Raw genomic sequence first — 54,652 nt, forward strand, 5'->3', positions numbered from 1 at the left:
TTACTGTAAAACCGTGGCCAATATTACTTGACCACTACACTGCTGAGACGGGAGTCAGAGCGGGAGAGTCTGCCAGTGGTTAACGCAAAGCGGGTATACCGTATTATGCGAGCCCACCATCTGCTTCCTGAGCGTAAACCTGCTGACCATCAGCAGAAGCGGGCACATAAAGGGCGGGTGGCGGTAGCTGAGAGCAACCGGCGCTGGTGCTCAGATGGCTTCGAGTTCCGCTATGACAATGGCGAAAAGCTGCGGATGACCTTCGCACAGGTCTGCTGCGACAGGGAAATAATCAACTGGGCAGCAAGTACTGGTGGTTATGACAAAGAAACGGTGCAGGATGTCATGCTGGGCGCAGTAGAAAAACGCTTCGGAAGGCAACTGCCAGCAGAGTCGCTGGAGTGGCTGACGGATAACGGTTCAGCCTACAGGGCGCATGAAACGCGGGCGTTCGCCCGGATGTTGGGGCTGGAGCCGTGTACAACAGCAGTCCGTAGCCCGGAAAGCAACGGCATAGCAGAAAGCTTCGTGAAAACGATAAAGCGGGACTACATCAGCATGATGCCGAAACCGGACAGCCAGGCAGCGGTGATAAACCTGGCGGTGGCGTTCAGTCATTACAACGAACATCATCCGCACAGCGNAAAAGGTGTCTGGATATATAGGGTCAAATCCAAATGCTCTCAGATCTCCATTTTAAATGTCATCCGATAACATGAAAGCATAATGCCCCAGCATATTGATATGCCCGTGCATCAGTGGAGATAATCGGGCGATAGTAGCAGGAAAGGTGGTAAAATAGGCCGTCGAAGTAAAGAACCTGCAACTAAGAAGCGATTGCTCATCCGACCCCAGCATTTATGGAGCCGGATTTGCAGAGGCTTTCGAGGGTAGATATATCAGGCACCAGCTGAGGATATTTCTCTGAGCCACTTTAAGATGGTGTGATCGATGGGCTTGAGTATATTCAAAATGGTTTCAGGACACCCACCTGCGATGATATTTCTTGAGGATACTCCATCAACGTTAATTATCTCATCGCGAAAGAGGGTGATTTTCGCCCCTTCAGCTTTAAGCAGTGGTGAAAAGTCATCCGCCAACTGTCCGCCAATTTGCACTGCACCGTTCTTGATGAAATCTTCCGACACGCGGGTTTTACACCACTCTCCACTCGTAATGAGATAGAGCGCTTCGAAGGAGTTGATGCCACTTGCCGCAGAACTCAAGCAGCTAATGCCGCTGATACGCGGATTGATCTCCAGGAAGTAAATCTCCTCACCTTTCACAATAAAATCTACGCAGCAGGCACCTGAAAAAGAGATGTGACTTAATAAGTTGCATAGGCGTGACTGGATATCTTCATTGAGCTGGGTTTTGAAAAAGTCGGGATGCGACACACGAATCGCATCGAAATTAGAGCACACGCCATGGATGCTTTGCCCGGTGTAGCATGCAGGCTGGAATACATAATTGCCTGGCGTGCCGATAATTTCAACGCAGCCCAGTACACCATCAATAAAAGACTCAATCAGGATGTTTCTGTGCGCATTGGTACAGAGAGTCTGCACTAAGGCGCGCTCATCGTGAATGATCTCAATACCGTGCCCCATGCAATCCCACAGTGGTTTTGCTATCAGGGGAAAAGATATGTGGCTGACTAAATCACACTCAAGTTTGCCGCCAAAATTGTCTTTTAATAGCGCCCCTTGCGTGAACTCCCGATCGAGGATTTCCCATGCTGGTGTCGGCAGAGCAAACTGTTCAAACAGCGTTTTGGTCGCACGCTTGTCGGAAAGTTTATACACTGCTTTCAACGGTCCCGGAATCGCTTCGATGCTGTTGAGTAATGTCACATCTTCAATGGTCCTTTCATTGGGGATGGACCATGAGATTACCCGCTTGACGGCTTTTACGGCGTGAGCGTTGAGGTCGATATCTCCCTCTATCGCTCCGTCGGGCGGCAAAGTCGCCATGGCTGGCTGATCCTTTAAAAACAGTAGTGAATGTGGATGGGTGCGTTTTATTTTTTGCCAGGCCATTTGCAGGAAAGGCGAGGCTTGGGTGATATCCAGTGAGCGGATGCACAGAAAAGTCGAGGTGTTCATGCGATATCGACCTTGGTAAGTTGGGATAATTCATCCATGGCTGAAAGAACCGACTGCTCATCATTGGCCGTAAAAATGGCCCATCCCAGGCGCTCAATATTGGTCGAGCCCGGTTTTACCTGTGAGTCGACCGGTGCCGTGATGCGGGTTTCGATGATCTCAGCACTCTTGAGTCTTGAGGGAATGGCGAGCGATTTAAATGTTCCTTCCACTTCCGGGCGAATAAATTGCACCGCAGAATAGCGTTTAGGCGCGGCGGGCATGAAGTCTGCGTACAGATCGCCCACTGCCTGCCTGGCATAAATGGCCAAAGGATTTTCTTCCGTGGCGAGTTCAACCAGGCGCGGAATATAGTCGCCTGCGGGTCTTGAGCAGCTTTCAATCACGCGAGGTTTACCCTGCTGATCTAACTTAACTTCGGTGTGGCTAATGCCATTGGTAATGCCGAGAGCGATGACAGCCTGTTTTGCTACTGCGAGAATTTCATCACGTAAACGCGTGTCAATAGGTGCCGGGAAAATATGCCCGGTTTCTGCGCGCGCTTTGCCAGACGTGGTGAACTTCATGGTGACGCCCCAAGGCAAATATTGGCCAGAGATAGAAATCCCTTCAACGCTAAACTCACGGCCTGGAATATATTCCTGTATAAGAATTTCGTTACTGAAGGGAATACCATGCGGGTATTCATGGGTCCATTGGGCAGCATCCTGACAAGCCTGCACCAGGTCTTTACTGTCCTCTAAAACGGAAACTCCAAACGACGCCGCATTTTCAGCGGGCTTCACCACCAGTGGATACGTCAATCCTTCAAGCGGTAATTGTTTGATTTTATCCACATTCGTTAACACCGCCTGCAATGCTGGTAGCGGACATCGCGCCTGCGAGAGTGTGCGATACATAAAATGTTTGTTTCGGCGTGCATGTGATAGCGATGCATCCGGACCGCAGAGATTAAGCTGCTGCGCCACCTCGGCGGCAATATCCGTTAAAAACTCCCAGGCCACCACAACGCCTGCCACGCCTTTGCGCTTTGATTCATCGACCAGCGTTTCAATCGCGCTTTCTCTGGCCGAAAAATCTACGAATATTGCCTCATCAATCATGGACCTGGAATTTTGCAGCATGGAGTTATAAACATGTTCTGTCGTAGCGATAACTGCATGATAGCCTAGCGAGCGAATGGTTTTTAGTAACAACTCTCCGCCCATACCAATTGGCTCGATTACCAGAATGCTTTTATTTGTCTCAATATTTGTAGCGTTCACTTATTTTTCCTCATTTAAATTTCTGAAACCCACGCTAAAAATCAAAATGGTTAGCAGTAGAAGAACAGCCCATGTGGAGTGTTTATTTAAATCAAGTAAGTAACCAAATATAGCTGGTGATAAGGTCATACCCACGGACCAGGTCATCTGAAATGCTGCCATATAACTCCCATTGTTTTTTCTGGGAGCTAAGTTGATGCACAGCATATTAGCGGCGGGAGTTGAGAGAATTTCCGCCAGGCTATAAATCAACATAGCAATAATTAATATTGTGCAGGTCACTAGTTTATTTTCTAAAGTGATACTTGCCAGCCAAAAAAGCACAAAGGAAAAAATGTTAAAAAAATAGGACCATTTAATATTTTTTACCGGATCATGATTTTTCGTCCATGAGGCAACATGTGTGCTTAACCCCGCCACAATCACCGTATTAAGAATCACCAGACTTCCCGATAAAAAGGGTGAAAGACCTAGTTGCTCTGTGACATACACCACGATAGCCAGCGGGATCACCATCGCGGCCAGTACCAAACCAAAATTGACGATAAGGAGCCGACGATAGGTTGTGTCAGCAAATACCCGTTTTAAACTGTGCTTCTCCGTGTCTCCGGCATCATATGTTTTTTCCTGCGTGTTTGTGGGTTGCCATATCAACAACGCCAGGCAGGATAAAAAGAACAGTAATGCGGCGGAAATAATAACCAGGTGTAAACTTTCACCCGAATTAATTTCCAACGCTAGTGATGTAAAAAAGGTGCCTAAGCCAAGTCCGATATTACGTATAGAGGCAATTAATCCGAACCAGGTTTTTGTACCGCTGTTGCCTGAGGCTAATGTCACCAATCCCCGATTACTGGTCCAAAAAATATGTACCCCTGTCTGTGTGAAAAACTGTGTCAGTATGATCGTTATGGGGTCTCTGGCGAAAAGACACATAATAAAACCCATACCACTAATAAAATCACCATAGATTGACAATTTCTTCGGGCCTAATTTATCCAGTAATTGACCAATTAATATGGGCGCCATAGAGGACAGCGTGCGACCAATAGCAATTGATAATCCAATGACAGATAAGCTAAGCGTCGTAGTCCGATTAAAATAGATCATCATAAACGCCATGATCAAACCACTTCCCGTTGCATTGAGAACGGTGGACGTCACAAAGAGTTTGGAACGATTTATATTGGGTACAGATACTTTAAATATATTTTCCACGCAGAGACCTTTCAGAACTATGCCGTTAGACTACAGGCAATAGAACTTTGCATATTAGTAAATGACTGGAAGAATTCCGGTGAGATATTTTTAATTCTTTCCAGCGTGTTTTGCGATTTCCATTTGCGACTTAAATATTCCAGAGCTGCAATATGAAAATCTGTTTTGCCCAGATCATGGAGATAGTTATTAATGATATTTCGCTCCACGTTCAGCTTTAACGCACTATAAATCTTCATTAATATGGCGGCGTTTCTGAAGAACGGATCCTGAATTCGTTTATCTATTTCTGTTGCCTTGTTGAACTCTCCTGCTCTTACACACCGTTCGGCTTCAAAGACCTGCTTTAACACCCCATCCAGCTCGTCAACCCCTATGGTAATAGAAGTGGGTTTAATTTTGCATTCGTACAAGCTGAGCGGGCGGTTTAAACCGGCAATCTTCTTTGCTGTGGCATAGTGCCGGGAATAGATGTGGAAAGTGCCGACATACCACGATAGCTTACCCACTTTCCATCCCAACGTATTGGCTATAATCTCATGCAACACGCTCCATTCAAAGAAATTGATGCCACTGAATCCCCAAATAGCGTCATTGGCGCGTACCGTAACATGCAAATCAACACAACCATCGCGCTGAATAAAATGCAGCCAGTTATTGCAAGGCACGTCTTTGGTCTGCTGGTAATCGCTTTCGGGATCGAAAATATTCATCACTGCACGCTTGGTGAGCGGATCTTCTTTGAAACGTTTTACGACCTCTTGCAACTGATCAACCTTGCCTTTCCAGTTACGTAACCTTGGCCCGTAAGCCGCTCGCCAGGTCAACTTATCATCGGAGAAATCTTCTGCACGAGGCAGGTAATGATTTAAAAAGGCGAGGTCATTGCGACCAGAAAGCACCCATAATGTTTCAGCCACTTGGGCGAATACATTGTTATTACGATAAGGCAATACCAAGAAGCGCTCGGTGGGATGCTGTATTTTAGTCAACGTCGATAAAACTTCCATTTGTTCCTGATCACGCGATCCTACGCGCATACCATTGTTCAGAATATTATCCAGTATATTTACCAATGCCGCGGTGATATTACGATTCATGATGTGCCTCATAGCCTAACTTCACCATTTCTATTTCTATGATGTGATATGCCTCTTCAACATTTTCATATTCGAAATGACGACAGCCTTCACTGCCTGAAATCATTGCTGAGACTGATTTTTCTCCACGTTTATACAGCGTAATTACCGGAATGCGCCAAATGTTGGCGTAGGCAATTTCATAGCCTACGCCCAGACTTGGCGTAGTAACTTCAGCGACCAATACCTGAGAATTTCTCAGCCAATATAAATCCCTATCGTGAATAAACTTATCACTTAAAAATGACTGCCCCCCAACAGATAAATGGTAATCACCGACGTGCTCGGTGAGTACTTTTCCGTAATCTTTCAGTTTATTAATCAATTTTGCATAAGTGGGAACATCATCTCTTCCCGCTCTAATTGATCCAGCAAAATAAATGCATAATGATTTTTCAGCGACAAAATCACCAGCAAGAGTATGTACTACTTCACTCATTACATTTCTCCATATAATAAAGTAAAGATCACGACGAATGCCAACGTTCGTCATTCGATATATTAAAATTAATAGGCGTTTTATATCCTTTAGGGTATTAAAACGTGTGAAAATATGTTGTACCAATTTTTTCCACCCAAGCATGAGATAAGACTAAGTTGGGAACTTTTTATTGTAAATATAAGTAAGCGTACTTACACTGAGGAAAAAAAGTCATTAATACGGGGTTGGGATGGAAAGCTTTCGGAGCATCAATGCCTTTGTTCATGCGGCGGAACTCAGCAGTTACGCCGCTGCCGCCCGCGTGCTGGGCATTTCACCTTCGGCGATTGCCAAGGGTGTCGCCCGGTTGGAAGACGATCTTGGGGTACGGCTGTTTCATCGCACCACTCGCAGTATTGGCTTAACAAAAGAAGGGCACGTTTTTTATGAGCGGTGCAAATTCATTCTGAATGAGATTCGCAACACCAAGGCGCTGATTGCCGAGACGCGCGCCTCGCCAAGAGGAAAACTACACGTCAGTGTGCCGCAGATATTTGGTCATTCGCTGCTGATGCCCCTGCTCCCGAAGTTTTTGGCGCAATTTCCCGATGTACAACTGGATATCGATTTTGAAGATCGCGTGGTTGATCTGATTGCCGAAGGCATCGACGTTGCCGTACGCAGCGGGGAACTGGCGGACAGCAGGCTGGTTGGCAGGAAGTTAGGCGAGCAATATTTTGTGGTATGCGCGAAACCAGCCTACATTAAGGCGCATGGCTTACCCGGCACGCCAACCGATCTGTTAGATCACTACTGCATTCATTTCAAGTATCCGTCCAGTGGGCGTATTGCCGCCTGGTCATTTGTTAAGCCCTATGAAAATCTGGATTTGCCACGCAATCTGATTTTCAATAATACCCATGCGGGCTTGCGCGCCGCAGTGGATGGATTAGGTGTGGCGCATCTTCCGGTATACGTTGCTGAGGAAGCCTTCCAACAGGGGTTACTGATTCCTCTCCTGACCGACTTTATGTTGCCGCTGGGTGCGATGACGCTGATTTGGCCCTCAAACCGACACCTCTCTCCAAAAGTCCGAGCCTTTTCGGATTTCATCAGCAGTGAACTGGCGGCAGGAAGATATTTTTCGCCAAAGAACTGAGCGCCATTGCCGACTTTTTGGCGTGATTAACAAAATAGGTAATTTTTCCGTGTCGATGAATGCTATCAGCATCAATCAGAACCTTGCCCACAGCATTATAGACTGCATCAACATGTAGAATTTTTTCTGCGTGTAACCATGGTACAGCTACCTTTTTCGAAGGGCATAGTGACGTACAGTGGCTGTTGTTACGCAGGCGACGCCCGCTGACTGATATTTGTTCGAAGACTGCTATCGAAAGAAACCGCGCGCGCAGGTCTGGACCCGCCTCCCCGGGGCTGACAACATCGCAGCCCCATCAGCACGCCTTGCGCCTCTCATACAGAGGCTACGCTTTTCACACGCAAGGCTGTAACCGTTACCTATCAAACGGCCTGGCTTTACGCCCGCCCAGCGCTGCCGCGTTCAATCCGAAACACCGCAACGGCCTGCTTCAGCCGCTCGGCCTGCTCTTCCAGCGCCACGGCAGAGGCCGCGGACTCCTCCACCAGCGAGGAGTTTTGTTGCGTAACGGTATCAATCTCTGACACAGCAATACTCACCTGGCTAATGCCGCGGCTTTGCTCCTCAGACGCCGAGGCAATTTCGTTGATGATTTTATTGACGTTATCAATCTCCTGCACGATGTTGTTCATCGTTTCGCCTGCATCCTCCGCCTGTTGTGAACCGCAGGCAACCTGGCTGACCGAATCATCAATGAGAATTTTAATCTCTTTCGCGGCCTCGGCGCTGCGCTGCGCCAGGCTACGCACCTCGCTGGCAACCACTGCAAAACCGCGCCCCTGTTCACCGGCGCGCGCGGCTTCAACGGCGGCATTAAGCGCCAGTATATTCGTCTGAAAAGCGATGCCATCGATCAGATTGGTGATATCGGCAATTTTTTGCGAGCTGCTGGCGATGCCGTTCATTGTCATGACCACATTCCCCACCGCAAGGCCGCCCTGGCGCGCCGTTTCTGACGCCACAAGCGCCATCTTACGCGCCTGATCGGCGTTATCCGCATTTTGCTTCACAGTCGCAGTGAGCTGTTCCATGCTGGCGGCCGTTTCTTCCAGCGCGGCGGCCTGCTGTTCAGTGCGGGCAGACAGAGAGCCATTACCGGCAGAGATCTCCTCCGACTTCGAATAAATCGCCTCGGCGCCGCGACGCACATCGCCAACGGTCTGGATCAGCGCCGCCTGCATTTCACGCAGGCTGTCAGCCAGTTGTCCCATTTCATTAGTGCCTTCAACCTCAATTTTTTTCACCAGATCGCCACGGGCAATACTGCGAATATTTCCGATAAGCTGCTTAAGGGGTCGAATAAGTATGCCCTGGAAGCCATACCAGACCAGCGCCATCACCCCGACAATAACCACAAAGATAATGGCCAGTATCCCCATCGCTAACTTCAATGCATTTAACAATTCATCCTTTGCTAACTGGTAAACATGGGTAATTTCACGTTGAAACTCATCATGGCTCTTTTTTAAACTGTCCTGATGTTTCTGCGTCGGCTGGGCAACCACGCCGTCAAGATCGCCCGCCTTCAGCATCTGTCCAAACTCCGTCAGCACCGCATCATAATTGCTGAATTCAGATAACACTTTTTCAACCGTAGCCGCATTGATACGCGGATCGCGCTCAATCTGTTTGAATGTTTTCATATCTTCTCTGGCTTCGCGCAGTGAAACCTGCGCGCTTTCTACCAGTTCAGCAAGATTGGTTACCGTTGCGGGATCGTGCTTTTGCATCATCAAACGCAATGAGGCCCGGCTTAAATTGATACGCGCCTGCAGCAACGACGCCCAGCCTTCATTCAGGAGCGACTGCTGCTGGTTTATCATCTGTAACTCTGTAAGATTTGCGCCATCTTCCTTAACCGTTTTGTAGAAAAATACCGCGGAAACAATCTGAAGTAAGCCAAACAACACCAGTGCCGCCATCAGGCTGCGTATTACCGTGATTCTTTTTAACATAGTCTTTCCCATTACTATCGCCGTTTTAACCCTATTTCGGCGGTAGTTACTCAAACTTGCTTAACAATTAAAAAAACCTAAGCCAACTTACGTTTCACTTAGAAAACACAAAGTTACTTCCTTTAAGCAACGCTTAACGACCGGGGATTTGACGAGCGCCGTTTTTACGCCCGGCACGGGCCAGAGCAGCGCATGCTTTATGTTTTCGTTGGGGGTTAGTCTCACGCGGCAGAGGTAAAAAAAGCGAGCCGATGGCGCGCCCAGTTTGTTGACCAAAAAGGAAAAAACGGGGTTTTTCCTTCTTCGTGGTAAGCAGGCGAAAATCAATGCACTGATTTTCCTTATTTTTTATTGTATTTCATCTATCCTGTCTGCGACAGGATGGGGTTTGTCAGCCGTTTCAGCGCGCCCAGTTTGTTAACCAAAAAGGAAAAAACAGGTGTTTTTCTTCTTTGTGGTAAATTGCGTTACATCCATTCTGTCTGCGTCAGAATGGGGCTTGTCGGCACTCTCAGCGTGCCTGGGTCAGGTGGGATTTTCCGGACTAAACAATTTCAGCCCGGAAAGCGCGAAAACCCATGCGTTGGTTTTCGGCCGTTACCGCCAAGCGGGCAAAGCTACGTTTTGCCCGCTTTGTCAACACGATAAAGCGCGGTGGTTACGCGCCTTTTTTAGCGGCCTGGATATAAAGCATTTCCAGCGCAAGCGTGGCGGCCGCCAGCGCTGTAATATCTGACTGGTCGTAAGGCGGCGCTACTTCCACCACATCCATACCCACAATATTCAAATCTTTCAGGCCGCGCACCAGCTTAAGCGCACGGTCAGTAGTCAGCCCGCCGATAACGGGAGTACCGGTACCCGGCGCATGGGACGGATCGAGGCAGTCTATATCAAAGGTCAGATAGGCTGGCATATCACCGACAATCTGTTTTACCTGCGCCAGTATGTCGTCCACGCTGCGGTCATTTACCTGCGGCGCGCTCAGTACGGTAAAACCATTATCTTTATCGAATTCGGTGCGAATACCAATCTGCACCGAATGCTTCGGGTCAATAAGTCCCTCCTGCGGCGCCGTCCAGAACATTGTGCCGTGGTCGAATTCGCAGCCGTTAGAATAGGTATCGGTATGCGCGTCGAAATGCACCAGCGCCATTTTGCCAAAATGTTTCGCGTGGGCGCGCAGCAGCGGCAGCGTCACGAAATGATCGCCGCCGAAAGAAAGCATGCGTTTGCCGGCAGCCAGCAATTTTTCCGCATGGGCCTGCAAATTTTCGCTCATTTCACGCGCATCGCCGAAGGCGTACACCAAATCGCCGCAGTCCACTACGTTTAGACGCCCGCGCATATCAAAGTCCCACGGGAAACGACAGTGTTCCCATGCCAGGTTCGTGGACGCCTGACGAATCGCGCCCGGCCCGTGGCGGCTGCCCGCACGGCCAGACGTCGCCATATCAAACGTAACACCGGTGATAACCCAGTCAGCATCGCTGTCGTAAGGCTGAAAATTCAGCGGTAAACGTAAAAAACCAAACGCGTTGGAAACCAGAGAGTTATCGTACTGATGGCCTAAGGTGCTCATGAACCGCCCTCCTGAAAAGGATGTTGCATGGCCCGGAACGTTTGTACAGCGGCGCCAGGCTTATATCAGCCGGAAAACCATCACAACAGCATCCGGGCCGCAACGCTTACCGGGGATAAAAAAAACCCCTCCGCGTCGTTAACCCGACGAGGAAGGGAGTGGATTTAGTGCGGGTATCTGCAAACGCGGACACCGCAAATATATTGTTCGCGGATTATCACCTTAACGATCGCCGCGTTCAAGCGCCGCGCGCTACTCGTCTTCGAGATACGTGTAACCGTACAGCCCTGCTTCAAACTCCTCCAGGAACTGTTGCTGTAGCGCCTCATCCAGGCCAGTTTGTTTAACCTGATCGCGAAAGCGGGTCAGCAGCGTATCCGGATCGAGCTGCACGTAGCGCAGCATATCGGCCACGGTATCCCCTTCGTCGGAAAGCTCCACTTCCGCTTTCCCCTCTGCGAAGACAAAAACGTTTACCGCCTCAGTGTCGCCGAACAGATTATGCATGTTACCCAGTATTTCCTGGTATGCGCCCACCATAAAGAAGCCCAGCAGCGGCGGGTTATCCGGATCGTAATCCGGTAACGGCATCGTCGTGGCGATGCCGTCGCCATCCACGTAATGATCGATAGCGCCGTCGGAATCGCAGGTGATATCCAGCAGCACGCCGCGCCGGCTCGGCGCGTGGTTCAGCCCTTCCAGCGGCAGTACCGGGAACAACTGATCAATCCCCCAGGCATCCGGCATCGACTGGAACAGCGAGAAGTTAACGTACAGTTTGTCCGCCATGCGCTCCTGAAGTTCATCAATAATCGGCCGATGGGCGCGGTTCGACGGATCGAGCTGCTTTTGAATTTCATGGCACATATTCAAATAAAGCTGCTCGGCCCATGCGCGCTGATGCAGGCTATAGGTGCCTGCCGAATAGCCGGTATGGATATCGTGCAGATCCATTTGGCTATCGTGTAGCCATTCACGCAGCGAGCGGCGGTTATCCGGCTCGTGCATCTCCTGCCAGGTTTCCCACATGCTTTGCAACGCGCGCGGCGCGTCGCCTTCCGGCGCCTGAGAGACAGTATATTCGTTACGCTCCACGCCAATAACATTAGACACCAGCACCGTATGGTGCGCGGTTACGGCACGGCCTGATTCGGTAATAACCGTCGGATGCGGCAGCCCGTTTTCTTCGCAGGCGTCTCCGATAGCCCAAATGATATTGTTGGCATACTCATTCAAACCATAGTTGACAGAGCAGTCTGACTGCGAGCGCGTACCTTCATAGTCCACCCCCAGGCCGCCGCCTACGTCAAAGCACTGAATTTTTACGCCCAGCTTGTGCAGTTCCACGTAAAACCGCGCCGATTCACGCACGCCTGTCGCGATATCGCGGATGTTAGCCATCTGCGATCCCAGGTGGAAATGCAGCAGTTGCAGGCTTTCCAGCCGGTTCGCCGCGCGCAGCTTCTCAACCAGTTGCAACACCTGCGTAGCTGCCAGGCCAAATTTGGATTTTTCGCCGCCCGAAGACTGCCATTTACCCGATCCTTGCGAGGCCAGACGCGCGCGCACGCCAAGCCGCGGCACCACATTCAGGCGCGCGGCCTCTTCCAGCACAAGATCGATTTCAGTCATTTTTTCAATAACCAGATAGACCCTGTGCCCCATTTTTTCGCCGATGAGCGCAAGGCGAATATATTCGCGATCTTTGTAACCGTTGCAGACAATAACGGAACGCGTCATACCCGCATGGGCCAGCACTGCCATCAGCTCAGCTTTGGAACCCGCCTCCAGCCCCAGCGGTTCGCCGGAGTGGATCAACGATTCGATAACGCGGCGATGCTGATTAACCTTAATCGGGTAGACCAAAAAATAGTCGCCGTTATAGCCATAAGATTCGCGCGCGCGGCGAAACGCCGCGTTGATGGAGCGCAAACGATGCTGCAGAATCTGCGGGAAACAGAACAGGGCAGGCAAGCGCTGCCCCTGCGCCTCACGCGCTTTAACAAGCTGCGCAAGATCGACGCGCGCTTCAGGCTGCTCAGGATCGGGGCATACCGTAATATGGCCCAGTTCATTCACGTCATAATACGCGTTGCCCCACCAGGCAATATTATAAGTGCGCAGCATTTTGCTGGCTTCCTGAGAACGCATTGCCACCTCCTGCATTGAACGCAGTGTGCTCTGTTCGCCTGCTGACGAACCTGAAAAAGAAGACATATCGTCAGACATTGCGAACCTCGCTGTTGCCGTCATATTTAAAATAGTTCACCACTATCGCAGGGGATATTTGCGATAACAACCCAATTAATGCGCGCCTTAACAGCATAAGTTGCTGTATAGCGCACCATAATAATGGTTCCATGTTCATCTCAGTGTAAAACACGCCTACCGTGCCGCCACAGCGAGCACGGAAATATCGGGAGCGCATTTTTCAAACGCGCAGCGGCTGAAATTTCAGCGTACCGACACAACGCCGGCCCGTGAATCCGGCGATGCGCAGGGGCATAAGGGCCGCTGATTGCAGAAAAACGAAATAACGGAGGGGGACGCGGCAAGCACGCCAGGACGGCGTAATGCGTCAAAGAAATCACTGCGGTATATCATCGATCGTATCACCTCCACGCTCCGCAGGCCGGTAAACCAGCGCAGGAATGCGGTAGCGTTAAGCAGTCAATTACGTGTCCCGATCGTGCGGAAAAGTAGGGTATTTCCGGCAGCGGCCGTGCTGCGCCGTTTATACCGACAGACGGCATAAAAAGCAAAATAAAATATGCGCGCCCGTCCGCTTTCCTCCACGGGCTGCCGGCAAAAGTTTTTCACAATATGTCTCAGGCCAAAAATCGCTGGTAATCCCTTTATGGATTAACCTAAAATAGACGTCCAGAAGTTAATCCATCTATACCGATTAACATTCAGACTGCCCGTGGCTTTACTCGCACAAAACTCTCTTTTGGACTTCCTGCTACGAGGGTTTTTTGACGTCGCAGTCCATCTTACTGATTTCCTTTAGGGTGAAGAAAACATGGCTAAACACCTTTTTACGTCCGAGTCTGTATCGGAAGGGCATCCCGATAAAATTGCTGACCAAATTTCTGATGCGGTGCTGGACGCCATACTGCAACAGGATCCAAAAGCGCGCGTTGCCTGTGAGACTTACGTAAAAACAGGCATGGTGCTGGTAGGCGGTGAAATCACTACCAGCGCCTGGGTCGATATCGAAGAAATCACCCGTAATACCGTGCGTGAAATCGGCTATGTGCATTCCGATATGGGCTTTGACGCTAACTCCTGCGCCGTGCTGAGCGCCATTGGCAAGCAGTCTCCCGATATCAACCAGGGCGTTGACCGCGCCGACCCGCTTGAGCAGGGCGCAGGCGATCAGGGCCTGATGTTTGGCTATGCCACTAACGAAACCGACGTGCTGATGCCGGCGCCTGTCACCTACGCGCATCGCCTGGTGCAGCGCCAGGCGCAGGTACGTAAAAACGGCGCCCTGCCGTGGCTGCGCCCGGACGCCAAAAGCCAGGTCACTTTCCAGTACGACAGCGGTAAAATTGTCGGTATCGACGCCGTAGTGCTGTCTACCCAACACGCGGAAGATATCGACCAGAAAGCGCTGCAGGAAGCAGTGATGGAAGAAATCATCAAACCGGTGTTGCCCACCGAATGGCTTAACGCGTCCACCAAGTTCTTTATCAACCCAACCGGGCGTTTTGTTATCGGCGGCCCAATGGGCGACTGCGGCCTGACGGGGCGTAAAATCATCGTTGATACCTACGGCGGCATGGCGCGCCACGGCGGCGGCGCGTTTTCCGGCAAAGATCCGTCGAAAGTTGACCGTTCTGCCGCTTATGCCGCGCGCTACGTGGCAAAAAATATTGTTGCCGCAGGGCTTGCCGATCGCTGTGAAATTCAGGTGTCTTATGCCATTGGCGTAGCCGAGCCGACGTCTATCATGGTTGAAACCTTTGGCACTGAGAAAGTTGCGCCTGAACAACTGACGCTGCTGGTACGTGAATTCTTCGATCTGCGTCCGTATGGTCTTATCCAGATGCTGGACCTGCTGCATCCTATCTATAAAGAAACGGCCGCCTACGGCCACTTTGGGCGCGAGCATTTCCCGTGGGAAAAAACCGATAAAGCCGCGCAGTTGCGCGACGCCGCCGGCCTGAAATAACCGTTTTTTACGCAGTCTTCGGGCTGAACCCTTTCGGCCCGACATGACGGAAGTATCAATTCGTTGATTTTCGGCTGTAAACCCTATCGGGCGACACATCCTGGCCGTTTTTTTTCATGAACCTGAAAGCCAGCGTCACGCTGGCTTCAGGTTGTTGACAAAGAAGAAAAAAACGGTTTTTTTCCTTCTTTGTGGTAAGCGGGCGAAAATCAATGCGTTGATTTTCCTAATTTTTATTGTGTCCCCTCCAACCTGTCTGCAACAGGACGGGGTTTGTCAACCGTCTCGCTTTTTTATATTTTGTCAACACAGCCCACGCACACGGCTTCCCGGCTATAACGCATTACCTCCGCACAGCCGTTTTCTCAGCGCAGCGAACAGGCTTCACTGAACAAACCGCTGCCTGCCGATTCGCCCCTCGCCTGTTTTAACCTGGAGGACTCTGATAATTCACTTGCCCCCGCAGCCCGGGGTACGTAACAACAGCGATACGCTATAGTTTCTGTCTATATTCTTTATGTTTTTTGGTTGTCGGCAATCGCTCATCGTAATAAGCCGGCACGGCATAATACCGCCGAAAATGTAATCGATTACAAGCCAAAAAGGACGGCCTTTTATTTGCTCGTTTATTCTGCCCGACACAATGCCGCCAATAATCTCGGCTTTCTTCAGCTTCTTCTGAAAGCGGGTACAAAACTAAGTCATTAACTGCCTGTATTTCAGGCTATGCGCTACAAACCCTGTTTCACCCTTTATGTAACCGATTACATCACCGTGATAGCCATCACAAAAACTTATCTATCCCTTACTTAACCTTTACGCTGAAAAATGTAATAACCCAACCGGAGGGGCATATGCCTGACAATAAGAAACATGGGAGTTCAAACAGGACCATCACTTTTTTTGTCTGTTTTCTCGCTGCTCTGGCGGGTTTGCTGTTTGGTCTTGATATCGGCGTCATTGCCGGCGCGCTGCCCTTTATTGCGCATGAATTTCAGATTTCCGCGCACCAACAGGAGTGGGTGGTCAGCACAATGATGTTTGGGGCCGCCGTCGGCGCGGTCGGCAGCGGCTGGCTCTCTTTCCGCCTTGGGCGTAAATACAGTCTGATGACAGGTTCAGTGCTGTTCGTCGTAGGATCGCTGGCCTCTGCGTTTGCGCCTAATGTAGAAGTGCTGTTCATCTCGCGCGTACTGCTGGGGCTGGCCGTCGGCATCGCGTCCTATACCGCGCCGCTCTACCTGTCCGAAATAGCCCCCGAGCGCATTCGCGGCAGTATGATCTCCATGTATCAACTGATGATAACCATCGGGATTCTGGGCGCGTACCTGTCGGATACCGCTTTTAGCTACACCGGCGCATGGCGCTGGATGCTGGGTATTATCACCCTTCCAGCCATACTGCTGCTCATCGGGGTATTCTTTCTACCAGACAGCCCGCGCTGGTTTGCGGCCAGACGCCGCTTTCATGACGCGGAACGCGTACTGCTGCGCCTGCGCGATAGCAGCGCCGAAGCCAAACGCGAGCTGGAAGAAATTCGCGAAAGCCTCAAGGTAAAACAGACCGGTTGGGCGCTTTTTCGCGAAAACCACAATTTCCGCCGCGCGGTCTTCCTGGGCGTTCTACTACAGGTAATGCAACAGTTTACCGGCATGAATGTGATTATGTATTACGCGCCAAAAATCTTTGAGCTGGCAGGCTACAGCAATACCACGGAGCAAATGTGGGGCACGGTGATTGTCGGTCTGACGAACGTGCTGGCGACGTTTATCGCCATCGGCCTGGTTGACCGCTGGGGGCGTAAGCCGACGTTGATTCTGGGCTTTATCGTCATGGCGTCAGGCATGGGGATTCTGGGTACCATGATGCATACGGGTATCGCCTCGCCTGCCGCGCAGTATTTCGCCGTGGCCATGCTGCTGATGTTCATCATCGGCTTCGCTATGAGCGCAGGCCCGCTGATTTGGGTGCTGTGTTCTGAAATTCAGCCGCTGAAAGGGCGCGATTTCGGCATTACCTGCTCCACGGCCACCAACTGGATTGCCAATATGATCGTGGGCGCAACCTTCCTGACAATGCTCAATACGCTGGGCAACGCCTGGACCTTCTGGGTATATGCAGGGCTTAACCTGATCTTTATCATCCTGACGCTTGCTTTAGTACCTGAAACTAAACATGTGTCGCTGGAACGCATCGAGCGCAATTTAATGAAAGGACGGCCGCTGCGTGAAATCGGCGCTAATCTTTGATTTTATTCATGGAGGAGCCGCAACGGCTCCTCCGGTTGTCGGCAAAGAAAAAATGGCTTTTTAGCCTCTCAGTGTTATCGCAAAAGTTCAATTCATTGATTTTATTAATTAATTTCCTTTCGTTCGGGCCAAACCCGCTTGCACGCGTGTTTATCGCCCCTTTCCCGCGCCGCGACAACGCCTATTTATTCATCACGCGCCAGCCTGATAAGGAAGCCGTTTCCCGGCCAATCACCAGATTGAAAAATAAAGTGTTTACGGGGCATTAACCTCCCGGTAAACAGACACACTATAAATTAGCCAGGATTAACCAGGAATAACTTCGACGTAGACTGCTTTTTTATCGTAAGTAATGTTTATCATCTGGAAATTGCAAATACAGGCTTGCACAATCTTTAATATTATTGTTAATTGGGAAGCGGCTCTGCGCAATGGAACCTTTTGTGCATAACCCGGCCTGGTTGGTCCAGGTTTACCGTCAAAAAAACCGGTAACTATCACGTACATTCAGATATACTGACGCAAAATTATGCGTGCAGGTTACCCCAACTCCGATAAGCAACGAATAATATTATAATGATGGATATCCAGAAGCGATCCGAACAGTTACGTAACCGATGCGAACAGTTCAAAAAAATGGACAAATTTTATGATGCTGTTGCCCTGCATTATCAATTGAATCTCGATATCTACAAAATGCAGCCGCTGTTCTATAAAATAATCCTCCAGGAATCTCGTTATAATATCGTACAGGCTATTTGCTGTGTAATTTTTGGCCGTAAAGCCAATTCCGTCTCACAAATTAAAGAAATTTTTGACAAGTACAAAATAGCCAGCCCCAACAGCGTTATCGCTATCATTGCGCTGCTGAAGACGACCGGCAGGCTCAGTACCTGGCGTGACGACAGCGACCGGCGCAAGGTGTTGCTGGAATCCACGGAAAAAGGCATTCAGGATCTGAAGTTTTATCTCCGGGGAGGATTCGCCCCTCTTAACCTACTTTTTCCTGAACTGGAACTGCATGAAGATCTGCTGGACGACGAACAATCACGCTGCTCGTTTTTCAGCCGTGCTACTGACATGATGTTTAACGGCATCGTCTACCGTAATATTTTGCCCGACTCAAGCGTATTTCTTGATAAAGATGGCGGGCGTATGATTATGCTCCATCTCTGGCTCAGGGCGAGAAAAGAAAGTCAGGAAAATCGCATCACGCTGGAATATTCACAGAAGAAGCTGGCAAAAGAATTTGCAGTTTCCCGTACGCATATTCGTCGGCTATTTCTTGACGCGCTGGATAATGGTTTATGTGAAATTCATGAAGGAAGCCGTATTACTCTATTACCTGCTTTTTTCGATCTGGTAGAAAATTATTCAGGGATTTATTTTGCCTGGGTACTGGATTATTTAAACATTCATCCGGCATCACTAATTTCGGGCGAGAAATAACCGTTGCCTGCTTAAGAAAAAAACATATATCAGGTTGTTTATATATTTTATAAACGCCTGAGAAATTATGTCCCTGAAATGATTTTTACGCTTCTGAATGAGCGCGCTTTACGGTAGATAAAATTAAAAGCGCGTTATAGCTGTCAGCACGATGCCGAAGGTTCATCGGCCTCCCCTGAGATTCGCCCGACCCATCGCAGTCGTAAGAGCATGGTTAACGCGCCAGCCGCGCTACCGCCCGGTTACTGCGCGTAGATCTTCGCGCAGCCGACGCCAGTCTTGACGTAGCTTAGCCACTCGCACTGCGGGTAAAACGCCGGGTTCGCATTCAGGCCATTTAACTCTCTGCGCCCCACCGGTTCACTCATACAAAAAATGAAGCGTTGCCAAAAATAACGTTTGCCGGATAAAAAAACGCATAATGAGGTCAGACCATTCACAGGGTTATAATTTTATCCCCACCCACTAACGCCGCCGAACGAAAGCATTCACAGCATCGGCGTTTAACGCACAGAATATAAACTTACGTCCCCAACGCGCGCCCGGTTTAATTCGACATCAAAGTGTCCGTTAAAACAAGAACATTCCCGGTTTTTCCTGTATTTACTAATTTATTGATAATAAAAGATATAAGCTGAGCGAACCTCTGCGCGCCCTGCTTCTTTATTTCTCCGGCAGCTTTCATATTACGTGTTCCGTTAGTCTGTGGTAAAAATCATCGTACCGGCTCAGGGCTTGTACCGGATAACGAACCTGACTATTCTCTGGTGCATGAAAACACTCCGTATTCCTGTCGCCGTACAGCAGGCCATTATGCGTAGCCTGCGCGGCAAGCTTATGCTCGCCTGCCAGCAACTTGAGCGAGACTACCCCGAACCTAAAATCACCTTTAACCAGCGCGGCTGCGCGGCCGGCACGGCCTGGCCGCACAATAATGAAATACGGCTAAACCCGATCCTGCTGATGGAAAATCAGCAGGCATTTATTGATGAAGTGGTGCCTCACGAACTGGCGCACCTGCTGGTATGGCAACATTTTGGCCGCGTCGCGCCGCATGGCAAAGAGTGGAAATGGATGATGGAAACCGTACTGGGCGTTCCCGCCCGCAGAACCCATCGCTTCGCTATGGACTCCCTGGCGCGTAAAACCTTTCCCTACCGCTGTAAATGCCAGGATCATCAGTTAACCGTGCGCCGCCATAATCGCGTGCAGCGCGGCGAGGCGGAATATCACTGCATTCATTGCGGCGCTTTGCTGATACCTCAAAGCATTTAGTAACACTTTTTAGAATCTTTACGATTTAATGGATTGAAAGGCGTTAAAAAATACTTCAGTATCCGCGGCTCGCTTTTTCACGCAGACTGAAATACCACTATGTATCGCAACGTCGTTTTCGCGGCCCTGGGGTTTTTATTTGCCGGCAACAGCAACGGCGCCAGCTCGCTAGCTATTCACAACTTTACGCAGGCCAAAACCGCCAGCGCGAAAATTAATGCCGATGCGCCCGGCAGTTTTTACTGCGGCTGCAAAATCAACTGGCGAGGCAAAAAAGGAATACCCGATCTGGCCTCCTGTGGCTACCAGGTCAGAAAAAATGCACATCGCGCCGGACGTATTGAATGGGAACACGTTGTCCCCGCCTGGACATTCGGCCATCAGCTACGGTGCTGGCAAAACGGCGGTCGCAAAGCATGTAAAAAAGATGCGCGCTTTCGCAAAATGGAAGCCGACCTTCACAATCTTCAGCCTGCTATCGGCGAAATCAACGGCGATCGCAACAATTTTATGTTCAGCCAGTGGAACGACGCAGGCGGGCAATACGGCAATTGCGCGATGAAAATAGACTTCAAAGGTAAACGCGCCGAACCTCCCGCCGCCGCCCGCGGCGCCATCGCCCGCACCTGGCTTTACATGCGCGATACCTGGCAACTTAAACTTTCACGCCAGCAAACCCAACTGTTTCATGCCTGGAACAGGCGCTATCCTGTGTCCGCCTGGGAGTGTCAACGCGACAGGCGTATCGCGCAGCGTCAGGGCAACCACAATCCTTACGTGCAGCAGGCCTGTCGATAGCCGGCCATCGGCGATAAACGCTGTCGCGCCGCGATCGCCACAGCCGGGAATTCGACCGCCTGTAACCGGTATAGCCTGAATTTCGCCGGGCCAGGCGGCCTGCAAGTCAGCCGTATATTTTCAGGTAATGACCAGGACGGGTAAAACGGCTAACATACGCAAATATTCGCCGCTGCTTGCGCCCGCTATATAAGCCAGCGCGGCTGGCTTAACCGGAGCAAACCTTTATCTGCGCAAACGGGTATTCTCTGCCTGATGAAGGCGCTGGAGATAGCCGCACCGCGCCTTACCTAACCAGATCGGAATTGTTATGCGTATTCCCCGCATTTATCACCCAGAGCGTCTTGGCGTCGGTGACGAAATCACGCTCGACGATGACGCCGCTAATCATGTCGGCCGCGTGCTGCGTATGAGCGCAGGCCAGTCATTGCAACTGTTTGACGGCAGCAACCAAATATTTACCGCCGGGATCGTAGCCGCAGATAAAAAAAGCGTACAGGTCAAAGTGTTGACATGCGCGCCGGAAAACCGGGAATCACCGCTGGATATCCATCTTGGGCAGGTGATGTCGCGCGGCGAGAAGATGGAGTTTACTATTCAGAAATCTATTGAACTGGGCGTAAACACCATCACGCCGCTGCTCTCAGAGCGCTGCGGCGTTAGGCTCGATGCTGAACGCCTCGATAAAAAGCTGCAGCAGTGGCGTAAAATCGCTATCGCCGCCTGCGAACAATGCGGCCGCAACCGTATCCCGACGATCCGCCCGGCAATGGCGCTGGACACTTGGTGCGCCGAGGCGGAGGATGGGCTGAAACTCAATCTACATCCCCGCGCCAGCCACAGTATTAATACGCTGCCGCAACCGGTCAAACGGGTTCGGCTGCTGATAGGTCCGGAAGGGGGGCTGTCGGCGCAGGAAATTACCCGCACGGCAACCCACGGTTTTACCGATATTTTGCTGGGGCCGCGCGTACTGCGTACAGAAACCACTGCGCTCACCGCCATCACTGCGCTACAGGTGCGGTTTGGCGATTTGGGTTGAAGGAGAAAAGAATGATCAAGCTCGGTATTGTGATGGATCCTATTGCATCCATCAACATTAAAAAAGACTCCAGTTTCGCCATGCTACTCGAAGCGCAACGCCGCGGCTATGCGCTGCACTATATGGAAATGTCGGATCTTTATCTCATCAACGGCGAGGCTCGCGCTCGCACGCGGACATTGAGCGTGGAGCAGAATAACGATAGCTGGTATGCCTTCAACAGCGAGCAGGATCTGGCGCTGGCGGATCTCGACGTAATTTTGATGCGTAAAGATCCGCCGTTCGACACGGAATACATTTACGCAACCTATATCCTTGAGCGCGCAGAAGAAAAAGGCACGCTGATTGTCAACAAACCGCAAAGCCTGCGTGACTGTAACGAGAAACTTTATACCGCCTGGTTTGCCGAACTGACCCCGCAAACGCTGGTGACCCGTAGCAAAGCGCAGTTGAAAGCCTTCAGAGAAAAACACGGCGATATCATTATAAAACCGCTGGACGGCATGGGCGGCGCATCCATTTTCCGCGTAAAACAGGACGATCCCAACCTGCCCGTTATCGCAGAAACGCTGACGCAGCACGGCACGCGCTACTGCATGGCGCAAAACTACCTGCCGGCGATTAAAGATGGCGACAAACGCGTGCTGGTCGTTGATGGCGAACCGGTGCCTTACTGCCTGGCGCGGATCCCACAGGGCGGCGAAACGCGCGGTAACCTGGCGGCCGGCGGTCGCGGCGAACCGCGCGCGCTCAGCGAAAGCGACTGGGCCATTGCCCGCCGCGTCGCGCCAACGCTCAAAGAAAAAGGGCTCATTTTTGTCGGCCTTGATATCATTGGCGATCGTCTGACCGAAGTGAACGTCACCAGCCCTACTTGCGTGCGTGAAATTGAGGCTCAATTCCCGGTTTCGATCACGGGTATGTTGATGGACGCTATCGAAAAGCGTCTGGCGAAATAATATACTGCCGATCGGCGAACGCGCGAATAAGCGTAAAGTATTTCGCCTACAGCGCCGCAGCGCCAGGATTTGGCTGCTGCGCATTCACTCAATACACTGAACGCCAGGCGCCGTCCCGCGCGGCGTTTTTTACCGGGATACTGATTTCTGATAATGAATTTACAGCACCATTTTCTTATTGCCATGCCTTCATTGCGGGACCCGCTATTCCGGCGCTCGGTTGTCTATATCTGCGAACACAACAGCGAAGGGGCGATGGGGCTTATTATAAATAAGCCGCTGGATATATTGACTATTGAAAGCGTGCTGGAAAAGCTCAGGATCCAACCAGACAGCCGCGACGAAACGATTCGTCTCGACAAACCGGTATTTATCGGCGGGCCGCTGGCAGAAGATCGCGGCTTTATTCTCCACAGCCCGCCGGATACGTTCGACTCCAGCATTCGCATCTGCGACGACACCATTATTACTACCTCACGCGACGTTCTGGAAACGCTCGGCACGCCAAAGCAGCCTGCAAACGTTATGGTGGCGCTGGGCTACGCGTCCTGGTCGGCGGGGCAACTGGAACAGGAGCTATTGGACAACGCCTGGCTTACCACACCGGCAGATCTAAATATCCTCTTTCGAACCCCCGTGCCAGAGCGCTGGCGCGAAGCCGCAAAGCTCCTCGGCGTAGATATTTTCGCCGTTTCAGACCAGGCGGGGCACGCATAATGGCGACGGGAACACTGCTGGCGTTTGATTTCGGCACCAAAAGCATTGGCGTGGCCGTGGGGCAATATATTACCGGCACGGCGCGCCCCTTAAGCGCGCTGAAAGCGCAGGACGGCACGCCAGACTGGGAAAAGCTGGCACGCCTGCTTCAGGAGTGGCAGCCGGAAAAAGTCATTGTCGGGCTGCCGTTGAATATGGACGGCACCGAACAACCGCTGACCGCCCGCGCACGCAAATTCGCCAACCGCATACACGGGCGCTTTGGCGTTGCGGTATCGCTACAGGATGAACGCCTGAGCACCGTTGAGGCGCGGGCTGACCTGTTCAGCCGCGGCGGCTTTCGCGCGCTGGATAAAGGCAGCATCGACTCCGCGTCTGCTGTAGTGATTCTCGAAAGCTGGTTTGAAGCCCACCCCTGAACGGATATCGAAACCTGTGTTAACAGATATCCCGCATATTACATTTTCCAGGCGAACAAGCGCGCCCTGGCTTCGCGCCACGCCGGCATTGCTGGCGCTGTGGCGTTTATTAACCCCCCTTAAAAAATATTACGCCTTATTACTCCGTTCGCCGCGTATGCGCAAGCGCCAGGGCCGGCAAGACCGTCGTCAAAAGCAGGTCAGGCGTATCAGGCAGAACCCGCCGCTTCGCTGACCCACCCCTGCCGCCTGCGCTGCTCCAGGCTTTGTAAAAACGTCTGCATGCCGCTTTGCTGCCCGGTTTGCATAATACCGGGTAACTGATGCAGCTTACCCTCGCGAATCAGGTTTGCCGCTGCTGGCGTGTTTATCATCAGCTCATACAGCGCCACCCGCCCACCATCGCGCGCTGCCACAAGCTTTTGCGCCAGCACCGCCCGCAGGCTGCCCGCCAGTTGAGAGCGTACGCGGTTTTGCTCCCCGGCCGGGAAACCATCCAGCAGCCGCTCCACCGCCTGCGGCGCCCCGCGCGTATGCAGCGTAGCAAGCACCAGGTGACCGGTTTCAGCGGCGGTAAGCGCCAGGCGAATCGTCTCTTCATCACGCAGTTCGCCCAGTAAGATAACATCCGGATCTTCACGCAGCGCGGCGCGCAGCCCAGCGCTGAAGCTGGCGCAGTGGCTGCCTGCCTCACGCTGCTGCACCAGGCTGTTACGCGAATGATGAATAAATTCAATCGGATCTTCCAGCGTCAGGATATGGCGCGCGTGGCGGCGGTTAATAAAATCCACCATCGCGGCAAGGGTTGTGGATTTACCGCTGCCGGTCGCCCCGGCGACCAGCATCAACCCGCCGCAGCTTTCCAGCAGCGCGGCGACCGGCGTGGGCGCGTCAAGCCGCTCAAGCTGCGGCACACAGTCCGGCAACAGCCGCAGCGCCAGCGATATGCCGCCGTGCCGGCGAAACGCGTTCGCCCGCAGGCGTCGGCCATCTTTGAGCGTTACGGCAAAATCAAGCTGCCCGCAGCTATCGAACTGCGTCTTCTGTACCGGGCTAAGCCAGGCGTGGAGCAACCCTTCCGGCTCAGGCGCGCCGCCCGGAACTGGCTCAAGCCTTCCCAGCCTGCGCCAACGCGCAGGTTCGCGGGTACACAGGTGTAGATCCGAGGCATTATGGAAGTTATACACACTAAAAATAAAAGACAATAAAGCCTTTTACATCAATAACTCAGGGATATCGAAAGGATTCAGTCAGCACTAAACCGCCAGCCTCATTTCTATACCCCCTTCCGCTATATCAGTTCTCAATACTGCCAGTACTGGCAAGCATTTCTTTCTTCACGCGGAACACTGTAGCCCGACCGCAATCACACAACTTCGCGATCTCGTCGGGAGTGTTCTTCCCAGCCTGTAACATATCGATAATTTTGCTATGAAGTTCCTTGTTCTTTTGCTTGCCCTTGTACTTCCGGGCTTCTTTGGCAAGAGCAATCCCCTCGTTGCGACGTGATGCGATCATGCCTCGCTCAAATTCTGCAACGGCTCCCATCATGGTTAGGATTAGGCGGGATTGTGGGGAGTTGTCGAAGCTCATTGAGTTTGCAAGAAACTGAACAGTGATCCCACGCTCAACGAGATTATCAATCATCTCCAACAAATCGCGGGTATTACGTGCGAGGCGATCAATGGAATGCGTAATGAGGGTATCACCTTCACGGAGGTGTGAAAGCAGGTTCAACAATTCAGGTCTTTCGCTGGTGGACTTACCTGATTCTTTCTCTGTAACGATTTTGTCACAAACAGGTCCCAGTACTGCCAACTGACGCTCAAGATTCTGATCCTTCGTTGAGACTCTCGCATAACCAAAAATCATTTTCCTGCCCTCACTACCGATTAGTATCATTTGAATTAACTGAATGATACAGCATCATTTAAATCCATTCAACATCTAAATGATACTAAACGAGACGCAAAGGAGGAGTATCACAAGGGACTACCCAAAAGAGATTTTCAATCGTTCAAATTTTAGGCGATACCGAGTTAGTGAAAAGTTCGGTACTGAGATCTGAGAACACGGCATTTTGTCGGCGGGGTTGAACCTGATTAGGCGAACGAGATTTTAAATCTGGCGGAAAAAAACTGACTGTACTTTTTCCTGAGTAAAAGATTACTTAAGGTTTTTTGCCAAAAATCAGGAGGGCAGGGATTTGATTATTTTTTGTACTAAAGGCGAGTACCTTAGCCACATTCTTAAACGCGAAGGCTGTTAAGGAGATTAAGATAGAAATGCATAGGTTACCCATTTGCGATAAAATCAGTCAAGATTGCTATTCCGAGGTTTCTTATGGGTAAAATTTCCGAACGTTTGAGACATGCAAGAATTAGTGAGGGGCATTGCGTCATTTGCGGTTCATATGGTCTATTGAGTAAGGATCATGTGCCACCTCGTTGTGCAACGACGATTCAACCAATGTTTCAAAAAACAGTGTCTGAGCATTATTCCTCTGATGAAATAAAACCAATAAATGCTCATGCCGGAGTGACATTTAAAACCATATGCAAGAATTGTAATGGCAACATACTTGGGAGTTTGGATCATGAGATCAAGGTTCCTATCGAGAACTTCATAAATCTAATTAGGCAATATTTAGCTGGTGTTCATTTTTACGGAAATGTTATCTCTACGCCTTTCAATGCAGTACCTTTTTTGCGTGCAATGGTGGGTCATCTGCTCGCAGCAACATCCGTAGAAATATGCAAAAATGCTCTTATGGATAGTGAGTATTACACGCCATTAAGAAAATTTGTTTTAGGAGAAAACAAAAAAATAGAAGATACTCATGACTTCTATTATTGGTTTTATCCTAACAGAACACAGATAACTGCTCAGCAAACTTCGTTTTTTAACGATGGTCATCTTTGCCATTGTAGCTGTATGCACTTCTTTCCTATAGCTTTTTTAATTACATTTAAAAATGAAGGAACATATCCTGCACATGCATCAAAATTAACGGTTGATGACAAGAAATTATATTTTAATATGACCCAAGGAAATTTGGACTATGTAGCATTTCCTTTCACACCACTGAAAGGGAATCAAATGATGCTGATGACAGATACTTTCACTTCAGCAAGTTACCCTCAGAAATAAGCACCGCCTATAAAAACGCGAGTACTAATCATATTCAATATAAAATCATAAAGCACAAGGGAAACGCTTGTGCCTTATATAAAACTTGTGATATTAAATATCAGGAAGAACTTTTTTTATTTCCGCCTCTGCAGAATAGGGTAATCCACCACTTTCATACGCCTTAACTGAAGTTACTGTATTTTTTAACTTATTTACAGCGTCTTGCTTCCACTGAGGAGACCAGTAGGAACACTGGAGTTGCTCAACAGCAGAATAAAAATAGTCTTTGATATTATAACAAAAAAGAAAATACATACCTACTATTTTTTGCTCAAGCTCATACGACTCAAAAACATAGCCTGCATTTGCATTCCAATATTTCAATATCCGTATTAATGGTTTTATAAAAAAATAATTATTTTTGTTTTTATCTGTTAGTTTACTATTAAAATCATTTGGATCAGTGCTTATCCATGATTCGAAATTATTTGCTGGTGCTGGGATTTGATATCCGTAAAGCACATTATATATAGCAGGAACTAATTCAAATGTAATGTGATTTAGATTTAATCTTATAGTTGGGTGACTTTGCTTTCGTTCAGAAGCGGAATAATAAAGTTCAACGAAAGACTTTAATCGATTCAGATATGTTTGTGGTTGATGGCCAGAATTATGAAACACAACCATATAATCAACATCAGATTTTGGATCGTATTTCCTTGGTAACATTGTATATCGAGTGTTAGAACCGAAAGTGAAATGTTCTATCACCACCGAACTATCAAAATAATATCCAAGCCTATTTTTAAGAGTGCTAATAGATGTTGTTATAGTACTATCTTTCAAAACGGCATTCTTCGCTACTGAATCTAAATATGACTGAACGCTCATTATTTTTCCTTGTCGATAGAATATTGAGTAAAGCCTTTATTGACATCAGACTGAGTTTTTTCATAAGCCCATCGTGGTATAGTCGGTGAACTTATGTTTAGCTGATTTCTACGATCAGAAAAAACCTTTATTTTGTCTTTTAGCTCTTTATCCGGAATGTTAATTTCAATTAAATCAACCTCCCGAAAAAGACGGACATCGTTTTTAAGATTGTTATACTCTCCTGCCGCTGACTTATGATGCCCTGCTCGTTTACTTGGATTTAGAGCGGTATTTATAGCAGTTAAGCATGTAAGTGCAAATGATATTACTATTGTAATAGTAGTCATATCTTTCAGAGCACTCAAACCTGCTATGGCAGACAAAATAGCTATAGGTATCCCAATGAATAAATTGCATTTTTCCCAAGGTGAGGATGCATTATAATGAGATTTAGAAGAATAAAGAGCATCTTCCTCAATGCGTAAACATTCTTCTTTGATTTTTTCTATAAGTTGATTACTCATATCATACCTATGTACCGATTTATTCAGAAGAAGCAACAGCCCCTAAAAGGGGCTTCTGCATCGTGACTACCAGCGAAGTTCCGATGTAGGCAAGAAAGTAACTGTAACAACCATATCTGCCATGTCATAGCGGATTTGCATTGTGATTGGGATGTGGAAATCTTCAACAGTGAATCGCTCAATCCTACCGATTTCCTGCTTCATAATTACTCTCGGCGGAATACTATTTTCTGGTTCACCAAAGTTTTCATGAACCCAAATCCGAGACATGCTTTTCTTAAGAGGCGTTGGTAACTCGTTAGGGAATGTCCAATCACTCAAAGTATCATGTTGTATGCTTAATGTAATTTCTTTAAGTAAACGACCATCGCGTTTGAACGCTAAAAACACGCCCTCTTTCGCCATATCAAGGCTAATTGTTGGTGAACCTGATGCTCCTTTGGGATCGCTTTTATAGGTTATCAATCCAGAATCAACCAAATCTTTATAAGATTTACCTAAACTACGGATCAATGCTTCAACATTTACTGTCATTAGTACAATCCTTGCTCTGTATTCAGCTTGTGCATTTTAGCTCTGGCGGATTCAAGTTGTTCTTCAGTAGCCCCATAATCTTTAAGGGTCGGTTTTATTGCATCAAAATTCCGATCCAAGGCACTCCTTAAATTCTTCGCATCCCTTGCAATTTGGTCTGGTTTGTTACGTCCACCGTAAGTTTGACTGATTTTCTGGTGAACTTCTTTTGGAACAACAATCGCAGCTACCCGATCTGCCATTTTTCTGATCAGTTTTTGATCAAGCCCAGGATACTCATCCATTAAGAATTGTTCAACTGCGGCTCTTGACGGCATATGATCAGCCTCATACTTGCCTTGTCGAGAACGCCCTGTGAAATCCTTGTACAATCCAACTTCCAGTAGTTCTACTGGGGGCTTGCTGAGGTAGATGTAGATCGGCGGGTGTACGTTCCCCGGAAACACCAGAATGTAATCCCGAAAATCCTTCTCTTCCGGTACTGGTGTTGTGGTGATAGTTACGCCCTGAATATCTGGAATTTCAAGCCCCGGAATCGTTACAGTACCCGCTTGCGGGCTGTTATTACCTGTATTCCAGCTATCTTGCGATCCCGGCGTACTCGCTGGTGTCCATGTGATCAGAGGCTTATCGCTTCGCTCGTCACCCCAAAATTCATAGCTACCATCCATCTGCTTTTCGAGCATCCGGACACGAACCTGATCACGCCCACTTTCAGTACTGGTATGATAGCCAACGGCTTTTAATCGCCCGGTTTCATCGTCAGTGATCCAGTTGTAGCGTACTCGTGTTGGTACGGTTCCCTTGCTGTGTGCGACTTCCAGTAACTTTTCAGGTGTTAACAGATCGCTCTTTTCACCCTTGAGTTTTGACTGAACGATCGCCCCCATAACAACAAACGGCAAATTCATCGCAAGCGAACCGCTCCAGACTTCCGGGCCTGAAAGGTGCTTCATGGTATGCGTCAGGGCTTTGGCTGCGTCCTGATTCGCTTTTGCTGTAGCCCCTCCCGCTGCTGCTGCCATTCCGGCTTCGGCTGAACCGCCCATAACAACCGGAGGCGGGGGAAGTGGCATTGCTTCCGCTTCACCAAAGAAGAAACCTGTCACTTTATCAAACAGTGATTTTTTCTTCGGTGGCTCCGGCGGCAGCGGTGAAGTTTTCTTCTTCTTCGCAGCCTGTGCGTGCTGTTCTGGTTCAGAGGCTGGCTGTGATGGTCTGGACTGATAGAAGCTCATCTCGCCTACGTTGTCCTGTGGCTCGTCAGCCGTTCCTGCATCAGTATTGCCAGTACCGCGAAGTACTGACTTAGCGAACACTGGAACGACCGTTATCGCTTCTTTAGCTCCCTGACTGGCTGAAAGAGGGATTACATTAGATGATGCAGCGACCGTCCTGCTTTCTCGTGAAGAACATCCCGAGTAATGTGAGGTGGCAAATACAACATTATTTTTACATTTGCAAAGTACGGTATCACCATCACCGACGACCAGTTTACCGTCACCAATCCACCCTTTATACGTTGCAACAATGGGGAACGAATCCTTGCAATTATTGCAGTATGCCATATCGCCATCGACAGCAAGTTTCACACCTTCATCAGATATGTTGGCCGAAGCACTGACGATTTTCCCAAAGGATGTTTTATCGCCTAATTTAGCGAGTTGTTTTTGCCTTCCCATAACAAAATCCCTTTTCAATGTACTTTTGAGGACGCAACGCCATCAGGCGACGAAACAATCCATTCACTCCCCGAATAAGTCATAACACTTACGTGAGTACTGGCAGTCAGTAACGGTTTATCGGTGACACTGGCCTGTGATATTGCTTTTCTTGCCATTGTTTCAATATCATCTTTCGACATTTCATTCAGGTACTGAATGTCCTGACAGTAATCGTTAAAATGTACTTTCCAGTATTCGTCTACCGATTCAAAGAAATCCTCCGCAAAACTTAAAATCGCGGGGTTCGTGTTCTGGTCAATCGAATCACTGACAGGGAATCCAACAGGAAAGTACACAGTACGGTATATCCCGGTGGTTTTGATCAAACGTCTGAAATCATCCCCGGTAAAGCCAAAAATCAGCATCACCCAGTACTTTGATTGGTTGGCCTTTCTTTCAAGCATCATCTGGGTAACGTTAAAATCGGTAAACGGGTAAACAGCCCATGCATCCCCATCCCGTTGATTAAGAACAAGGCTACTGATAGTCGCATCAAGTCTGGAGGTATAGAGGGCGAGGCCATCCGGTACTTCACCATGTCCCCCGACCCATTGCGGTTCGAGCCACGGCGTACCGTTAGCCATTTCAGAAACACGAGCCACGCCCCACAAGGGGAGCATTGAATAGTACTGGTTTTCACCGGGAGAACAAAAATAGAGTTCCTGTTTCATAACATCCTGTACTTACGCTATTTTTTGAGCAGTTATTGTCACATGGATGGCAAGGTTATGTACAGTCTTTGTACAGCACAATGGGTGCTACAGAGGATTCAAAAAATTAAAAAAGTACAGCATTACCATTAAAAAAGGCCGCTTTTAGCGGCCTTCTGTTACATCAATGACTGTATTTTATGAAGTGGGACAGGCTTATAAAGTTCCCCCTGTACACCCCAAATGCCCGTTTCACGCAGTGAACGTAACATGTTTCCGTCATTTACCCCCTGAATAATGATTTTTGAACAGTACTTGCTGATATTCTTAATCAACACCGCAAATGTGTGTTTTTTGTACTGCTCACTAAAAAAATCACCTTCAATTTTAACGGCTTCAAACACGCCAGAAACCAAAGCCCCGGCATTTGCTTTACCAGCACCAAGATCTTCAAGAAACAATGCGTTATTGCCCTTAGAAAGGGAATCCAGTACTGGATTTTTCAATCCATGATTGATGTACAGGAACGCTTCTGATAGCTGGAGTTTCAGATACGGCATCATTTTCACAATTCCGGCAAGAAACGAGTCTCTGTACAGCAGGGTAGCCATTGCGTGATCGATTTTGAAAGAACAAAACAGCTTATTGTGAAGTACAAATTTTTCAGTACTGGCTATTTGCCCAAGCACTTCATATAGATAGAGCCGTTTCTGCTCGATATCCCAGCCACGGAATACTTCATCCCCTGATAACAACAGTCCATCATTAGTAAAACGAGTCAGTACTTCAATCCCCAGGAGTTGGCCTTCGGTGCTCATAACTGGCTGGGCTATGTATTCTCTGATCATTGCGATTTCCCTTAGCGGCGATGTAAAGATAATCGCTTACCCTACAATATTGATCAATAAAAACGATCAATAATTAATTATCAATAAGTTTTATCGATCATAAATTCGAACAAAAAACATGTAAAAATGCCAACTCACCGATTAAAGTAGGTTAATTAGTAGTTAAAAGCTATTGAATGATACGGGGATTTCGGAGGGTATACAGATATAGGCTTTCGGCCTCATAAGGAGGCTGAAAAGGTAGGGATCATCAGCGGAGTTCTGATGTAGGTGTCCGAGACACCATCATGGGGGGGATTAGTCGGATCGGGGTCGCTTCGCTCTGGTCAGTACTGACAGGACTTTTCCAGTAACTGAAACAGCAGATACCCCACGAAGCACACAAAGGAATTATTTGTAGAATAAGTAATGGAATAACAGTCAGTTATGTACTTACTGACAGAACAAAAAAACGCGATTGGGTTCGCTCTGTCAGTGACCGAAGGGAACGCAGCAGTAGAACCTAATCCTGCGAACAGTACACGCGAAGCGGGTACTGTTTAATTGTTTTATCTATGTAAACAATGGGATACTTATCAAGTACTCACTGCGTGAGTACTCTCACTAACTACCCGAAACAGTTCGCTTGCTTCGCCGCTCCTGCTTTCAGGTAGTTAATTCGCTTTCGCTCGTTGTTATGTCCGAAATTTATTACCTAAAGAAACTATAAGGTATTATTTTTCGGACATTTATCCGTTTTTATGATGGTGTTCTGGACTTCATTTTTTGCGTGTTTTTTGTACTTCATTTTCGTATTTGTCCCACATAGCCTTTTTCTCTTCAGTACTGAGATCTGCGTTAGTAGCACTGGCAAGAAACGCCCTGAACGCTTCTAACTCAAGCCCCGGATTGCTGCCTTTCCAGCGGCGGAAACGCTTTGCTTTGGTATCATCAAGAGTGAAACGCTTTTCCTTGTTCATTGAGCCTTGCGGCCTGCCTTTCTGCCCTTGTTCATCATCATCAATACCGAGATCTATGTACTCAATATTGTCTGTGAGTGATCTGGCTTGCCATTCATCAAAAACATAAACGGTCTGCGTTTCAGCACTGTCGAAATTCCTCGAAATCCCTCGTAGTACGAACTGGTGTAGGCTTTCGTACTCCCTCGCTACGTGAATCGCATCACCGTCAATCTCAAAGAACAATTCACATTGCTTGGCTTCTGTTTCAGAGGGACGCATACAAGCCAACCAGACGCATATCATAAGGTGCTGGTACTGGTTGAATCCTCTGGCATCCGGGCTTATCTCTGTGCCATTCTTGAGGCTCTGAGAATCGCTTTTATTCTTCGTCCAGTAGAAGTCCTGTTTCTCAAGTTCACCATCAATAAACGAGTATATTTTTTGTACTTTATCAGGATTATTAGTTTTCCATGTCCTTGATAGTTTATGATTTTTTGAGAAGTAATAAACCTTTAATCTGTCTTTGAGAGCTGTTTTTCGTGTCAGTAATCCTTCAAGTTCAGTACTTTCAAAGAGTTCTTTATTGCCTTTGTAGATCAATGAATTTTCGAAATTAGCTCCGAGAAAGGTGATTGATACGTCTTTGTACTTATTGAGATCTTTCCATGCCGTGATATTAAGCTGTTCCTTTTCCGCATCGGTAAAGTACTCATTATTCATTATGAAAAGATCATTATCATTCAATACTGACAGTTGATTTAAAATATTCTTTACTACATCCCCCTGAACTTCTGGATTTCTTTCAGCCGCAATATACATATGTCTGTCATCTAATAACTGTACTTTATGGATTAAAACATTACGGATAACATTTTTTATCTCAGGACTCCCTTCATTTATATTCTGGAAAGAGTGAAAATTAGTCACATCGTCAATATAAACATTCCAGTTAGATAACAATTCACGAGGGATTTTGAAAAACGTTTTATCTGTTATGAGTAATGTTTTATTACTTCCAGATGAAAGAAATTCAATAACTGAACTAATAACACTTTCATCTTTTGATACTGTATCAGTAATAATATACTCGCAATTATTGATTTGCTTTGCTGTCTGCTTAATAAGTTCTTGAGTGTTCTGTACTACAATATATTTTTCAGTGCTGTTATTGATTATATTACATATAGCTGTGGTTTTACCTGAGCCACACTCAGCAGATACGTACTTAAACTTATTATAAATAGGTGTAGGATTAATCATTTGTACACGCTCCATATTGATTAATTTAGAAAGGCCGATTCGTTCCAGTGAGTCGGCCTTTCGTCGTTTTAGTTATTAGTATTTAGATTTTATAAAATTGCTTTATTCTGGTACATTACTAATAAGTACACGAGAAAGATTACTCACAAGATATTCTTTTATTTTTTTAGCTTCGTTATCAGAAATGAAATCCACAAAGTTCATCATGTGAGCATAATCCTCAATATTAACCCCCATCAAGTGAAACTCCTCAGGAGATTTAACATACTTTAAAATGAAACCATTGCAAGTATAATCGTGACTATTCTCATGGTATTCAATAGAGAAATTTACAACTACTTTAGATTGTTTATTGTCTATAACTAATACATGCTTCACACTTAAGTTTCGATATTTAATCTCAACAAGTATGAAATCACTAATGCGTTTATAACAAATACTATCTGCAATAGTAGCAATGCCTTTTTTAATCAAACTACGATCTGAAACATTACTCACATCAGCAATACTATTCAAATCAACATTAAAATCAGGAACAAAAGTATCCTCAACATATGATTCTATCAATTTATTTAATTCATCTATGCGATCAGATACATCTTCATATGCTTTTATTGTTCTCGGCCGTACTCGTTTACCTTCACGTTCTCGCTGTTCGATCAAAGTATGTAATTCCACTTCTTCTGCCTTACACAGTTCTAATTCTGTACGATAGCTTTCAATTTTATTATCAACTGGCACGGACAACAAAGCAGAAATATCCAACCCCATCAAATGGTTAAGTATTGCACGCTCAATAACCTCATAACGTATATCGCTCTGAACACAATTTTTTAGTTCATAGCGAGTTCTACAACGAAGAAAAGTTTTATATGGAATATATGTAGCCTCCCCATTGACAATTTTTTTTCTTGTATTTTGAACAACTGATGTATCACCACCACATACACCACACTTAATAACACCATTGAATAAATTCCTTAAAATGGAATCATCACCATATGTAACGCGTGTACGACCTCTGATATTTTTAGCAACACTTGTTAGCATATTGTTAGCTAAAAAGAATTTCTCAACATCAACCACAACTGGATAGAAATTGGGAATCGTTTCTATCACAACACGTTTCACACCTTTAATCTGCTTACTGTAACGTATGTGTTTGCCTATCAAACGCTCATCACGGATCAGTTTTGCAACGTATGAACCTCTCCAGCTCGTGTTGCCATACATCAACCCTCTGTTATTCAGTTCTTTGGCAATGAAACCTGTACTCTGTCCAGCTATGTAGCTATCAAAAGTAAAGTTAATTACATTTTGCATATTTGGATCTATTGCGTACTTACCATCACAATCAAACAGCCATCGTGGCATTTGGCGAGTAAGGACTTTTTTGTTTGTAATAGATTCATTAAGCCGTTTTTCGTAGCCCTTTTTTGCCCTCTCAGACTTTATAACACTCTCGTTATTTGCCCTCATCAGATAGATAGTACTCATGATTGCCCCTACAGGATCATCACTTCGTAATATCTGATTTTCCGCAACGCTATGAATCTCAATCCCTGCCCCGATAAGAGTTGATATCAAATGTGTGCCAACCCAAGGATTTTGGCGTGACAATCGGTCAACGCTGTAGCAAATCAGGGCACTTCCAGTAGGAATCAAACCTGCATTTACATCGGCAAGAAATCGGCCTAACTCCCCCTCTTTGATGTTGCTCCCTGTGTAAGCAGACATCCCCGCATCGCTCATCACCACCATTCTATCAATGTCGAATTTTTCACTATTTTGGGTGATGTAGCGTCTGACTTCTTCATCTTGCGTATCAAGACCACCGCCTGTGCGTACCTGCTCCAGACTTGAGACGCGTAGATAACCGTATGGTATGATTTTGTTCAAACTATGGCATTCCGAGTGTAGTGTGGTTAGCTATACGATAGCAGACATAATGCTTTACACTAAGCGCCACGATTTCTTCCATTTTTAACGGCATCCCTGTATCAATGAGCGACATTGCCCACAACATAGCGCGTATACAGCGCCAAATCTCAGCGGCAGCCGAACGCTGCGGCCGCCTTCCAGAAGAAGTTACGCTGCTTGCAGTGAGCAAAACAAAACCTGCGAGCGCTATCGAAGAAGCCATTGCCGCAGGCCAGCGCGCCTTTGGCGAAAACTATGTGCAGGAAGGAGTAGAAAAAATTCAGCGCTTTGCCAGCGCAGGCATAACGGGGCTAACGTGGCACTTTATCGGCCCGCTGCAGTCCAACAAAAGTCGCCTGGTGGCCGAATATTTCGACTGGTGCCACACAGTGGACAGATTGCGCATCGCCGCCCGGCTGAGCGAACAGCGCCCGGCAGGCATGGCCCCGCTCAATGTGCTTATTCAGATAAATATCAGCGACGAGCAAAGCAAATCAGGTATTCGCCCGGACGAACTGGACACACTGGCCGCACAGGTGGCGACGCTGCCAGGCGTGAGGCTGCGCGGCCTGATGGCTATCCCGGCGCCGGAAACCGACTGGCAGCGCCAGTTTGACGTGGCGCGTCAAATGGCGCTGGCGTTTAACAGGTTAAAATACCGCTATCCGCAAGTGGATACATTATCTCTGGGCATGACCGATGACATGGACGCCGCAATCGCTGCGGGGAGCACCATGGTACGTATTGGAACCGCCATTTTTGGCGCGCGGAGCACTCCGCCGCGTCCGCAACATTAATGACTGAGGAACACCATGCTGACCCTGACTTTTCTGGTCAAAACACTGATCGACCTGTACGTAATGGTGCTATTGCTGCGCATCTGGATGCAGTGGTCGCGCTGTGATTTTTATAATCCCTTTTCGCAGTTTATTGTCAAAATCACTCAGCCGGTTATCGGGCCGCTGCGCCGGGTTATCCCCTCTCTGGGGCCAGTCGACAGCGCATCACTACTATTGGCATTTCTGCTAACGACGCTCAAGTACCCGATTCTGCTGCTGATTCAAACCGGCAGCCTCTCCCTTGACCCGATGAACCTGCTGGTTGGTCTGCTATCGCTGCTAAAGGCCGCCGGTACGCTGGTGTTCTGGATGGTTATTATTCGCGCCATCATGAGCTGGGTTAGCCAGGGCCGCAGCCCGTTTGATTATGTGCTGATGCAGCTAACCGAACCGCTGATGGCGCCGATTCGCCGCATCCTGCCTGCGATGGGCGGCATCGACTTTTCCGGTATGGGCGTGATTCTGGTGCTGTATTTACTCAATTACCTCGGCATGGATCTGTTTCCAGGGCTGTGGTATCTGCTGTGAGCGCAGTGAGTGAAACGCCAGACGGGCTGGCGTTGCGGCTGTATATTCAGCCCAAAGCCAGCCGCGACGCGCTGGTGGGCGTTCACGGCGACGAGCTAAAAGTCGCCATTACCGCGCCGCCGGTAGACGGCCAGGCCAACGCCCACCTGATAAAGTTCCTGGCGAAGCAATTTCGCGTCGCCAAAAGCCAGGTCGTGATAGAAAAAGGCGAAACGGGCCGTCACAAACAGGTAAAAATTATTAATCCGCAACAAATCCCGACGCCGGTCTCGGCACTGCTCGCGTCCTGACATTAAGCGCCGGGCCGCGCGGAGCCGGAGATAACCCAACAGGAATAAGCTATGCAAAAAGTGGTGCTTGCTACCGGCAATGCCGGAAAGGTGCGTGAACTGGCCGATCTGCTTGAGCGTTTCGGACTTGACGTCATCGCACAAACTGAATTTGGCATCGACTCTGCCGAAGAAACCGGCATGACATTCATTGAAAACGCTATCCTTAAAGCCCGCCACGCCGCGCAGGCAACCGGCCTGCCCGCTATCGCTGACGATTCCGGGCTGGCCGTACAGGCGCTTGGCGGCGCGCCGGGAATTTACTCCGCCCGCTACGCAGGCGTTGACGCCAGCGACAGACAAAACCTCGAAAAGCTGCTTCACGCGCTGGAAAATGTGCCGGACGGGCAGCGCCAGGCGCATTTCCACTGCGTGCTGGTCTATCTGCGCCACGCCGACGACCCCACGCCCCTGGTTTGCCACGGCAGTTGGGCCGGCGAAATTACCCGGGTGCCCGCAGGCGAAGGCGGTTTTGGTTACGATCCTGTTTTCTTTGTACCGGCTGTGGGTAAAACGGCGGCCGAAATGGGACGGGATGAAAAACGCGGCCTGTCGCACCGCGGGCAGGCGCTTAAACTGCTGATGGAAGCGATGCGCAATGGCTAAACTGCCGCCTCTGAGCCTCTACATTCATATTCCGTGGTGCATGCAAAAATGCCCTTACTGCGACTTTAATTCACATGCGCTTAAGGGCGAAGTGCCGCATGATGACTACGTTCAGCATCTGTTAAGCGATCTTGAGCGGGATATTGCTTTCGCGCAGGGGCGCGAAGCAGGCACTATTTTTATCGGCGGCGGCACGCCAAGCCTGCTGTCCGGCGCGGCAATGCAGGCGCTGCTGGACGGCGTTCGCGCACGCTTGCCGCTGGCGCAGGCTGCGGAAATCACGATGGAAGCCAACCCGGGCGCTGTAGAAGCAGGCCGCTTTAGCGAGTATCAACGCGCTGGCGTAAACCGCATCTCTATCGGCGTGCAGAGCTTTAGCGAGACGAAACTCAAGCGCCTTGGGCGCATTCATGGCCCGCAAGAAGCCCGGCGCGCGGCGCGTCTGGCGGCGGGCCTCGGCTTACGCAGCTTCAACCTTGACCTGATGCACGGCCTGCCGGATCAAACGCTGGATGAAGCGCTCGACGACCTGCGCCAGGCCATTGATCTCAATGCGCCGCATCTGTCGTGGTATCAATTAACCATTGAACCTAACACACTGTTTGGCTCACGCCCGCCGGCGCTGCCAGACGATGACGCACTGTGGGACATTTACGAACGCGGCCATCGTCTTCTCACCGATGCTGGCTACCAGCAGTATGAAACCTCGGCTTATGCAAAGCCCGGCTATTTATGCCAGCACAACCTGAATTACTGGCGCTTTGGCGACTATCTCGGCATTGGCTGCGGCGCGCACGGCAAGTTAACATTCCCCGACGGGCGCATTCTGCGCACCGCCAAAACGCGCCACCCGCGCGGCTATATGCAGGGCAACTATCTTGACCGCCAGCATGAAGTCGAGGCGGATGATAAGCCGTTTGAATTTTTCATGAATCGCCTGCGCCTGCTGGAGGCCGCGCCGCGTGAAGAGTTTACGCGCTATACCGGGCTGGACGAAGCGCAGGTTCGCCCGCAGCTCGACGAAGCCATTGCACAGGGCTATCTGACAGAAACGCCCAGCCACTGGCAAATAACCGGGCACGGCAAGCTGTTTCTTAACTCGCTGCTGGAGCTATTCCTGGCGCAGTAGCGCAAACGCGCTTTTGCGCGCGCCCTGTCAGGCCGCCATCGCGCCCGCATGGGATAAACGTGTGATATTAACTGGCGCGAGACGGCGAAATCTCACCGAGGCTAACCTGCGCGCCATCAATACCGTTAAGGTTTTTTGAGCAAGCAGAAAACCGCGGCGTTTTCTAACTTCATCGCCCTCGTTTACCCAGCCTGAGCGCCGACACTTAACTCTTGTCTTCATCTTAATACGCAAATAACCGGCGGTTTACCCGTAACAGAGGCCTGAAATTTCGGGCCTCTGAGGCTGCTGGCAACCCCCATCCTGTCGCAGGCAGGATGGATGAAACACAATAATAAATATGAAAAATCAAGACATTGATTTTCGCCTGCTTACTACAAAGAAGGAAAAACCCCATTTTTTTCATCTTTGTCAACAATTTGAGAGGCCCGAAAATTCGGGCCTCTGTTCCTTAAGTGAAAGGATAAACTTAACCACCCGGCGTTATGCCTGCGCCGGGCGGCAATCTGACTTTATTTAATAGTAATGGCCTGGAATGTGTCACCGGCGCTAATGGAAATTTCTGCCGGGGAACCATTCACCCACGCCCGGCCATACGCATCCGTTTTAACCGTAAGCCCATTCGCCCGTACGCTGGCATTCTTCACCGGACGCTCGTCACCGTGTATATCGGCGCTGACGAGCACCTGCGTTTTTTTCCCTACCGACGTGCGTATTGCCTTAAGCGGCGTTTTCTGCGGCAGTTTGTCATAACACGGCCCCAGCGTCGGCAGTCCGGCGCGGCTGACGCCATTATAGATACTGCGCCAGTGCCCGCTTAACGATCCATCAAGCTGGCGAACGATATCCGCCTTCATGCTGCCCTGATTTTCCCCGCTTACCTGCACGTCAATATGGATTTGCGGCAGGTTATCCACCACGGGCCGTAGCGACATCACCGATGTCACGGTGCCATCGAGGAAGGTTTTACCGTCATCGCTGTACCGGGTAAACGTTGCATCAAGGCCGCCGTTAAACAAATCTCCCCGATACGTTACCGTTACGCTGCCGGAGGCCTTACCCGGAAATGTCTCGCTCCGGTTGCCTGACATCGGACCACGCCATACGCTAACCGCAGGCGCCCAATCCCCGATTACCGTGCGAACGGCGCTCTTCGGCAGCGTAGGAGCTTTGTCAAGGCGCGCCATCAGCACGCGCGGCGGCACCAGGCCTTTCGTTTTCACCGCGTCGGAATAATTATCCGGCACGGGTTCACGCAGCCTGCCTTGCAGCAAAATTCGCGTGGAGTTCGGGTTCCAGAACGGCTGTGCGGCCAGATTCTTACCCGCCGTCTCGGTATTTTCATAGATTCTCAACGGCTGCCCCGTAAGTTTCCCCTGGCCATCGCCCGTACCGGGCAGCAGCCACGAAGAAAGATCGCACTGAAAGCCGGGCCAGGAAGAAATATAGGTAACAAGAATATTCGTCATCAGGGGCAGCGCGATAAAGTTGCGCAACTGAGGAATGGCCGAAGTCACTTCCAGCCGATCGCGCGTGCGCCAGGAATAAACGACCTCCATGCTGCCGTCCGGCGAGGTGGCGCCATCCTCGTCCCAGTCACCGTTTGCGGTCATCCGCTGCGTTTTACCCGTATCGAGATCCACTTTGACAGGATCGATATTGCCGTTGAGTTCCGCCACGGCAAGTATCGCTTTACCACCGTCAACAAACGATTTCAGTTCCCAGAGCTGGGCTGCGTATTCAGCTTTATCCACCGCAGCGCTCTGCGCGCCATCCGGGCCCAGTGGATTCACTACTCTGATATTCTCCACCCTGTAGCGATCGTCCTGGCGCGTCAGTTCGCCAACCAGCATCGCCGTGCCGTCAGAACGCACATCGGTCCAGGCCAGATGCACGCCATCCGGCGCAAGGTGCCACGTACGGCGCTGCAACAGCCTGACATTTTGCGCCAGCCCCTGACGGTCTGCGGCCATATCTACCGGAATAAACTGGTGTGACTGACAGTTATCCAGAGAAGGCATGCACTCCATCATCCAGCCGTCAAAGGCCGTCTGGTCATCGCTTCCGCCAATAGGGCTAAGCTCCCGGGTGGCGATAAACATGCGGCGGTTGTCCGCCAGCGCATAGCTAAAGCCTGATTCCAGCGCCTGTGGCCTGTCGTCAAAATCACAGGTAACACAGCGTGGCGTTCTGTCGCGTAGCGCCACGCGCCAGATGTTGCCGTCATACTGATTCTGAAACCATATCGTTCTGCCATCGCCGGAAAATGTCGGCAGCCAGGGCGCGACGCCTTCAGGAACGGCAATATCGTCATTGTATACAGGTAGCCAGGGCGGTGGCGCGGATGATGCCTGCGCAGCTCCCGAGCAGAGTATAAGTAGTGCCAGGGCGAGAGATGTTTTCATGTTATCTGTCCTTAAATAAACCATACCATGAGGGATTAACCGAAACCGGGGGTTAACAAGGCCGCTGCCGTACTGAAAAGCAAAGCCGGCTAACGCAGGCCGATCCCGCATTTTTTGCGATACACGCGATGACGCGTAATACATCGCCACCGCTTTCCGCCGCCCCGTCGATAATTACCGTAAGAAATAATCAACAATAAAAAGCCAAATAATCGCCAGGCGCTTTTCGTTGTTTTGATAATCCATAAAATATATATACAGCAAGAGCAACAGGGGTTATTTCATTAATAGCAGGCAACCTTTACGTGTCAATTCATCGGGGCGGGAAGATTTTATTAAAGTAAAGAAACAACCCTTTTTTTAGCGATAAAAATGAGGACCATCACCGGTTATCCCCAGTAAAAACAGAGGTTACCCCCCTGAGCAAAACAATTAAATTCAAAGAGTTATATAAAATACACCCAAAAAACTGGCTATGGCATACCGTTTCTCTTCCACACCAGCGTTAATGAAAAAATAAATTTAATTATTTTTTTCGATATCACTTAATGCAGAAAAATTAATATGCGGACCGAATATATATCACGTATTTATTTTAGCGCCCCGCATTTAACTACAGCGTAATAATTAGGTTAGCAGGGGGGGGTTAAGAAAAAGAAAAAACCGCTCACAGTGAGCGGCACAGTTACACCATTATTTCAATCCAGCGACCAGCGCTTTACGCTGCTCTTCAAGCGAGACTACACGGCTACAAACGTCTTTACCAAACTGTTGGAAATCTTTTTCCTGCTTTTTCCATTCGTTTTGAATAGCCTTTTGCAGCCCCCCCAGATTGCCAAGCACGCTCTGAAGCGGATTGCCGCCGCCTGAGGTCATGGCCTTCGCGCCCATTTCATTGATGCTATCCTGCAAAATACCGCCCATCGCCTGATTAACCAGCTTCTGGCCGTCGGCACGCACTGTGTCGATAGCCTTATAGTGGAACGTCAGACCATCCTGACGGCGCTCAATAATACGGTTCATCTGCGTTTTAAGCTGCGTATCCAACCGGGTTAAACGCTTGCGCATGCTGCTGCTCTCGCCCACCTGTTCGGTGATAATTTTATCTACCGCAATACGCCCCTTCTCAACGCGGCTGCGCGCGCCGTTGTCAATCCAGGGCAGCGCATCGCGCAGCGCCTGCTGATAGTCCTGCGCCTTTGCGCGCTGCGCCGCGCTCAGACTTTTCGGCTGGCCGTTAAACTGCACGCTGCCGTCCAGCGACATCACCAGGTTGCCATTCTCACCCACCACCTGCACCGTCTGCGGATTAATAACCACATCATCCCGCGGCGTCACGCTGCATTTATAATCCGCCTGAGCCTGCGCCGCCGTTATCAGCAGCACGCCCAGCAGCAATTTACGCGTCATAACCACTCCTGTTCGTCCATTAACCTGTGCTATTAAAATCAGTCCCACCACACATCGAAAAGCTCGCTTAAGCGCACATCCTCGATTTTATGGTCTTCGAGCCATTTGCGTACCCGCGCCTGATGCGCTTCGGTGCATTTTCCCGCTTGCCGGGCGCATACCAGCCCTTCCCATTCCAGATAACCGCCGCCGCCAAAAGCCAGGCCGTTTGGCTCAATAACGTCGTTTAACAACTCGTCAACGGTTTTATCGATTTGCTCCTGGAAGCACCCTGCGGGAAACGCCATGCCACGCAGAAGCCTGTCTCCTGGAAATCATCAACATGCAATTTCTTACGCAGACGACGGCTACGGTTTTTCGCCATTATTTCACCTTCTCAAACATTAAATCCCATACGCCGTGCCCCAGACGATGTCCACGCTGCTCAAACTTGGTTACCGGGCGCGATTCTGGCCGCGGCACATAATCGCCGGTGGGCGACAGATTGCTGTAACCCTCAACAGAACGCATCACCTCAAGCATATGTTCAGCATACGGCTCCCAGTCGGTCGCCATATGGAACACGCCGCCCGGCTTAAGCTTGCGCTTCACTCGCTCGGCAAACGGCGCCTGAACAATGCGACGCTTATTATGGCGTGCCTTATGCCACGGATCAGGGAAAAACAACTGCACCATGTTAAGTGAGTTGTCCGCAATCATGGTTTCGAGCACCTCTACCGCGTCGTGGCACATTACGCGTAAATTATCCAGCCCGGCTTCATGCGCCGCCATCAGGCAGGCCCCCACGCCCGGCGAGTGCACTTCTATCCCAAGAAAGTTCTGGCGTGGGCGCGCCTGCGCCATCGCCACCAGCGAAGCCCCCATGCCAAAGCCGATTTCCAGCGTGACCGGCGCTTCACGACCAAACAGCGCCGCCAGGTCCACGGGCTCGGACGTAAACTCAACGCCCATCACCGGCCAGAAATGTTCCAGCGCATGCTGCTGGCCTTTCGTCAAACGGCCCTGGCGACGAACGAAACTGCGAATACGGCGCAGCGCCCGGCCATTTTCGTCAAATCCCGGTGAGATGACGTCATTATTCATGTCGATTTCTGCCTGAAACAATAGATGAGGGAAACGGGCATTATCCAAAGTTAGTCCCCGGATGCAAGCAAGGAAAGTTCCGGTTTACAGCCCATAGCGTCTGTGCTGGAATCTCGCCCCTGATAAACTTATGTGGGTAGCGCGCGTTAATGATGCAAACGCTTCAGTTTTCACGCCTGGTGCTGGACTGGTACGATAAATTCGGCCGCAAGTCACTGCCCTGGCAGCAGGAAAAATCTCTTTATAAGGTATGGCTGTCTGAAGTGATGCTGCAACAAACGCAGGTCGCTACCGTCATTCCCTACTTTGTGCGCTTTATGGCGCGCTTCCCCACGGTGACCAGCCTGGCTAATGCGCCGCTTGATGAAGTGCTGCACCTGTGGACGGGTCTGGGTTATTACGCGCGCGCGCGAAATCTGCACAAAGCCGCGCAACAGGTGGCGCAACGACACGGCGGCGTATTCCCACAAAACTTTGATGACGTAGCCGCCCTGCCGGGCGTGGGGCGCTCCACGGCGGGCGCGATACTCTCACTGGCGCTCGGCCAACATTATCCTATTCTTGATGGCAACGTGAAGCGAGTGCTGGCACGCTGCTATGCAGTATCCGGCTGGCCGGGGAAAAAAGAGGTGGAAAAACGTCTGTGGCAAATTAGCGCTGATGTCACGCCTGCGGCAGGCGTGGCGCAGTTTAACCAGGCGATGATGGATCTTGGCGCGATGGTATGCACCCGCACGCGCCCAAAATGCGAGCTATGTCCGTTAAAAAGCGGCTGTGAGGCCTGCGCCAGCGCAAGCTGGGCCAGCTATCCCGGGAAAAAGCCAAAGCAAACGCTGCCGGAACGTACCGGCTACTTTTTACTGATGCAGCACGATGGCGAAGTGTTTCTGGCGCAGCGCCCGCCAAGCGGGCTGTGGGGCGGCCTGTTTTGCTTTCCGCAATTTGAAAGCGAAGAAGCGCTGCGCGCCTGGGTCGCCTCACGCAGCATTGCCGGCAGGCTGACGCAACTTACCGCGTTTCGCCATACTTTTAGCCACTTCCATCTGGATATCGTCCCCATGTGGCTTTCTGTGTCCAGCGCGGGCGCCTGCATGGATGAAGGCGCGGGTCTCTGGTATAACTTAGCGTCGCCGCCATCTGTCGGCCTGGCGGCACCTGTAGAGCGCCTGTTGCAACAGTTACGCAGCGAGCCGGTTCCGTGCTGCGCTGCGCAGTCTAATGAGGATTAACGATGAGTCGAACCATTTTTTGCACTTACCTGCAGCGCGACGCTGAAGGCCAGGATTTTCAGCTATACCCCGGCGAACTTGGCAAGCGCATCTATAACGAAATATCTAAAGAAGCGTGGGCGCTGTGGCAAAGCCGCCAGACTATGCTTATCAATGAAAAAAAACTCAACATGATGAACCCGGAGCACCGTAAACTGCTGGAGCAGGCAATGGTCGATTTCCTGTTTGAGAAGAAGGATATTCATATTGAGGGGTATACGCCGCCAGAAGAGTAAAATATATCCCATTGCTGTTATCGCCGTCCGCAACCGGAAATCGTAAACGCGTCCTGCTTACCCGCTCGCGCGTGAAGCGCCCCGCGGGCGGATAAAGCCTGAACACTAATCTGACTCACACGCCCTACATCATGAAAAAACTTTTAGCGCTGGCGCTGGCGGCACCCTTGCTTATCTCCTGCTCAGGTAAAAAAACCGTCACTTACCATGAGGAATGGGTTAAGGATACCAACGGCTTTGATATTCTTATGGGCCAGTTTGCTCATAACATTGAGAATATCTGGGGCTTTAATGAAGTACTCATCGCAGGCCCGAAGGACTATGTAAAATATACCGATGGCTATCAGACCCGCAGCCATATCAACTTTGAAGCGGGTACGATTACCATTGAAACGATCGCCGGTACCGATCCGCAGGCGCACCTGCGCCAGGCCATTATTCTTACGCTACTGATGGGCGACGATCCGGGGAATATCAATCTCTATTCCGACGCTAACGATATTCACATTTCAAAAGAGCCTTTCCTGTATGGGCAGGTGCTGGATAACACCGGCGAACCCATTCGCTGGGAGTGGCGCGCCGGGCATTTTGCCGACTGGCTGCTGCAAAACCGGCTACAAAGGCGCACCAGCGGGCTGCATGTGATCTACAGCATTACGCTAAATCTGGTGCCAAACCACCTCGACAAGCGCGCGCACAAATTCCTGCCTATGGTGCGGGATGCATCGCGTAAATATGGTGTGGAGGAGTCGTTGATTCTGGCAATTATGGAAACAGAATCAAGCTTTAACCCTTATGCGGTCAGTAGTTCTGACGCGCTTGGCCTGATGCAGATTGTGCAGCGTACCGCCGGTTTAGACGTATTCCGCGCTCAGGGCAAAAGCGGCAAACCAGGCCGCAGCTATCTGTTCGACCCGGCAAACAATATTGACACAGGAACCGCCTATCTGGCGATGTTGGGCAATGTTTATCTGTCTGGCATCAACGACCCCACCTCGCGCCGCTACGCGGTCATTACAGCCTATAACGGCGGTGCGGGCAGTGTGCTGCGCGTATTTAACAACGACAAGACGCGCGCTTTCTCCATTATTAACAGCATGGCGCCGGGCGATCTGTATCAGATGCTGATTACCCGCCACCCTTCCGCCGAGTCGCGCCGCTATCTGCAAAAAGTGGATACGGCCCAGCGCCACTACCGCCGGATAAACTAACCCTTCTCAGCACCATAACGTTGGTGCTGAGTCATTTCGCCCGCTGTGCGGCAAAACGGGCTTGCCGCACAGCAACACCACAAGCGCATACAGCAGCGAAATAATGAAAAAGAAAGATTGCGCCACCAGCCTTAAAAGCGCGCAGACGGGACATCGCACAGAATTGCGGCACTTGCATACGCCGGAGCATAAAAGACATTGACGCCCGGCGAGCTTTACGGTTTAATGCGCCCCGTTGCCCGGATAGCTCAGTCGGTAGAGCAGCGGATTGAAAATCCGCGTGTCCCTGGTTCGATTCCGGGTCCGGGCACCACGAATTCAGAAGCGCTTGTCAGTTCTTCAGGACGAACAATTGACAGGTTCAAGTGAGTCCACAAACACGCAATAACCGAAGGCTAAATGGTAGTTTTCTGTAGTGATACCATTACCCGGTTGTTGAGTAAAAGGCTCTTGAAAAGCCCGCTTGCTGCAACAAGCGGGCTATTTCACGTACAGCTTTTACAGAGTTTATCTACAAATGTCAAATTGTGTCAGCCCGACATCTCATCTCACCAGCTCCTGTTCCAGAATATCGCGCAGTGAATCAATATCCTCATCGATGTACTCCAGCGTGGAGCGCAAACTGGAATGGCCCAGCAGACGCTTAACCGCCTGAATATTCCTGTCCGGGGATTTCATCAGATTAGTCGCTATCGTGTGCCGAAAACGGTGTGGACTGACGGCAAACCGGCACTCTCTGGAAATGCGTCGGAAGAAAGCCCGTATTGGGTAAATCCCCATCTCCGTACTGCCATTTTCATATTCAGACCGTACTTTCCGTTTCAGGTCAAAGCGATTTACGTTGAAAAGCTGTTCATCCGGTTCCGCTCCTGCTGCAAACGAGCGTTCCAGTACCATCTTCAGCCGTGGATATAACACCGAAGTAATCGGGATACGAAACTCACGGTGGTTCTTTGAGCCTTCAGAAACCACATCAATCCAGCGCTCCTCCAGATTGACATCACACAGACGCACATGCAGCAACTGATTCTGGCGCATCCCGGTATAACTCAACGTATCCAGCACCGCCAGCCAGAACCAGGCGGGGTAACAGGCATTGGCCCGAACATTTATAACATTTGATTGAGCCAGTAACCTCTCTCTCTCGTTGTACTGCTCCATCACAATATAAATTGCTTTTATTTGCGCCGTTGAAAGTGTTTTTTTCTTTTTCTTCCCGACACGAACAACTGCTTTATTGAAGGGATTCTCTTCCTGAGTTAATAGCCTGGTTCTTATACCGAAATTAAATAAAGCCCGCATATGGGCAACTTTATTATTCCAGGTACATGCCTCTCGTTTCCTGGTAACAAGTATATATCTTCGCCATTCGAGCACTAGTGAATAGTCAACCTTCCCTGGTAAAGCTTTGCTGAATGTCTGAAAGGTCCGAACAACTTTACGGTAGCTCAGCTCTGTTGCCGGGCGAACAACACGATTAATGAAGTATTGATCCAATAATTGTTCGAATGTTACTCCTGACATACCATAACTCCCTATTTTTTTGAGGATATTATTGTTGCCAATGGATTATCCCCTGGAACGTCACGTCCTTTATAGAGGTTACTGGCGATGACAAGATAGCCAGACATCTTCAAATACCGTCCTGCTCCGGCCTTATTCTCCTTATCCTGGTAGAGACGACAGGTATACATTGCACCATTATCCTGCCGGTGTTTTCCCAACCGTTCAAACGCATTCTGTAAGATGGCTCTGTTGTCAGCAGGATAGTTATTTTCCTGTAAGAACTGGTGAAAAATACCTGGTGTACGAATAAAGGCAAAACCGCCGATGATATGTATCCGTGCATCTGATGTGTTTACGGTAAAACGACCTGAGCAACATCCCTCAGTCAACCATTGCCAGAACTGGTCACCAATGTCTGTTGAATCAGCAGAAACTGCGTCTTTCCCTGGCTCCGCCGGGACCGTAACTTCGTCTTTATCTACCATGCCCGGCACTTCGTGACCGTGACCGGAAAATCCCATAACTGCCAGCAAATCCCCCGTAAAATCTCCCTCCCCGTGCACGCATTCTTCAGAGGTTTTACTGACTGTATCTGCATTATCCAGGGCAGAGACCAGCTTTACCGGCGCTGCGTTTTCTGTCAAACACGGAGACGGGTTCGATCCAGGTGCTGTACCTGAGGGAGACGCCGCTGGCAGCAAAACTGTTTTAGTCGGAGCGGCTGGCTGGGAATCGGAGTGTGATGCAGGCAACGCACTTCCGATCGATATCCGGATAGCTTCCGATACAATGCCATTAATTATCCCTGATTCGTTACGGAACCCCGTCAGATAAAGCGATAATGTTTTAAGCGCCTCCGGCCAGTTGCTTAACCAGTGCAACGCTTCATCAGGAACTATTTTCCAGGCCCGCATCGCTGTCTGGCTCTGGAGTTGCATCGCATCGGTAACCGGCCTGAAGCGAAAGCGATAGGGTTCTTCAGGTTTAGTGTTAAGCGGCAGCCAACGCCTGCCGCTTTCCAGCTCAATCTCAATCTGGTTCAGCCCATCCAGTGATTGCGCCATTGCGGCATAGACAATCACCGCATTCCATGCTGTACTTTGCGTCGCCTGCTCTTCAGGAGGCACCCCCACGGGCAACAGGTAGTTCTTTGACAATCGCGCGGCATACGCCGTGGTTTCCAGCAGATAATCGACCATCCCACCCAGGCGGGCATGGTGTCCGTTCTCCGTGGCCGGGAACTGCTGCATCAGGGTAATGCAATGCTCAAGCGGCCGCAGGTAATACTGCTGATACATATCCTTAGGAAGAGAGGAATAATCCCACAGCATCTGTAACCATTTCGCGCGGTGCGGCAGAGTAAGCTGCTCACAAGCCAGCACTGGCGAATGATATCCATCGGGCACAGGGTGGACAAAGGAAGCAGGTTCTCCATCATTATCGTGCCTGGCAGAAGAAACAGGTAAATACCGGAGAAAGATCTTCAGCATTAGCCTTTCTCCTGCTCCGCACGCCACTTCAAATAATCCGTCACATGTATAAATCCCGCAGCGGCTGCATTTCGTTCCAGCAGCCAGGCTGTTTCTCCGGGTTTGACCAGCGCCAGCATATCGTCAGAATATGGGAGACCGGGCTTACTCAAAATTTTTTGCATCCGTGCTGTTTCCCAGGGTTTTTCTGCCCAATACCTTCGTATCGCGACATCCTCTTCCCCCATCAACCAGTAGAGAACGTTTTCGGTGACCGTCTCAACAGGAATTTGCAGGACACCGGCAATACGATGCCGCTCGTGTTCTTGCCACGTCTCCTGTTCCGCGATATCAGCCTGCCAGGCAGCATAATCATCATCAGATTGTCTGCGCCATTCAGCCTCCTGCCGCCGCTGGATTTCCGCATCCTGTCGCTGTTCTTCAGCCAGTTCCTGCTGAGCCAGCAGGCCCCGAATAATAACGTCATTCCAGTCAACGGGGGGAGGACAAAGCCCTGTCTGTACCAGACGCATATTCTGAACATCAATGAATCGGGTATCTTCAGCGGGAACCGGTGAAGTCATCACCGGGTCATTACTCACATCCTCAAGACCTGGTAATCCTTTTTTCTCGCGGCCACTTCCCGCGCGGTCCAGAAGATAACGCTCGCGCCAGGCTTTACCCCGGGTTTTACCCTCATTCTCAAGGCTGGTCGTATATTTCATCAACCAGATGTGCAGATACCGCTGGCGGGTTTCGCTTCTGTTGACGGTAATATCGTGAAAACGCTGATAGAAAGCCTCATCATGCCCACACTCCAGGCTGTCGCCTTCGTGGGCTATCTCATGCTCCAGCAGATTGAAAATATATGAGGCGACGTTAAGTGGCTCTTTTTTCAGTCGCCTGACTACATCGACGTTAAATGCAATATAGCTGTGTCCATCGGTCCAGGCCTCCGCACTATTTGAACTACCGATGAGAATATGAAACTGTTTCCCTCCTCTGCTCTGACCCGTTGAATATCGCTGCCCGCCGGTACATACGCGAGCATAATGGTAAAGACACCAGCGCAGCGTATTCCAGGCTCGCCGGTTCTCTTTATCCAGATCTTTTTCTGTCAATATCTGAGTACGTTCAATATAAGCGTCCCGCAAAGTAGAAAATGCAATTAACCCGGGTAACACAAGCGAACGTGCCAGATATGAGGTGTCATCAATAACCTGCCTCAGATTATTCTGAATACGTTGTACAGCATCCAGAAAATCCTGGCTGCTGTAACAGCCAAAACGGGATAATGTCTGAGGATGGACCGCCACAGCCACACCAGACCGGGCTATCACCTCCCCTTTTGGCACATCATAAGCATCTTCGATGACGGTGAATGCCCCACCGGGCTGTTGTACGGTACTACGGCATCTGGACAGGAATTCAGTCATTGAAATATGGCGCTTACCCGGCAGGATAGTGACCGCTTCCTCTTTCCAGAAAATCTCCTCAAGTTTCGGATCGCCCGCCAGTAGCGCCCGCGCCGATTTTTCTCGCCGTGCCTCCGTTTTGCGATGATCCCCCAGACGGGAAGCGAGTTCATCAGCCATGCGGCCAAACTGGCGGGCAATCACTTTCCATACCGGGCAGGTTTTGCGCAGAATCTCAGTGCGGGAAATATTCAGACCAATAACCTGCTTTGAAACAATGAGTCCTCCGGCCCCCCACTGGTGAGCAGAGTCATGACGAACCAGAACGCCCTGATTGTAAATCGATACTGATCCTTCAGCTTTAACCCGGTAATAGGCAACCTCGTCCTCAAAATCCCACTTTTCGCTGCGAGGATCGCGTGATATCTGTCGCCCGTTCAGCTCAACGCTAACGGGGGTATAACGTACAAGGTCACAAATCTCCTGGACTGCCGACATTAATTCTATTTCAGTCATCGGCTCATACCACTGACCGCTGATCGTGCATCCGGAAACGGTAAGAGTCTCGTTCTCCTCCAGCTCATAGTTATAGCCCATTGAGCGGGTATCGACTGTCATCGTCCAGGCATTAGACCGCCAGGTCGTACTGGCGTGCGCCATAATCTGCCCACAGCCAAGACGAAAGCGTCCATAAGTAGCATCCCCATCGTTATGTGGGGTGCCAAAGCGGCCAAAATAGCGCACCACGTCTTCACGACTGGCAAAACCATTACCATTATCCCGGCACTCAAAACCGTCGCGTGCTAACGTCAGTACAACACCGGAGGCCTGTGCATCAACGGCATTCATCAGCAGCTCGATGATAGCTTTGCCAATAGAGCCAGCCTGGCTGTAAATGATGTGGTGAATAATCTGGGGATCGAGTTCGAAAGGAAGTCTCATAGCATCGCCTTGTTCTCCTGAAATGGGAGTTCCACTTTATGAAGAAGCTAAACGACTACAACAAACAAACCTAAATGGGATTTTATAATTTAACGTCATAAAAAACGCCCCAATACTACCGGGGCGCTCAGTGAATTGTTGCTCAGGCGGCCAGCGCCTGCTCACGTAAGATAAGGTATTCAAAAGCTTCCCGGGCAAAGCGGCTTGCCTGGAAAATGACCCTCTTGTCTTCTTTCAGCGCTTTCAGCCATGATGCTATATAGCTCTCGTGCTGAATATCGCCCTGGATACCCAGTTCAGCACACAAAAATGCCGAACCGATTTCCGCTACAAGCTCCTCAAATGCATATACAGGGTCACCGAAGCGGCGTGAGGAAGAAGTAACGCCTTCTCGCGCCAGCCGGGAAATATGCCCTGTAGAATGCACCAGCTCATGCAGCAGCGTGCTGTAGTAATCTGCCGGGTAATCGAACTGCCCGGCTTCCGGCATAACAATACGATCAACGCCAGGGTTGTAGAACGCCCGGTTCTGCGGCAGGTGCACCACCGGCACGCCGCTGCGGACAATCACTTGTTCTGCCCGCCCGATGCGCTCAATATCATGCACTTCCGATATAACCGCTTCATCACCGGACATACTCACCGGCATCAGCAGTTTCGGGGGTAAATTTTCACACTGTTCAATATTGAACAGATGAAAACAGGTCATGAAATTTCGCTGTGAAACTATCGCCTCTCCCTGCTCGTCTAAAAGTGGCTTACCTTTCTCGTCAGCCTCTTTTTTCTCGAACGGTTTGAACAGCGTGACCAGCGTGGATTTCTCCCCTTTGCGTACATTGCCCCCGGCGTCCTGCGCCTGTTTGAAAGTCAGCCAGCGGTGAGAGACAAAACCTTTCTCTGCCGCATCAATCCACAGCAATAGTACGTTTATACCGCTGTAGGGCCGCCCCGTGACCGCATTGGCGGGTAATCCACCTATACGGGTTGTACAGCCATCGGCATTACGCCACGGTTTGCGCCAGGGTGACGTTCCTTTTTCCAGAGCCTCGATGATTTTATCGGTGACAATCTGGAACAAATCCTGACGCGTCCCCGCTTTCCGTTTCCGGCTGGTTGGTTTATTAGTCATATGCAATCCCCTGCAATAAAAAACAGGGGACTGCTCCCAAACGGGGAACAATCCCCCGTTTGGGCTAGAGTAAAAATCAGTCTATCGCGGCCATAATTTCGACCGATTCAGAGTGATCCAGCGCATAATCACGCAAAGCGTGATAAAGCAGGATGTCTCTGCAAAAGCCTCTGCCGTCATAGTGCCTGCATAACCATTTCCGGCTACGCTGACGCCATAAGTCCGACGGGAGTTTGGGACAAGATAGAATCCATTGTTTGACAACACCCGGCCTTCCCACTGACTGGTTTCATCATATTCATCACCCAGACGCTCAGCCCACGCAAAGAACGGAGCCACGCGACAGGGGGTATGCAGATATTTCAGAAGAACCAGACCAAAGGGAACGGGCTGCATGTCAATCATCGTTACGTTATCCATAACAAATCTCCCTACCACCAGGCCCAGAACACCAGGATTCGCCGTTCAAAATCGAATGACTCCAGTATTCGGCTGCACCAGGTTTTTACTTCGTCTACATCCTTCCAGTACCAGTCTCCATAGTCCTGTGAACCGAAGAAAAAACCTTCACAAGTTGGAAAAACCTCTGTGCAGTTTTGGCTTGTCAATCTTTCCAGGTCATCATGTAATATTTCCAGATGAGTTCGCTGGATAAGTAACTCTTCGCAGTTTTCCACCGATCCGACATGGCTTTCTATCCAGCCGACCAGCGCGTTAACTTTGCGAAAATAGCCCACTTCAGTACGTTCTGTTTGAGTGCTATTTTTCTCTCTGGCTATTAGACGTCAACTAGTTTTGCCGACTGGCGCCAA

General features: G+C 49.7%; 47 protein-coding genes, 1 tRNA gene and 2 pseudogenes. 22 read left to right on the plus strand and 28 right to left on the minus strand.

The features are described from left to right. Positions 1-36: 36 nt before the first annotated feature. Positions 37-714, plus strand: a pseudogene (locus JJB97_RS12505) (DDE-type integrase/transposase/recombinase); the annotation flags it as partial. Between the two features lie 185 nt (positions 715-899). Here the strand turns inward: JJB97_RS12505 and JJB97_RS12510 are convergent. Genes JJB97_RS12510 through JJB97_RS12530 form a run of 5 tightly spaced genes read right to left on the minus strand, consistent with a single transcriptional unit; the run spans position 900 to position 6,166 of the window. After that, positions 900-2,105, minus strand: a complete 1,206-nt coding sequence (locus tag JJB97_RS12510; RefSeq protein WP_238714337.1) for an ATP-binding protein — start codon at positions 2,103-2,105, stop codon at positions 900-902. Beyond that, the gene (locus tag JJB97_RS12515) at positions 2,102-3,370 is read right to left on the minus strand and encodes an ATP-grasp domain-containing protein (RefSeq protein WP_238714338.1); all 1,269 of its coding nucleotides are present in this window, start codon (positions 3,368-3,370) and stop codon (positions 2,102-2,104) included. The genes JJB97_RS12510 and JJB97_RS12515 overlap by 4 nt, the downstream gene beginning before the upstream one ends. After that, complete coding sequence (locus tag JJB97_RS12520; RefSeq protein ID WP_238714339.1) at positions 3,371-4,588, minus strand: MFS transporter; 1,218 nt, start codon at positions 4,586-4,588, stop codon at positions 3,371-3,373. Between the two features lie 17 nt (positions 4,589-4,605). Then, the gene (locus JJB97_RS12525; protein ID WP_238714340.1) at positions 4,606-5,688 is read right to left on the minus strand and encodes a thymidylate synthase; all 1,083 of its coding nucleotides are present in this window, start codon (positions 5,686-5,688) and stop codon (positions 4,606-4,608) included. After that, on the minus strand, positions 5,678-6,166 hold the full coding sequence (locus JJB97_RS12530; protein ID WP_238714341.1) for a nucleoside 2-deoxyribosyltransferase: 489 nt from the start codon (positions 6,164-6,166) through the stop codon (positions 5,678-5,680). Before JJB97_RS12530 ends, JJB97_RS12525 begins: the two co-directional genes overlap by 11 nt. Before the next feature lie 232 nt (positions 6,167-6,398). On the opposite strand from JJB97_RS12530, the gene JJB97_RS12535 reads away from it, so the two are divergent. After that, on the plus strand, positions 6,399-7,307 hold the full coding sequence (locus tag JJB97_RS12535; RefSeq protein WP_238714342.1) for a LysR family transcriptional regulator: 909 nt from the start codon (positions 6,399-6,401) through the stop codon (positions 7,305-7,307). A 380-nt stretch (positions 7,308-7,687) separates the two neighbouring features. Here JJB97_RS12535 and JJB97_RS18645 read toward each other — a convergent pair whose 3' ends face one another. The 3 genes from JJB97_RS18645 to speA form a co-directional block, all read right to left on the minus strand. Continuing rightward, positions 7,688-9,265, minus strand: a complete 1,578-nt coding sequence (locus JJB97_RS18645; protein ID WP_317978224.1) for a methyl-accepting chemotaxis protein — start codon at positions 9,263-9,265, stop codon at positions 7,688-7,690. A 658-nt stretch (positions 9,266-9,923) separates the two neighbouring features. Beyond that, entirely contained in the window at positions 9,924-10,844 is a 921-nt protein-coding gene (gene speB / locus JJB97_RS12550) for an agmatinase (protein WP_238714343.1), read from the minus strand. Between the two features lie 252 nt (positions 10,845-11,096). Continuing rightward, positions 11,097-13,073 (minus strand): biosynthetic arginine decarboxylase, encoded by a 1,977-nt coding sequence (gene speA, locus JJB97_RS12555; RefSeq protein ID WP_238714344.1) that lies wholly within the window; start codon positions 13,071-13,073, stop codon positions 11,097-11,099. A gap of 793 nt (positions 13,074-13,866) precedes the next feature. On the opposite strand from speA, the gene metK reads away from it, so the two are divergent. The 10 genes from metK to ruvX all read left to right on the plus strand — a co-directional run bounded on the left by metK (position 13,867) and on the right by ruvX (position 23,929). Beyond that, entirely contained in the window at positions 13,867-15,021 is a 1,155-nt protein-coding gene (gene metK / locus JJB97_RS12560) for a methionine adenosyltransferase (RefSeq protein ID WP_238714345.1), read from the plus strand. Between the two features lie 821 nt (positions 15,022-15,842). Further along, the gene (locus tag JJB97_RS12565; RefSeq protein WP_263457958.1) at positions 15,843-17,270 is read left to right on the plus strand and encodes a sugar porter family MFS transporter; all 1,428 of its coding nucleotides are present in this window, start codon (positions 15,843-15,845) and stop codon (positions 17,268-17,270) included. A gap of 8 nt (positions 17,271-17,278) precedes the next feature. Continuing rightward, positions 17,279-17,539, plus strand: a complete 261-nt coding sequence (locus JJB97_RS12570) for a hypothetical protein (protein WP_238714347.1) — start codon at positions 17,279-17,281, stop codon at positions 17,537-17,539. A gap of 367 nt (positions 17,540-17,906) precedes the next feature. After that, positions 17,907-18,719 carry a MarR family transcriptional regulator gene (locus tag JJB97_RS12575; RefSeq protein ID WP_238714348.1) on the plus strand — a complete coding sequence of 271 codons (813 nt, stop codon included), beginning with the start codon at positions 17,907-17,909 and terminating at the stop codon, positions 18,717-18,719. A gap of 771 nt (positions 18,720-19,490) precedes the next feature. Beyond that, positions 19,491-19,994: a SprT family zinc-dependent metalloprotease gene (locus JJB97_RS12580; RefSeq protein WP_238714349.1), complete on the plus strand. Its 504-nt coding sequence runs from the start codon at positions 19,491-19,493 to the stop codon at positions 19,992-19,994. 99 nt (positions 19,995-20,093) lie between these two features. After that, positions 20,094-20,792 carry a deoxyribonuclease I gene (gene endA / locus JJB97_RS12585; RefSeq protein ID WP_238714350.1) on the plus strand — a complete coding sequence of 233 codons (699 nt, stop codon included), beginning with the start codon at positions 20,094-20,096 and terminating at the stop codon, positions 20,790-20,792. A 310-nt stretch (positions 20,793-21,102) separates the two neighbouring features. After that, positions 21,103-21,834 carry a 16S rRNA (uracil(1498)-N(3))-methyltransferase gene (gene rsmE / locus JJB97_RS12590; RefSeq protein ID WP_238714351.1) on the plus strand — a complete coding sequence of 244 codons (732 nt, stop codon included), beginning with the start codon at positions 21,103-21,105 and terminating at the stop codon, positions 21,832-21,834. A gap of 11 nt (positions 21,835-21,845) precedes the next feature. After that, a complete protein-coding gene (gshB, locus tag JJB97_RS12595) occupies positions 21,846-22,793 on the plus strand; it encodes a glutathione synthase (RefSeq protein ID WP_238714352.1) in 948 nt (315 codons plus the stop codon). A 153-nt stretch (positions 22,794-22,946) separates the two neighbouring features. Then, positions 22,947-23,510, plus strand: a complete 564-nt coding sequence (locus JJB97_RS12600) for a YqgE/AlgH family protein (protein WP_238714353.1) — start codon at positions 22,947-22,949, stop codon at positions 23,508-23,510. After that, complete coding sequence (gene ruvX / locus JJB97_RS12605; RefSeq protein WP_238714354.1) at positions 23,510-23,929, plus strand: Holliday junction resolvase RuvX; 420 nt, start codon at positions 23,510-23,512, stop codon at positions 23,927-23,929. The genes JJB97_RS12600 and ruvX overlap by 1 nt, the downstream gene beginning before the upstream one ends. A 209-nt stretch (positions 23,930-24,138) precedes the next feature. Here the strand turns inward: ruvX and JJB97_RS12610 are convergent, their stop codons facing one another. Both JJB97_RS12610 and JJB97_RS12615 read right to left on the minus strand, forming a co-directional pair. Further along, positions 24,139-25,134, minus strand: a complete 996-nt coding sequence (locus JJB97_RS12610; protein ID WP_238714355.1) for a type IV pilus twitching motility protein PilT — start codon at positions 25,132-25,134, stop codon at positions 24,139-24,141. 91 nt (positions 25,135-25,225) lie between these two features. Next, positions 25,226-25,801: a recombinase family protein gene (locus tag JJB97_RS12615; RefSeq protein ID WP_238714356.1), complete on the minus strand. Its 576-nt coding sequence runs from the start codon at positions 25,799-25,801 to the stop codon at positions 25,226-25,228. 471 nt (positions 25,802-26,272) lie between these two features. Between JJB97_RS12615 and JJB97_RS12620 the strand changes: the two genes are divergently transcribed. Further along, positions 26,273-27,079 carry a chaperonin gene (locus JJB97_RS12620; protein WP_238714357.1) on the plus strand — a complete coding sequence of 269 codons (807 nt, stop codon included), beginning with the start codon at positions 26,273-26,275 and terminating at the stop codon, positions 27,077-27,079. Positions 27,080-27,172: 93 nt separating this feature from the next. On the opposite strand, the gene JJB97_RS12625 is transcribed toward JJB97_RS12620, so the two are convergent. The 8 genes from JJB97_RS12625 to JJB97_RS12660 form a co-directional block, all read right to left on the minus strand. Next, the gene (locus JJB97_RS12625) at positions 27,173-27,952 is read right to left on the minus strand and encodes an SMODS domain-containing nucleotidyltransferase (RefSeq protein ID WP_238714358.1); all 780 of its coding nucleotides are present in this window, start codon (positions 27,950-27,952) and stop codon (positions 27,173-27,175) included. Then, positions 27,952-28,458: an SLATT domain-containing protein gene (locus JJB97_RS12630; RefSeq protein WP_238714359.1), complete on the minus strand. Its 507-nt coding sequence runs from the start codon at positions 28,456-28,458 to the stop codon at positions 27,952-27,954. Before JJB97_RS12630 ends, JJB97_RS12625 begins: the two co-directional genes overlap by 1 nt. Positions 28,459-28,524: 66 nt before the next feature. After that, on the minus strand, positions 28,525-28,992 hold the full coding sequence (locus JJB97_RS12635; RefSeq protein ID WP_238714360.1) for a DUF6392 family protein: 468 nt from the start codon (positions 28,990-28,992) through the stop codon (positions 28,525-28,527). After that, positions 28,992-30,674 (minus strand): S-type pyocin domain-containing protein, encoded by a 1,683-nt coding sequence (locus JJB97_RS12640; RefSeq protein WP_238714361.1) that lies wholly within the window; start codon positions 30,672-30,674, stop codon positions 28,992-28,994. The genes JJB97_RS12635 and JJB97_RS12640 overlap by 1 nt, the downstream gene beginning before the upstream one ends. A gap of 14 nt (positions 30,675-30,688) precedes the next feature. After that, positions 30,689-31,387 (minus strand): hypothetical protein, encoded by a 699-nt coding sequence (locus JJB97_RS12645; protein ID WP_238714362.1) that lies wholly within the window; start codon positions 31,385-31,387, stop codon positions 30,689-30,691. A 158-nt stretch (positions 31,388-31,545) separates the two neighbouring features. Then, entirely contained in the window at positions 31,546-32,214 is a 669-nt protein-coding gene (locus JJB97_RS12650) for an EAL domain-containing protein (protein ID WP_238714363.1), read from the minus strand. Between the two features lie 758 nt (positions 32,215-32,972). After that, positions 32,973-34,415: a DEAD/DEAH box helicase family protein gene (locus JJB97_RS12655; RefSeq protein ID WP_238714364.1), complete on the minus strand. Its 1,443-nt coding sequence runs from the start codon at positions 34,413-34,415 to the stop codon at positions 32,973-32,975. A 102-nt stretch (positions 34,416-34,517) separates the two neighbouring features. Continuing rightward, positions 34,518-36,314 carry a recombinase family protein gene (locus JJB97_RS12660; protein ID WP_032203424.1) on the minus strand — a complete coding sequence of 599 codons (1,797 nt, stop codon included), beginning with the start codon at positions 36,312-36,314 and terminating at the stop codon, positions 34,518-34,520. Between the two features lie 104 nt (positions 36,315-36,418). On the opposite strand from JJB97_RS12660, the gene JJB97_RS12665 reads away from it, so the two are divergent. Genes JJB97_RS12665 through hemW form a run of 5 tightly spaced genes read left to right on the plus strand, consistent with a single transcriptional unit; the run spans position 36,419 to position 39,766 of the window. Further along, entirely contained in the window at positions 36,419-37,132 is a 714-nt protein-coding gene (locus tag JJB97_RS12665; protein ID WP_238714365.1) for a YggS family pyridoxal phosphate-dependent enzyme, read from the plus strand. Positions 37,133-37,147: 15 nt separating this feature from the next. Continuing rightward, positions 37,148-37,702, plus strand: coding sequence for a YggT family protein (locus tag JJB97_RS12670; RefSeq protein WP_238714366.1), 555 nt, complete (start codon positions 37,148-37,150; stop codon positions 37,700-37,702). After that, positions 37,699-37,992, plus strand: coding sequence for a DUF167 family protein YggU (gene yggU / locus JJB97_RS12675; RefSeq protein ID WP_238714367.1), 294 nt, complete (start codon positions 37,699-37,701; stop codon positions 37,990-37,992). Before JJB97_RS12670 ends, yggU begins: the two co-directional genes overlap by 4 nt. 51 nt (positions 37,993-38,043) lie before the next feature. Then, positions 38,044-38,637 carry an XTP/dITP diphosphatase gene (locus JJB97_RS12680; protein ID WP_238714368.1) on the plus strand — a complete coding sequence of 198 codons (594 nt, stop codon included), beginning with the start codon at positions 38,044-38,046 and terminating at the stop codon, positions 38,635-38,637. Then, the gene (gene hemW, locus JJB97_RS12685; RefSeq protein ID WP_238714369.1) at positions 38,630-39,766 is read left to right on the plus strand and encodes a radical SAM family heme chaperone HemW; all 1,137 of its coding nucleotides are present in this window, start codon (positions 38,630-38,632) and stop codon (positions 39,764-39,766) included. The genes JJB97_RS12680 and hemW overlap by 8 nt, the downstream gene beginning before the upstream one ends. 512 nt (positions 39,767-40,278) lie before the next feature. On the opposite strand, the gene JJB97_RS12690 is transcribed toward hemW, so the two are convergent. The 4 genes and pseudogenes from JJB97_RS12690 to trmB form a co-directional block, all read right to left on the minus strand. Continuing rightward, entirely contained in the window at positions 40,279-42,171 is a 1,893-nt protein-coding gene (locus JJB97_RS12690; RefSeq protein ID WP_238714370.1) for a TolB-like translocation protein, read from the minus strand. Positions 42,172-42,864: 693 nt separating this feature from the next. Then, positions 42,865-43,581 (minus strand): YggN family protein, encoded by a 717-nt coding sequence (locus tag JJB97_RS12695; protein WP_238714371.1) that lies wholly within the window; start codon positions 43,579-43,581, stop codon positions 42,865-42,867. Between the two features lie 38 nt (positions 43,582-43,619). Beyond that, positions 43,620-43,945, minus strand: a pseudogene (locus JJB97_RS12700) (YggL family protein). After that, positions 43,945-44,664: a tRNA (guanosine(46)-N7)-methyltransferase TrmB gene (gene trmB, locus JJB97_RS12705; RefSeq protein ID WP_238714372.1), complete on the minus strand. Its 720-nt coding sequence runs from the start codon at positions 44,662-44,664 to the stop codon at positions 43,945-43,947. Before trmB ends, JJB97_RS12700 begins: the two are co-directional and overlap by 1 nt. Positions 44,665-44,816: 152 nt before the next feature. Here trmB and mutY point away from each other — a divergent pair, with 152 nt between their 5' ends. The 4 genes from mutY (at position 44,817) to JJB97_RS12725 (ending at position 47,692) form a co-directional block, all read left to right on the plus strand. After that, positions 44,817-45,893, plus strand: a complete 1,077-nt coding sequence (gene mutY / locus JJB97_RS12710) for an A/G-specific adenine glycosylase (protein WP_238714380.1) — start codon at positions 44,817-44,819, stop codon at positions 45,891-45,893. A 2-nt stretch (positions 45,894-45,895) separates the two neighbouring features. Next, complete coding sequence (locus JJB97_RS12715; RefSeq protein WP_238714373.1) at positions 45,896-46,168, plus strand: oxidative damage protection protein; 273 nt, start codon at positions 45,896-45,898, stop codon at positions 46,166-46,168. 128 nt (positions 46,169-46,296) lie between these two features. Continuing rightward, positions 46,297-47,379: a membrane-bound lytic murein transglycosylase MltC gene (gene mltC / locus JJB97_RS12720; RefSeq protein ID WP_238714381.1), complete on the plus strand. Its 1,083-nt coding sequence runs from the start codon at positions 46,297-46,299 to the stop codon at positions 47,377-47,379. 237 nt (positions 47,380-47,616) lie between these two features. Next, positions 47,617-47,692, plus strand: a tRNA-Phe gene (locus tag JJB97_RS12725). A 230-nt stretch (positions 47,693-47,922) separates the two neighbouring features. On the opposite strand, the gene JJB97_RS12730 is transcribed toward JJB97_RS12725, so the two are convergent. The 6 genes from JJB97_RS12730 to JJB97_RS12755 all read right to left on the minus strand — a co-directional run bounded on the left by JJB97_RS12730 (position 47,923) and on the right by JJB97_RS12755 (position 54,577). Continuing rightward, a complete protein-coding gene (locus JJB97_RS12730) occupies positions 47,923-48,903 on the minus strand; it encodes a tyrosine-type recombinase/integrase (RefSeq protein WP_238714374.1) in 981 nt (326 codons plus the stop codon). An 11-nt stretch (positions 48,904-48,914) separates the two neighbouring features. Then, positions 48,915-50,375, minus strand: a complete 1,461-nt coding sequence (locus JJB97_RS12735; protein WP_238714375.1) for a TraI domain-containing protein — start codon at positions 50,373-50,375, stop codon at positions 48,915-48,917. Beyond that, the gene (locus JJB97_RS12740; protein ID WP_238714376.1) at positions 50,375-52,711 is read right to left on the minus strand and encodes an ATP-binding protein; all 2,337 of its coding nucleotides are present in this window, start codon (positions 52,709-52,711) and stop codon (positions 50,375-50,377) included. Before JJB97_RS12740 ends, JJB97_RS12735 begins: the two co-directional genes overlap by 1 nt. Before the next feature lie 142 nt (positions 52,712-52,853). Then, positions 52,854-53,840, minus strand: a complete 987-nt coding sequence (locus JJB97_RS12745; protein ID WP_238714377.1) for an ArdC family protein — start codon at positions 53,838-53,840, stop codon at positions 52,854-52,856. 81 nt (positions 53,841-53,921) lie between these two features. Beyond that, positions 53,922-54,260 (minus strand): antirestriction protein, encoded by a 339-nt coding sequence (locus JJB97_RS12750; RefSeq protein WP_238714378.1) that lies wholly within the window; start codon positions 54,258-54,260, stop codon positions 53,922-53,924. A gap of 11 nt (positions 54,261-54,271) precedes the next feature. After that, positions 54,272-54,577 carry a hypothetical protein gene (locus JJB97_RS12755; RefSeq protein WP_238714379.1) on the minus strand — a complete coding sequence of 102 codons (306 nt, stop codon included), beginning with the start codon at positions 54,575-54,577 and terminating at the stop codon, positions 54,272-54,274. Between the last annotated feature and the right edge of the window lie 75 nt (positions 54,578-54,652).

It is taken from the genome of Tenebrionibacter intestinalis (genome assembly GCF_016632365.1).
Classification (GTDB): Bacteria; Pseudomonadota; Gammaproteobacteria; order Enterobacterales; family Enterobacteriaceae; genus Tenebrionibacter; species Tenebrionibacter intestinalis.

Coding starts and splice junctions, on each gene's coding strand:
- JJB97_RS12510 (WP_238714337.1), bottom strand. CDS start 2,105: ATGAACACCTCGACTTTTCTGTGCATCCGCTCACTGGATATCACCCAA.
- JJB97_RS12525 (WP_238714340.1), bottom strand. CDS start 5,688: ATGAATCGTAATATCACCGCGGCATTGGTAAATATACTGGATAATATT.
- JJB97_RS12530 (WP_238714341.1), bottom strand. CDS start 6,166: ATGAGTGAAGTAGTACATACTCTTGCTGGTGATTTTGTCGCTGAAAAA.
- JJB97_RS12535 (WP_238714342.1), top strand. CDS start 6,399: ATGGAAAGCTTTCGGAGCATCAATGCCTTTGTTCATGCGGCGGAACTC.
- JJB97_RS18645 (WP_317978224.1), bottom strand. CDS start 9,265: ATGTTAAAAAGAATCACGGTAATACGCAGCCTGATGGCGGCACTGGTG.
- speB (WP_238714343.1), bottom strand. CDS start 10,844: ATGAGCACCTTAGGCCATCAGTACGATAACTCTCTGGTTTCCAACGCG.
- speA (WP_238714344.1), bottom strand. CDS start 13,073: ATGTCTGACGATATGTCTTCTTTTTCAGGTTCGTCAGCAGGCGAACAG.
- metK (WP_238714345.1), top strand. CDS start 13,867: ATGGCTAAACACCTTTTTACGTCCGAGTCTGTATCGGAAGGGCATCCC.
- JJB97_RS12570 (WP_238714347.1), top strand. CDS start 17,279: ATGGAGGAGCCGCAACGGCTCCTCCGGTTGTCGGCAAAGAAAAAATGG.
- JJB97_RS12575 (WP_238714348.1), top strand. CDS start 17,907: ATGGACAAATTTTATGATGCTGTTGCCCTGCATTATCAATTGAATCTC.
- JJB97_RS12580 (WP_238714349.1), top strand. CDS start 19,491: ATGAAAACACTCCGTATTCCTGTCGCCGTACAGCAGGCCATTATGCGT.
- endA (WP_238714350.1), top strand. CDS start 20,094: ATGTATCGCAACGTCGTTTTCGCGGCCCTGGGGTTTTTATTTGCCGGC.
- rsmE (WP_238714351.1), top strand. CDS start 21,103: ATGCGTATTCCCCGCATTTATCACCCAGAGCGTCTTGGCGTCGGTGAC.
- gshB (WP_238714352.1), top strand. CDS start 21,846: ATGATCAAGCTCGGTATTGTGATGGATCCTATTGCATCCATCAACATT.
- JJB97_RS12600 (WP_238714353.1), top strand. CDS start 22,947: ATGAATTTACAGCACCATTTTCTTATTGCCATGCCTTCATTGCGGGAC.
- ruvX (WP_238714354.1), top strand. CDS start 23,510: ATGGCGACGGGAACACTGCTGGCGTTTGATTTCGGCACCAAAAGCATT.
- JJB97_RS12615 (WP_238714356.1), bottom strand. CDS start 25,801: ATGATTTTTGGTTATGCGAGAGTCTCAACGAAGGATCAGAATCTTGAG.
- JJB97_RS12620 (WP_238714357.1), top strand. CDS start 26,273: ATGGGTAAAATTTCCGAACGTTTGAGACATGCAAGAATTAGTGAGGGG.
- JJB97_RS12625 (WP_238714358.1), bottom strand. CDS start 27,952: ATGAGCGTTCAGTCATATTTAGATTCAGTAGCGAAGAATGCCGTTTTG.
- JJB97_RS12630 (WP_238714359.1), bottom strand. CDS start 28,458: ATGAGTAATCAACTTATAGAAAAAATCAAAGAAGAATGTTTACGCATT.
- JJB97_RS12635 (WP_238714360.1), bottom strand. CDS start 28,992: ATGACAGTAAATGTTGAAGCATTGATCCGTAGTTTAGGTAAATCTTAT.
- JJB97_RS12640 (WP_238714361.1), bottom strand. CDS start 30,674: ATGGGAAGGCAAAAACAACTCGCTAAATTAGGCGATAAAACATCCTTT.
- JJB97_RS12645 (WP_238714362.1), bottom strand. CDS start 31,387: ATGAAACAGGAACTCTATTTTTGTTCTCCCGGTGAAAACCAGTACTAT.
- JJB97_RS12650 (WP_238714363.1), bottom strand. CDS start 32,214: ATGATCAGAGAATACATAGCCCAGCCAGTTATGAGCACCGAAGGCCAA.
- JJB97_RS12655 (WP_238714364.1), bottom strand. CDS start 34,415: ATGATTAATCCTACACCTATTTATAATAAGTTTAAGTACGTATCTGCT.
- JJB97_RS12665 (WP_238714365.1), top strand. CDS start 36,419: ATGAGCGACATTGCCCACAACATAGCGCGTATACAGCGCCAAATCTCA.
- JJB97_RS12670 (WP_238714366.1), top strand. CDS start 37,148: ATGCTGACCCTGACTTTTCTGGTCAAAACACTGATCGACCTGTACGTA.
- JJB97_RS12680 (WP_238714368.1), top strand. CDS start 38,044: ATGCAAAAAGTGGTGCTTGCTACCGGCAATGCCGGAAAGGTGCGTGAA.
- hemW (WP_238714369.1), top strand. CDS start 38,630: ATGGCTAAACTGCCGCCTCTGAGCCTCTACATTCATATTCCGTGGTGC.
- JJB97_RS12690 (WP_238714370.1), bottom strand. CDS start 42,171: ATGAAAACATCTCTCGCCCTGGCACTACTTATACTCTGCTCGGGAGCT.
- JJB97_RS12695 (WP_238714371.1), bottom strand. CDS start 43,581: ATGACGCGTAAATTGCTGCTGGGCGTGCTGCTGATAACGGCGGCGCAG.
- trmB (WP_238714372.1), bottom strand. CDS start 44,664: ATGAATAATGACGTCATCTCACCGGGATTTGACGAAAATGGCCGGGCG.
- mutY (WP_238714380.1), top strand. CDS start 44,817: ATGCAAACGCTTCAGTTTTCACGCCTGGTGCTGGACTGGTACGATAAA.
- JJB97_RS12715 (WP_238714373.1), top strand. CDS start 45,896: ATGAGTCGAACCATTTTTTGCACTTACCTGCAGCGCGACGCTGAAGGC.
- JJB97_RS12730 (WP_238714374.1), bottom strand. CDS start 48,903: ATGTCAGGAGTAACATTCGAACAATTATTGGATCAATACTTCATTAAT.
- JJB97_RS12735 (WP_238714375.1), bottom strand. CDS start 50,375: ATGCTGAAGATCTTTCTCCGGTATTTACCTGTTTCTTCTGCCAGGCAC.
- JJB97_RS12740 (WP_238714376.1), bottom strand. CDS start 52,711: ATGAGACTTCCTTTCGAACTCGATCCCCAGATTATTCACCACATCATT.
- JJB97_RS12745 (WP_238714377.1), bottom strand. CDS start 53,840: ATGACTAATAAACCAACCAGCCGGAAACGGAAAGCGGGGACGCGTCAG.
- JJB97_RS12750 (WP_238714378.1), bottom strand. CDS start 54,260: ATGGATAACGTAACGATGATTGACATGCAGCCCGTTCCCTTTGGTCTG.